General features: G+C 41.2%; 51 protein-coding genes (2 of these 51 only partly in view). 17 read left to right on the top strand and 34 right to left on the bottom strand.

The window, feature by feature from the left end; all coding sequences use genetic code 11:
• Window positions 1-109, top strand: partial view of a DUF2817 domain-containing protein gene (locus WFY05_RS16925; RefSeq protein ID WP_340114093.1) — the 3' end only. It extends 533 nt beyond the left edge of the window; the window shows 109 of its 642 coding nt (coding positions 534-642); the start codon falls outside the window, past its left edge; the stop codon is at window positions 107-109.
• Here the strand turns inward: WFY05_RS16925 and WFY05_RS16920 are convergent.
• Complete coding sequence (locus WFY05_RS16920; protein WP_340114092.1) at window positions 103-2,946, bottom strand: PD-(D/E)XK nuclease family protein; 2,844 nt, start codon at window positions 2,944-2,946, stop codon at window positions 103-105. The two genes, WFY05_RS16925 and WFY05_RS16920, sit on opposite strands and share 7 nt — an antisense overlap.
• 115 nt (window positions 2,947-3,061) lie before the next feature.
• Here WFY05_RS16920 and ggt point away from each other — a divergent pair, with 115 nt between their 5' ends.
• Entirely contained in the window at window positions 3,062-4,750 is a 1,689-nt protein-coding gene (gene ggt, locus WFY05_RS16915) for a gamma-glutamyltransferase (protein ID WP_340114091.1), read from the top strand.
• A gap of 104 nt (window positions 4,751-4,854) precedes the next feature.
• On the opposite strand, the gene WFY05_RS16910 is transcribed toward ggt, so the two are convergent.
• On the bottom strand, window positions 4,855-5,469 hold the full coding sequence (locus WFY05_RS16910; protein WP_340114090.1) for a DUF4386 domain-containing protein: 615 nt from the start codon (window positions 5,467-5,469) through the stop codon (window positions 4,855-4,857).
• 147 nt (window positions 5,470-5,616) lie between these two features.
• On the bottom strand, window positions 5,617-9,099 hold the full coding sequence (locus WFY05_RS16905; protein WP_340114089.1) for a PPi-type phosphoenolpyruvate carboxykinase family protein: 3,483 nt from the start codon (window positions 9,097-9,099) through the stop codon (window positions 5,617-5,619).
• A gap of 374 nt (window positions 9,100-9,473) precedes the next feature.
• On the opposite strand from WFY05_RS16905, the gene WFY05_RS16900 reads away from it, so the two are divergent.
• From WFY05_RS16900 to WFY05_RS16860, 9 genes are all read left to right on the top strand, one after another.
• Entirely contained in the window at window positions 9,474-10,235 is a 762-nt protein-coding gene (locus WFY05_RS16900) for an exodeoxyribonuclease III (RefSeq protein WP_340114088.1), read from the top strand.
• A 122-nt stretch (window positions 10,236-10,357) separates the two neighbouring features.
• Entirely contained in the window at window positions 10,358-11,332 is a 975-nt protein-coding gene (locus tag WFY05_RS16895; protein ID WP_340114087.1) for a glycoside hydrolase family 88/105 protein, read from the top strand.
• Window positions 11,329-12,429: a serine hydrolase domain-containing protein gene (locus WFY05_RS16890; protein WP_340114086.1), complete on the top strand. Its 1,101-nt coding sequence runs from the start codon at window positions 11,329-11,331 to the stop codon at window positions 12,427-12,429. The genes WFY05_RS16895 and WFY05_RS16890 overlap by 4 nt, the downstream gene beginning before the upstream one ends.
• A gap of 71 nt (window positions 12,430-12,500) precedes the next feature.
• The gene (locus WFY05_RS16885) at window positions 12,501-14,924 is read left to right on the top strand and encodes a DUF5703 domain-containing protein (RefSeq protein ID WP_340114085.1); all 2,424 of its coding nucleotides are present in this window, start codon (window positions 12,501-12,503) and stop codon (window positions 14,922-14,924) included.
• An 879-nt stretch (window positions 14,925-15,803) separates the two neighbouring features.
• Window positions 15,804-16,397, top strand: coding sequence for a hypothetical protein (locus WFY05_RS16880; protein ID WP_340114084.1), 594 nt, complete (start codon window positions 15,804-15,806; stop codon window positions 16,395-16,397).
• A gap of 165 nt (window positions 16,398-16,562) precedes the next feature.
• Complete coding sequence (locus WFY05_RS16875; RefSeq protein WP_340114083.1) at window positions 16,563-16,952, top strand: hypothetical protein; 390 nt, start codon at window positions 16,563-16,565, stop codon at window positions 16,950-16,952.
• A 101-nt stretch (window positions 16,953-17,053) separates the two neighbouring features.
• Window positions 17,054-17,584 (top strand): REP-associated tyrosine transposase, encoded by a 531-nt coding sequence (locus WFY05_RS16870; RefSeq protein ID WP_340114082.1) that lies wholly within the window; start codon window positions 17,054-17,056, stop codon window positions 17,582-17,584.
• Between the two features lie 114 nt (window positions 17,585-17,698).
• Window positions 17,699-18,421 carry a DNA alkylation repair protein gene (locus tag WFY05_RS16865; protein WP_340114081.1) on the top strand — a complete coding sequence of 241 codons (723 nt, stop codon included), beginning with the start codon at window positions 17,699-17,701 and terminating at the stop codon, window positions 18,419-18,421.
• Window positions 18,418-18,813 carry an ACT domain-containing protein gene (locus tag WFY05_RS16860; RefSeq protein ID WP_340114080.1) on the top strand — a complete coding sequence of 132 codons (396 nt, stop codon included), beginning with the start codon at window positions 18,418-18,420 and terminating at the stop codon, window positions 18,811-18,813. Before WFY05_RS16865 ends, WFY05_RS16860 begins: the two co-directional genes overlap by 4 nt.
• A 105-nt stretch (window positions 18,814-18,918) precedes the next feature.
• On the opposite strand, the gene WFY05_RS16855 is transcribed toward WFY05_RS16860, so the two are convergent.
• Genes WFY05_RS16855 through WFY05_RS16845 form a run of 3 tightly spaced genes read right to left on the bottom strand, consistent with a single transcriptional unit; the run spans window position 18,919 to window position 22,600 of the window.
• The gene (locus tag WFY05_RS16855) at window positions 18,919-20,634 is read right to left on the bottom strand and encodes a GH39 family glycosyl hydrolase (RefSeq protein WP_340114079.1); all 1,716 of its coding nucleotides are present in this window, start codon (window positions 20,632-20,634) and stop codon (window positions 18,919-18,921) included.
• A gap of 55 nt (window positions 20,635-20,689) precedes the next feature.
• Entirely contained in the window at window positions 20,690-21,610 is a 921-nt protein-coding gene (locus tag WFY05_RS16850) for a T9SS type A sorting domain-containing protein (protein ID WP_340114078.1), read from the bottom strand.
• A 24-nt stretch (window positions 21,611-21,634) separates the two neighbouring features.
• The gene (locus WFY05_RS16845) at window positions 21,635-22,600 is read right to left on the bottom strand and encodes a hypothetical protein (protein ID WP_340114077.1); all 966 of its coding nucleotides are present in this window, start codon (window positions 22,598-22,600) and stop codon (window positions 21,635-21,637) included.
• A gap of 308 nt (window positions 22,601-22,908) precedes the next feature.
• Here WFY05_RS16845 and WFY05_RS16840 point away from each other — a divergent pair, with 308 nt between their 5' ends.
• Window positions 22,909-23,955, top strand: a complete 1,047-nt coding sequence (locus WFY05_RS16840) for a carcinine hydrolase/isopenicillin-N N-acyltransferase family protein (protein ID WP_340114076.1) — start codon at window positions 22,909-22,911, stop codon at window positions 23,953-23,955.
• A 173-nt stretch (window positions 23,956-24,128) separates the two neighbouring features.
• Window positions 24,129-25,487: a rhodanese-like domain-containing protein gene (locus WFY05_RS16835; RefSeq protein WP_340114075.1), complete on the top strand. Its 1,359-nt coding sequence runs from the start codon at window positions 24,129-24,131 to the stop codon at window positions 25,485-25,487.
• A gap of 135 nt (window positions 25,488-25,622) precedes the next feature.
• On the opposite strand, the gene ppgK is transcribed toward WFY05_RS16835, so the two are convergent.
• On the bottom strand, window positions 25,623-26,357 hold the full coding sequence (gene ppgK, locus WFY05_RS16830; protein ID WP_340114074.1) for a polyphosphate--glucose phosphotransferase: 735 nt from the start codon (window positions 26,355-26,357) through the stop codon (window positions 25,623-25,625).
• A gap of 144 nt (window positions 26,358-26,501) precedes the next feature.
• On the opposite strand from ppgK, the gene WFY05_RS16825 reads away from it, so the two are divergent.
• From WFY05_RS16825 to ettA, 3 genes are all read left to right on the top strand, one after another.
• Window positions 26,502-27,011 (top strand): hypothetical protein, encoded by a 510-nt coding sequence (locus WFY05_RS16825; protein WP_340114073.1) that lies wholly within the window; start codon window positions 26,502-26,504, stop codon window positions 27,009-27,011.
• A 317-nt stretch (window positions 27,012-27,328) separates the two neighbouring features.
• On the top strand, window positions 27,329-27,970 hold the full coding sequence (locus tag WFY05_RS16820; RefSeq protein ID WP_340114072.1) for a fasciclin domain-containing protein: 642 nt from the start codon (window positions 27,329-27,331) through the stop codon (window positions 27,968-27,970).
• Window positions 27,971-28,614: 644 nt separating this feature from the next.
• Window positions 28,615-30,300: an energy-dependent translational throttle protein EttA gene (ettA, locus tag WFY05_RS16815; protein WP_340114071.1), complete on the top strand. Its 1,686-nt coding sequence runs from the start codon at window positions 28,615-28,617 to the stop codon at window positions 30,298-30,300.
• A gap of 95 nt (window positions 30,301-30,395) precedes the next feature.
• Here ettA and WFY05_RS16810 read toward each other — a convergent pair whose 3' ends face one another.
• On the bottom strand, window positions 30,396-32,504 hold the full coding sequence (locus WFY05_RS16810) for a S9 family peptidase (protein ID WP_340114070.1): 2,109 nt from the start codon (window positions 32,502-32,504) through the stop codon (window positions 30,396-30,398).
• A gap of 69 nt (window positions 32,505-32,573) precedes the next feature.
• Here WFY05_RS16810 and WFY05_RS16805 point away from each other — a divergent pair, with 69 nt between their 5' ends.
• Window positions 32,574-33,890, top strand: a complete 1,317-nt coding sequence (locus tag WFY05_RS16805) for a sodium:solute symporter family protein (RefSeq protein ID WP_340114069.1) — start codon at window positions 32,574-32,576, stop codon at window positions 33,888-33,890.
• Between the two features lie 279 nt (window positions 33,891-34,169).
• Here the strand turns inward: WFY05_RS16805 and WFY05_RS16800 are convergent, their stop codons facing one another.
• The 26 genes from WFY05_RS16800 to WFY05_RS16675 form a co-directional block, all read right to left on the bottom strand.
• Window positions 34,170-35,951, bottom strand: a complete 1,782-nt coding sequence (locus tag WFY05_RS16800; protein WP_340114068.1) for an aminopeptidase P family N-terminal domain-containing protein — start codon at window positions 35,949-35,951, stop codon at window positions 34,170-34,172.
• Window positions 35,952-36,201: 250 nt separating this feature from the next.
• Complete coding sequence (locus WFY05_RS16795) at window positions 36,202-37,149, bottom strand: alpha/beta fold hydrolase (protein ID WP_340114067.1); 948 nt, start codon at window positions 37,147-37,149, stop codon at window positions 36,202-36,204.
• A gap of 10 nt (window positions 37,150-37,159) precedes the next feature.
• Window positions 37,160-37,915 carry an SDR family NAD(P)-dependent oxidoreductase gene (locus WFY05_RS16790; RefSeq protein ID WP_340114066.1) on the bottom strand — a complete coding sequence of 252 codons (756 nt, stop codon included), beginning with the start codon at window positions 37,913-37,915 and terminating at the stop codon, window positions 37,160-37,162.
• Window positions 37,916-38,011: 96 nt separating this feature from the next.
• The gene (locus WFY05_RS16785) at window positions 38,012-38,752 is read right to left on the bottom strand and encodes a DUF6090 family protein (RefSeq protein ID WP_340114065.1); all 741 of its coding nucleotides are present in this window, start codon (window positions 38,750-38,752) and stop codon (window positions 38,012-38,014) included.
• Window positions 38,753-38,824: 72 nt separating this feature from the next.
• On the bottom strand, window positions 38,825-39,940 hold the full coding sequence (locus tag WFY05_RS16780; RefSeq protein ID WP_340114064.1) for a DUF6090 family protein: 1,116 nt from the start codon (window positions 39,938-39,940) through the stop codon (window positions 38,825-38,827).
• Between the two features lie 69 nt (window positions 39,941-40,009).
• The gene (locus WFY05_RS16775; protein ID WP_340114063.1) at window positions 40,010-40,810 is read right to left on the bottom strand and encodes a DUF6090 family protein; all 801 of its coding nucleotides are present in this window, start codon (window positions 40,808-40,810) and stop codon (window positions 40,010-40,012) included.
• Between the two features lie 63 nt (window positions 40,811-40,873).
• Entirely contained in the window at window positions 40,874-41,755 is an 882-nt protein-coding gene (locus tag WFY05_RS16770) for an alpha/beta fold hydrolase (RefSeq protein WP_340114062.1), read from the bottom strand.
• Between the two features lie 191 nt (window positions 41,756-41,946).
• Window positions 41,947-42,768: an alpha/beta fold hydrolase gene (locus WFY05_RS16765; RefSeq protein ID WP_340114061.1), complete on the bottom strand. Its 822-nt coding sequence runs from the start codon at window positions 42,766-42,768 to the stop codon at window positions 41,947-41,949.
• Window positions 42,769-42,884: 116 nt separating this feature from the next.
• Window positions 42,885-44,039, bottom strand: a complete 1,155-nt coding sequence (locus WFY05_RS16760; RefSeq protein WP_340114060.1) for a serine hydrolase domain-containing protein — start codon at window positions 44,037-44,039, stop codon at window positions 42,885-42,887.
• Between the two features lie 61 nt (window positions 44,040-44,100).
• Entirely contained in the window at window positions 44,101-44,424 is a 324-nt protein-coding gene (locus WFY05_RS16755; protein ID WP_340114059.1) for an EthD family reductase, read from the bottom strand.
• A gap of 135 nt (window positions 44,425-44,559) precedes the next feature.
• Complete coding sequence (locus WFY05_RS16750; protein WP_340114058.1) at window positions 44,560-45,072, bottom strand: hypothetical protein; 513 nt, start codon at window positions 45,070-45,072, stop codon at window positions 44,560-44,562.
• A gap of 71 nt (window positions 45,073-45,143) precedes the next feature.
• A complete protein-coding gene (locus tag WFY05_RS16745; RefSeq protein ID WP_340114057.1) occupies window positions 45,144-46,373 on the bottom strand; it encodes a serine hydrolase domain-containing protein in 1,230 nt (409 codons plus the stop codon).
• An 89-nt stretch (window positions 46,374-46,462) separates the two neighbouring features.
• Entirely contained in the window at window positions 46,463-46,948 is a 486-nt protein-coding gene (locus WFY05_RS16740; protein WP_340114056.1) for a YybH family protein, read from the bottom strand.
• Between the two features lie 86 nt (window positions 46,949-47,034).
• Window positions 47,035-47,952, bottom strand: coding sequence for an alpha/beta fold hydrolase (locus WFY05_RS16735; protein ID WP_340114055.1), 918 nt, complete (start codon window positions 47,950-47,952; stop codon window positions 47,035-47,037).
• A 54-nt stretch (window positions 47,953-48,006) separates the two neighbouring features.
• A complete protein-coding gene (locus tag WFY05_RS16730; protein ID WP_340114054.1) occupies window positions 48,007-48,801 on the bottom strand; it encodes a cyclase family protein in 795 nt (264 codons plus the stop codon).
• A gap of 91 nt (window positions 48,802-48,892) precedes the next feature.
• Window positions 48,893-49,330 (bottom strand): nuclear transport factor 2 family protein, encoded by a 438-nt coding sequence (locus WFY05_RS16725; protein WP_340114053.1) that lies wholly within the window; start codon window positions 49,328-49,330, stop codon window positions 48,893-48,895.
• A gap of 115 nt (window positions 49,331-49,445) precedes the next feature.
• A complete protein-coding gene (locus WFY05_RS16720) occupies window positions 49,446-50,171 on the bottom strand; it encodes a hypothetical protein (RefSeq protein WP_340114052.1) in 726 nt (241 codons plus the stop codon).
• A 43-nt stretch (window positions 50,172-50,214) separates the two neighbouring features.
• A complete protein-coding gene (locus tag WFY05_RS16715) occupies window positions 50,215-50,736 on the bottom strand; it encodes a hypothetical protein (RefSeq protein ID WP_340114051.1) in 522 nt (173 codons plus the stop codon).
• Window positions 50,737-50,797: 61 nt separating this feature from the next.
• A complete protein-coding gene (locus tag WFY05_RS16710) occupies window positions 50,798-51,295 on the bottom strand; it encodes a YybH family protein (protein WP_340114050.1) in 498 nt (165 codons plus the stop codon).
• A gap of 69 nt (window positions 51,296-51,364) precedes the next feature.
• Window positions 51,365-52,276 carry a nuclear transport factor 2 family protein gene (locus WFY05_RS16705; RefSeq protein ID WP_340114049.1) on the bottom strand — a complete coding sequence of 304 codons (912 nt, stop codon included), beginning with the start codon at window positions 52,274-52,276 and terminating at the stop codon, window positions 51,365-51,367.
• Between the two features lie 56 nt (window positions 52,277-52,332).
• Window positions 52,333-52,746: a hypothetical protein gene (locus tag WFY05_RS16700; protein WP_340114048.1), complete on the bottom strand. Its 414-nt coding sequence runs from the start codon at window positions 52,744-52,746 to the stop codon at window positions 52,333-52,335.
• A gap of 276 nt (window positions 52,747-53,022) precedes the next feature.
• Complete coding sequence (locus WFY05_RS16695; protein ID WP_340114047.1) at window positions 53,023-53,568, bottom strand: NUDIX hydrolase; 546 nt, start codon at window positions 53,566-53,568, stop codon at window positions 53,023-53,025.
• 69 nt (window positions 53,569-53,637) lie between these two features.
• Window positions 53,638-54,540, bottom strand: a complete 903-nt coding sequence (locus tag WFY05_RS16690; protein ID WP_340114046.1) for an alpha/beta hydrolase — start codon at window positions 54,538-54,540, stop codon at window positions 53,638-53,640.
• Window positions 54,541-54,649: 109 nt separating this feature from the next.
• Window positions 54,650-55,183: a DUF8685 domain-containing protein gene (locus WFY05_RS16685; RefSeq protein ID WP_340114045.1), complete on the bottom strand. Its 534-nt coding sequence runs from the start codon at window positions 55,181-55,183 to the stop codon at window positions 54,650-54,652.
• 103 nt (window positions 55,184-55,286) lie between these two features.
• Entirely contained in the window at window positions 55,287-57,134 is a 1,848-nt protein-coding gene (locus tag WFY05_RS16680) for an MFS transporter (RefSeq protein WP_340114044.1), read from the bottom strand.
• A 101-nt stretch (window positions 57,135-57,235) separates the two neighbouring features.
• Window positions 57,236-57,671: the end of a SpoIID/LytB domain-containing protein gene (locus WFY05_RS16675; RefSeq protein ID WP_340114043.1), read on the bottom strand. Its footprint extends 899 nt past the window's final position; 436 of the gene's 1,335 nt are visible here — the last part of the coding sequence; the start codon falls outside the window, past its right edge; it ends in the stop codon at window positions 57,236-57,238.

Genomic DNA, 57,671 nt, shown 5'->3' with positions numbered 1-57,671 from the left:
CATTCCTACCATCACACTTGAATACGACGACGACGAAAGCAACGCCAGCATTTATTCGAAAACCGAGAAAGTATTTAACTGGTTGAGCAACCTGGAAAATTATCAGTAACGACGGCAAATGCCGTTATACGCGCAATATTTACATTTATCAAGGTATTCGGTTTGTGCAAACGAATTTTCAGCCGAATAGATCTCACCAACAAGACCGGTCAATTCCTCTTCAAAATCTTCGGCAATTTCATCGAAAGCTACTTTTGAGCGATTCATTTTCACTTCCCATTCAAACTTCGATTCAAACAACTTTCGCAAACCATAGATAGCAGGTTGTATTGTCGCTCCCTGATTTTCTTTGGCCAGTCCCCAGCAATAAACCAAGGCCTGTAGAATTTCCTTTTTGGGATTTTTAGCATCACGATCAAACAGTTCATCCACTAATCTGAATGAAAGCGAACTCACATTACCTGTTTTATAATCGAGTACACGGGTAACACCGTCTTTTTCATCCAGACGGTCGATCTTACCTCCCACCCACAACTTTTTACCGCCAATCTCAATATTCCGTTTGTACTTCATTTCAAGGCTTACAACATTAAACGGCGCATATTCCATATCCTTCTTTAGTAATTGCGAAAGATAGGTTTTGATGTTCTCGAAAATAAGCAGGGTTTTCCCTTCGAGTTTAACCGGCCCTTTGATGGGCTCCTTTTGTTTTAAATAATGCTTTGCAATCTGTTTTGTGATCTCATTATTGATCCTGACCTTGTCTTTACCAAGTTGTTCGAGATCGCTCCGCGTCACTTCCTTACCAACAAAAACGGAATAAAGCTCCTCCATGGTATCGTGAAATATATTACCGAAAACCACCCCGTCAATTTCCTCTTTTACCTCTTCAGGCTCGGGCAATTCGACCACATATTTATAATAAAATTTCAGCGGACAATTCAGGTAGGTATTGATCGCACTCGGCGACAAAGGATGATCTTCAGAATTCTTTTCAACCAACTGCTTTTGAATCTCATCCGATCCGGGAATAGTGATGTCTTCAACCGGATCGTTGGCAAACACAAAATCGAGGTTCCGCATTTTGGGCTTGTGAACCGAATCGTAACGCAACTGGTAACCGTAGCGGCTAAGTTCTCCGGTTCCAATCCCTTCTTTTACAACACTGTAAGTTGCCGTTACATTTTTTGCACGCTGAATCAGCCGGTAAAAATAATAGCCGTACATAGCGTCCTGTTCATCAATTCCGGGCAGGCCAAATCCCATACGAATATTGTGCGGAATAAACGACGGCGCTGTAAATTTCCGGGGCCATTTATTCTCGTTCAGACCAAGTATAATGAGGTTTTCAAAATCAAGACAGCGGGTTTCCAGTATCCCCATCACCTGCATACCGCTTAGTGGCTCACCTTCAAACGCTACCGAAACCTGTCCCAAGTATTGCGTAAACAACCTAAAATAAACCGTGTCGCTGATTTGCCGTTGCTGTGCTTGCAGTGTTTTTTTCACAACCACTCCCAGTTTTTCGATGGCCTGATAAACAGAGTAAAGTAACTCCAGCAACATGGAATCGCCACTGTTTTTTTGCTGATGATACAACAACCCCAGAACATCCAGAAAGTAATCGCTGTATTCCGCAGTGTTCTCCGGTAATTTAAAAATACGCGTATGAATTGAAGAGAAATCAATCCCCTTTAACTCCACATTTATTTTGTTGTTCTTTTTGAGTTCTGTCACAAAATCAGCTGTTCGCTCCTTTTCGCTGCTCCCCAGCAACTGGTGATTTAAAATATCGGTTACATAGCGGTAAAACGCCGAGAAGCCGGTTTCGCTTTTACGTTTGTTCTTTAGCAGATTCACCAACAACATCAGAAAACCATAAACCACCGAATTACGAACCGGATAGCCCATAGTAATGTTAATGGTACCAATGTCTTCGGGGAAAGCCCCCAGCGCAGGAAACAGAAGCGACTCATCGGCCAGAATAACAGCTGTATTATCAAACTCTTTTCTGTAGTTCTTTTCCGTGTCCTTCAGGAAATTCGGAATTTGCTGACTTTGCCCGTAAACCGATGAAACAGCCACCAGGCTTATGTCCTTCCGGTGATTAAAAATATCGGTGTTTAATTCGAAATCTTCCGGTGGAGCAAATATTTTCAAATTATTGCGCAAGAAATGCCCGGCTTCGTTCTGCAGATCTTCCACATAAGAAACATCATAATCCCATAAAAAAACGGCTTTGCCAAGCTTTTTGAGGTGATCAAAGATCTCAATTTCACACGTATTCAAAGCATTTAACCCGATAATGTAATATTTACTGAGTGGAAATTCCAGACGATCAGATTTTACTTTTTCAGCCACTTCCCGATCGATCATTCCGGCATAAGCCAGTTTTTCCTTTAAAAGCTGCTGCCTGAAGTCGACATAAACCGGATACAGCTTGTCCCAGATATTGATATACTTATCGCGAAAACCACTTTTATCTGCCACGGCCATACTCCCCCAAAACTGCTCCAGCGCTTTCTTCTGATCATCGGTGAGGTAATCAAAAATCGATTCAATTTCTTTCAGATCCGAAACGTTTCGAAACAAATCTTTTGCATCTACCAGGTAACGGTCAATATCGTTGAAATCAGCCAGCAGGATTTCCCCCCAGAAATAAAACTCATCAAACGTTTCCGTGGTTTTGGTGTGTTTACTGAATACATCGTAAAGCAGCGAAATCAACTCCAGCTTTTCGGCAGCATTCCATTCCGAATAAGAAGCGATCAACTCATTTACGGTTGTGGTTTTCGGTCCAATCGAAGGAACGGCGAGTTCTTTCTGCAAATAAGCGGTAAAAAACACCCCCGAGCGTCGGTTCGGAAATACAAGGCAAATGTCTTTTAATTCGTCTGAATGTTTTTTATAAATGTATCTGGCACATTGTGCAAGGAATCTTTCCATTATCGAAGTTCAAAGTTCAGTGTTTAAAGTTCAAAGTTTCGTTTGAATTTACAAGAAATAGAAGTCAGAATTTTTGTTATTTTTATTGACTCCTGTTCGGACAAAATCTATAATCATGAAGAAATATTTATTCACATTTACTATTCTGATCTCTGTTATTAACCTTTTTGCCCAGGATCGCATCACCGGACTTAATTTTGCCACCCGAAGCGAAGTGATCGCCCAAAACGGGATGGCATGCACCAGTCAACCGCTGGCCACGCAGGCAGCGCTCGATATACTAAAAGCCGGTGGAAATGCCATTGATGCAGCGATTGCAGCCAATGCTGTTTTGGGACTGGTGGAACCTACCGGAAACGGAATGGGCGGCGATTTGTTTGCCGTTGTCTGGGATGCCAATACAAAACAACTTTATGGGCTGAATGCCAGCGGACGCTCGCCATACGAACTTACCCTCGACTATTTCAAAGAAAACGGATATGAAAAGATACCCGCCTACGGACCACTCCCTGTTTCGGTGCCGGGTTGTGTTGACGGCTGGTTCGAATTACACAATAAATTCGGGAAACTTTCCATGCCGGAAGTGTTGAATCCTGCCATTTCGTATGCCGAGAACGGATTTCCGCTTACTGAACTGATAGCCTATTACTGGGGACGAAGTGCCAACTTTTTAAAACGCTATCCGGGTTTTGAAGAAATTTTTATGCCCAACGGAGAGGCTCCGAAAAAAGGCGAAGTATTTAAAAATCCTTACCTGGCCAACACTTTTAAACTACTGGCAGAACAGGGACGTGATGTTTTTTACAAAGGTGAGATTGCCGAGAAAATTGTTGCATACGTGCGCGAACAAGGTGGTTTTTTAAGCATGAAAGATTTTGAGGACCACCATTCGGAATGGGTGGAACCTATTTCAACCAACTACCGCGGCTACGATGTTTGGGAACTTCCACCCAACGGGCAGGGAACTGCAGTGCTGCAAATTCTGAACATTCTCGAAAATTATGACATTGGTGAAATGGGCTTTGGGTCGCCCGAATACATGCACCTTTTTACTGAAGCCAAAAAGTTAGCCTATGAAGACCGCGCCAAATATTATTCCGATCCTGATTTCAATAATCTCCCCATCGAACAACTCATTTCAAAAGAATATGGAAAAGAGCGGGCAGCACTGATCAATGAAAACCGGGCAGCGCGTTCCTACCCTGCCGGCGAACTCGAACAGGGCAATACCATTTACCTGACCACTGCCGACAAAGACGGTAATATGGTTTCGCTTATTCAAAGTAACTATCGGGGAATGGGCTCGGGAATGACACCCGGAAAACTGGGATTTATTTTACAGGACCGTGGCGAACTGTTTGCGCTGGAAGAAGGCCATATGAATGTTTACGAACCACACAAACGTCCGTTCCACACCATCATCCCGGCCTTTATCACAAAAGACGGAGAGCCCTACATCAGTTTTGGATTGATGGGTGGCGCTATGCAACCACAGGGACATGTACAGATTGTTTGCAACCTCATCGATTTTGGAATGAACCTGCAGGAAGCCGGCGATGCACCACGTATCAGTCACGACGGATCGAGCCAGCCTACCGGCGAACAAATGAACGACGGCGGTCGTGTTTCACTCGAAAGTGGTTTCGATTACCAGACCATTCGCGAGCTAATGAGCAAAGGCCACCGGATTGGTTATGCACTCGGCCCGTATGGCGGCTACCAGGCCATTCTTTGGGATAAGAAAAATAAAGTCTATTACGGAGCTTCAGAATCACGCAAAGACGGACAGGCAGCGGGGTATTAAAAAGATAAAGGCACAGGCAAAGGCTCAGGCGAAGGCAAAGGCAAAGGGTGAGCAAAAAACCTATCACTCCTTCCATTTTCCTAAAGTCGATCTACATGTTTAAGTTAACTGTCTTTTCCGCCTTTTATCAGCAACCAAACCGTAAATGCCATCTCACCAAAAATGCTTGGGATGGCCACTAATGCCAGGAATATTCCGGCCACAGCATCGTAATTGGGCAAAACGAAATGAGCGGTAGTATCAGCGATATACATAACACCGGCCAACGCCAGAAATACGGCAATCCATTTTGGCTTGGGCAGAATTTTAGCCAGCAATATCAGGTGAGCTCCAAAAAAGAATAAGCCGATCAACCAGATGATGTCAAAAATATCGACATAATAGGCGATGGTTTCGCCCGAATATTCATTCAAGGTAAGTACCAGTGCAAACACGGCAAGGCCCATAATTGCAGCATGCATTATACGTAACCAGGTACTCAGTTCTGTCAGATAATGCTCGCGATACAGTTTAAAAAGTCCCCATGCCACTACCACATCAAAAAAGGCGGTAATTAAAAAGGCCATGATCCCCATACTTACCATCATGCGTTGTTGCTGAATGGTTTCCAACGGATTCTGTTTCAGAGATTCCAGCATCATAAAATTGGCAAAAATAGCGGCAAAAAAGATAACGAGATAACTGACACCGGTAATGATCGAGAGTTTCCTTGAATTCATATCTGACAGGTATTAATGAAAAAGTTATGTTTCAACTATGTACTAAACCCAAGATATGACTTTTTGTTTATGCCTCCAACAAAAAGAAAAGGTTCCATCCGTCAACCGACGAACAGAACCTTTCAATATTATAAATACCTTGCCGAATTACTTCCGGAACAGTGGATCGGTACCGATTGTACCTACCAGTTCATTGAGGTATTGTTTCGATTCAACGTATTTTAAAGTAGCTTTTGCTTTTTCAAGTTTAGCGGCGATATCCATTTCTTCAACCAGAATGGCATTTTCTTTATCCGCCATAAAATTGGTCAGATAATCGATCTGGCTTTTACTGAATGCCACCTGCTTTTCCTGCTTCAGCTTCAAACGTGCTTTATACCAGTCGCTCTTCACCACTTCCTCGCGATCGAACATTTTACGTAATTTCGGATCACTGATGTCTTTACCTTCATAATGTCCGTGTGCCATAACATGCAGCAGCACTTTTAACGGTGGAATTGCGGCTTCAACACTGCCATCCTCAAAATAAGGAAGTGCAGCTCGTTGCATGGCCTCGGTAATGTTGTTAATCCCGTCGACATAATCATCCATACCTTGTAACTCAGGTTTCAGCATGCGTTCGTTAAATACGGCCAGCGGCTCGTCGAATAAACGGTTCATACAGCGGAAAGCAAAGTTTTCGGTAATCCGGTAGCCCAAACGACTGGCCAGAACTTTCTTGCCCTTGTATTCAAAGTCTTCGAGTTTTTCGAGGCATTTATTTTCGATCAGTTTTTTCGGATCACGGTCTTCGGGAACCAAACGTGCCCAGATCTCCGGAACCAAAATACTGATATCGTGATCGAAACGGTTTTCGCTGCCAATATAACCGGCAGCAGAACTAAATCCCTGGTATCCGGTAAGAATGTACGACAACAGCGCGTTGTTCAGATCGCTGGTGGGAACCAGCATGTTGAACGGACCTTTTGTAAGCGCACCTTCCAGTCCGGCGCCTGTTGTTGACGGCGATTTTCCGGTAATACTCGCAATAAAATCCATAAACAATTCAGGCAGCTCCTGGTAGTGGATCGGATTATAAACCGCCAGCGGACGAATACCGGCCTTCTTATCAGCCGGATTGTTCCTTCTTCCCGGAAGTACCGCATTTACTGGCCAGTGCACCGGATCTTTTGCTTTAACTTTCCGGTAAAGTCGAACTCCTATCTCACCCAGGTACGAATCCTGGATTTCGTTCTTAAAAATATTGCGCTGCAGGTAGCGCGGATTTTTTGTCGGAGTACCATCCACGATTCGGGTATGCGATGGAGTCACAAAATAATGATCAATATCGCTTTCGGCAACCGACGCAATAAAGTTCTTAACCGGCTCGGTATATTTCTCGAAACTGATCGCATTTTCAACTAAGTCCTGAGCATGCTGTTTGGTAAGCGGCTCATAGTTGGTCAGGAAGGTATTGTTGTCAACAATCTCCTGTTCTGCCTCTTTATCGTAACCACGGATCACGGCCTCATCAGGGCGCTGGAACAGGTAACTCTCACAGTTGGTCACCAGCTTCACACTCTTGTTATTGTATTCCTTATTCAGGTTATTCAGTTGAGCGGACGGAACAGTAATTGTCGCCGAAATATCATCTTCAGTCTGAATTTTCAAACACGGCACAAAGTCGGAGCGCAGCTTGTGCAAATACCATCTTCCTTCTTCGTTAAAACCGATACGCACATAACTGGCCGCAATCGGATTGTGTTTGTAGCGCAGCACATTTCCCGGTCTTCCGTTTACGATCTCAACATTAAAGAACTCACGCCATTTCATTCCCAGCTCTTCCTGTCCGCGATAGTGACGCTTTACAAAAAGTGCCAGAGTACGCACATGCTGTGGGATCTGTTTCAGAAAATTATTGTAGTCTTCGTTGTACTGATCGGATGGAGTAAGCAACTTCACTGCCGATCCAAGAGTACGTTCCTTGCTCAGGAATGAACGTGACTTTGAACCCGGTTCCACTTTTTTCCAGCGGCCTGAGTAATCGTAATTGATGATCTCATCCACCATATCCTCGGCTTCTTCGAGGTTCTCGACATAGAACGAACCATGTTTAATGGCGTTCTGCATCGATTTCGAGATCTCTGATTTTCCACCTCCCGAAACCGTACTTGGTTTGTGACAGAACATGCCTTCGGGAGCAGTATCGATAATCCGCCACATCGATTGCGTTGGATGCTTTACGAGCTGAAATTTATGTCCCGTTGGGTGTACATACACTTTCTGCGGCGAGAGTTTCAGGCTGTATTCCTTTCCTTTATATATCCAGCTTACAGCACTTTTATCCACTTCAATATCCGCATTTTCAGGGATATAAATAATATCCGGATATTTCTTATCGATGGCGTAATTGCCTTCCTGAACTTCGATCTTATCGGCCAGCAATTTTTTTACTTCCTCAAACGAATACGGCTGATCAAACTTTTTGGTGAAGTTACTGCCATAAACGCTGTCGCTCATGTTTCCGCGCGGGAAAGCAATGGCACCACCGGCGTGTTCTTCTTCCACCAAACCAAAGAGGTTGGCCGAGTAGCTGATCTGTGTCTTTATTTCTTTTTTGGAATATCCGTAATAGTTATCGGCGATCAAAGTCACCACTACTCCCCTATCGTCGCGGCAGGTGAGTTTAAATGCCGAACCTTCGTTATACAGTTCGTTTTCGTCTTTCCAACACATGCCATCGTGTTTTTGGCGTGTTGTGGCATCGTCGTAATGTGGCAGGCCAACATCTTTCTTTTTCAGTTTTGTAAGTTGCGGTGCCAGAATAATACAGCCGGTGTGACCCGTCCAGTGTTCCACATCGAGAGCTGCATCGTTAATGGCCAGGTTGTGGTCGCCGGCATTGCCAAAAATGGTTTCCACAAAATCGAGGTTACTCACCAGGCTACCCGGAGCAAAAAAGCGGATCTCCATGCTTTTCTCGCTGATCACTCCTTTTACTTCGGGACAAACCACAGGACGAAGCAAAAGCGAAACCATTACCTTCGCTTCTTTTTCCTGGTTGGTCGTAAATGGAAGGCGTTTAAATTCATCCGAAGGATTTAGCGCTGAATGCAAGAGATGTGCAAAAGTAATTTTTGGCACTTCCTTTTTATCCGTAGGCACCGGCAGGCCGCCTCTTACAATATGAAAAGTTCCTTTAGTTGTTCTTCTGTCCTGCGCGGGATTATTTAAAATTCCCTGTTTCAAACGGTACGAACTCAGCAAATCGCTTTTAAATTCAGTTCCGTCAGGCGGCAGACTTAGTTCACGCGCCATCCCTTTCTGGTTGAGCACCAGTGTCGAGTCGGGCAAACAGTAATCTTTATCAAAAGCCACTTCCTTTAAATAATCGTCGATAAAGTTTTGGATACGCGTATCCACGGGTGAAAGATGCCCGCTCAACAGCCGCGATTTTTCACGAAAACTGCTGATTAGGCCTTCGGTTAGCGCCTGAAATTTAGCGTTGGCATACTTTTTCCCCGATTCGGAATCGTCGTTAAATATCGGCTGTCCCAGCGATGCCAACTGAAGGTTGATATACTGGATCATATCGCGACGATCGCGCTTGGTCATTTTTTTTACTTTGTCAGTAGTCGATATCTTCTCCATTTTTACTTATTTATAGCATCTTATTCTCTGCGTTTTCGCAAAAGGTATAAGATGTAACTTTATGATTTACTATTTGCTGATGTATGTGCTAAAAATACCATTTTCGTTTCAGCATCTAAATTTACGTAATTAAGAAAGAATCTACATAAATCTTCACAGCCTTAGCAGTGATATTTAACGCTATTTAATGATTTACTAAGCATTCGATAATACACGCTGTTATTGAAATTGTCTGAGCCTGTTCGATATATGATTCTTGCTGTTTAAGGAATAAACGTGTACCGGTCTGTTCGGTTTCATTATACCCGGAACAATACACACATGCATCGTTGAAGGCGAATGCGCAGGAATCGTTATATTGCAGCAAAAAGAATATGAAACTTATTTCGTGGAACGTGAACGGGCTTCGGGCCGTAGCCAAAAAGAATTTTTTTGATGATCTGCCGGTAATGGCTCCCGATGTACTTTGCCTGCAGGAAACCAAGGCACAGGACGATCAGGTAGCCGAAACGCTTAAAGACCTGAAAGGTTATCACATTTATTCCAACTCGGCCGATAAAAAAGGCTATTCAGGAACAGCAATTATTTCAAAAATAGAGCCCAACTCAATTACACGCGACATGGGCATTGATGAGCACGATACCGAAGGCCGTGTTCTTTGTGCTGAATATGACGAATTCTACCTTGTAAATGTTTATGTCCCCAATTCGGGTAGCGAACTCAAACGGCTGGATTACAGGCAGGACTGGGACCTGCATTTTTTCAACTACCTGAAAACACTCGAAAAAACAAAGCCGGTGGTGGTTTGCGGCGATTTTAATGTCGCGCACAAAGCCATCGATCTGGCACGGCCAAAAGCCAACTACAACAAGTCGGCAGGTTACATGCAGGAAGAGATTGACGGCATGGATCGTTTTACCTCGGGAGGACTGATTGATACTTTCCGACATTTTAATCCTGATGTTACCGATAAATATTCGTGGTGGAGCTATCGCGCCGGAGCCCGGGGAAAAAACGTAGGCTGGAGAATCGATTATTTTCTGGTCAGCAAACAATTTCTGCCTTCGGTTAAAAATGCATTTATAATGAACGAAATCATGGGCTCCGACCATTGTCCTGTGGGAATAGAAATCTGACAAACATTTAAACATCAGCAATGAAAACCACCCTACTGTTTCTACTGATACCAGTTTTATTTTCGTGTCAAACGGCTACAAAGGAAAAAAACTCAATATCCCAAAAGTCAATTGAGAAGGTGATGAAAAAAGTCATCGACGATTTTTTGGTGAGACAGGATTATATGATGTACAATACCGGAGATGTAGTTGCCATGCACTATGCTGAGGTTTGTACCGCATATGGGGCGGCACGACTTGCCGGATCGACAGGCAACAAAGCGATTATAAAAGCACTTTCAGAAAGGTATTCACTTCGAATTACCGACAGCATACCCAATACGGCCAACCACGTTGATGCCAATGTTTATGGTATACTTCCCCTCGAATTGTTCCAACTGACCGGCGATTCCGCATTTTTCCGGCAGGGAATTGAACTGGCCGATGGACAGTGGCAGGATCCACTTCCCAACGGACTGACACGCCAAACCCGTTTTTGGATTGACGATGTATACATGATTGGCAGTTTGCAAACTCAGGCGTACCGGGCAACGGGAAAGAGCAAGTACATCGACCGTGCTGCCCGCGAAACGGTGGCCTATCTCGACAGCCTGCAGGAATCGAATGGCCTGTTTCACCATGGTCCGGAAGCTCCATTTTTCTGGGGACGCGGAAATGGCTGGGTGGCCGCCGGTGTGGCCACAGTTTTGTCCGAACTTCCACCTGATCATAAGGACTATCCAAAAATTGAAGCCGCTTACAAAAAAATGATGGCAGCCTTGCTGAGGTATCAGGCCGAAGACGGAATGTGGCGACAGTTGCTTGACGTTGAAAGTGCCTGGAAGGAAACATCGTGTACCGGAATGTTTGCCTATGCCATGGCGGTGGGTCTTAAAACCGGGATTTTAAATGATGAAGCCTATCAAACGGCCTGCAAAAAAGCCTGGACAACTTTAACCGGATACATCGGTGACGATGGTAAAATAAGCGATGTTTGTGTGGGTACCGGTCAAAGTACCGACATCAATTACTACCTTGATCGCCCAACAGTTAGTGGCGATTTTCACGGACAGGCACCTGTTCTGTGGTTAGCAAATGAGTTAATTGAGTTGCCATGAAAAAATTGCTACCTGTTTTACTGATCCTGATTGTAGTTTTTGCGGCGTGTAATAAAAGCGATGATGATAATCCGCCGACTGAAAGCGGTCTGTACTTTCCACCTCTTACTTCCGATGAATGGGCAACAACGGCTCCTGAAGAGCTGGACTGGAATACCGACAGCCTTGAAGCTTTATACACCTTTTTATCGGAACACGGTACAAGGGCATTTCTGATCCTTAAGGACGGAAAAATAGTGGCCGAAAAATACTGGGGACAGAACATTCTAAACACCGGCGAATTCACTGCCGAATCAAGCTGGTACTGGGCATCTGCCGGAAAAACGCTGAGTGCTTTTCTGATCGGTGTGGCTCAGCAAGACGGACTACTAAGCATCAACGATAAAGCTTCGGATTACCTGGGAGAGGGCTGGACATCGATGAGCCGCGAAAAAGAAGACCTCATCACCATACGCCATCAGCTTACAATGACAAGCGGACTGGATTATACGGTTGATGATACCTACTGCATCGAGCCCGAATGCCTGCAGTATAAAACCGATGCAGGACAACAGTGGTACTACCACAATGCACCATATACCTTGTTAAAAGACGTGATCGCGAACGCAGCCGGAATGAGCAGCAACCTATATACCGACCAGGTGCTGGAGGCTCCGACAGGAATGAGCGGCACCTGGATCTATAACGGGGTAAACAACGTGTACTACAGCGTTCCGCGCGATATGGCCCGCTTTGGACTGGTCATACTAAATAAAGGCACCTGGGACGAAACCGAAATCTTAAGCGATCAAAACTATTTTACCGATATGACGACCACCTCGCAGAATATTAATCCGGCTTACGGTTATTTGTGGTGGCTCAACGGAACAAGCAAAATAATGATGCCCGGAGTAACCATCCCGTTAAATACCTCCATCTCCCCAGATGCTCCCGACGATCTGATCGTTGCAGCCGGTAAAAACGGACAATACCTCGATGTGATCCCAAGCCTGAATTTAATTGTGGTGCGCATGGGCGAAGCTCCTGACGACGCACTGGTCCCCATCATTTTTCACAACCAGATGTGGCAAAAGCTTAATCCGGTGATCGGACGTTAATCGAAATTTAAGAAAGACATTTGTTAAAAAATCACAGCTCTTTCAGGAGTTTCAAAATTCTGTAATAAGACATGAAGTATCTGTATCTTTTAATTGTTTTTACCGGGCTACTGATCAGCAGTTGCAGCCGGCCGGAGAATGTTTCGAAAGTAGAACAGTATAATGTGCTCTGGACCAGTCCCAGTCAGAATGCCGGCGAATCGATGCCCTTGGTTGGTGGCGATATCGGATGTAATTTATGGGTGGAAAACGGCGATCTGATGTTGTATGTTCAGCGAAGTGGCAGTTTGAGCGAAAATGGCGAATACCTCAAAATGGGACGTTTCCGGATCACTTTAAATCCCAATCCGTTTACCGATGAAAATGCTTTTCGTCAGGAGTTAAAACTCAATGACGGATACATTGAAATAGAATCCGAAAGCGGAGGACAACAGTTGGCACTTATAAAATTATGGATCGATGTATTTAGTCCGGTTGTTCACATTGACGTAGAATCTTCCCATAAAACCGAGGTAAATGTTGCTTACGAGAGCTGGAGAACAGAAGACACCGAGCTGGCAAAAAAAGAAAATGGCCGAAACGAGCGCTTTACCTGCTTTAGCCTCGATGGATACCCGGGAAAAGTAGTCCGTGTTAAAGATGAAACTGCACACCTCGGAGACGGAGTTTTGTTTTATCACCGCAATCCGGCAGATAAACTCATCCCCGACGTACTTATCAAACAACAAGGCCTGGAGGAATACAAGGATGAAATTTTCGACGATATTAAAAACCGTACTTTCGGAGGCTATGTTTTTGGAGAAGGACTTGTTCCTGACGATAAAGGTGAAGGAACTTACCTGAACACACCGTTTAAATCGTGGAGTTTAAAAAGTGAAAATGCCCGGCGAAAGCATTCCATCAGTATTGCAACGCATATTGAGCAAGCCGACAGCAGGGAGGATTGGCAAACGCACCTTTTTGAAACAGTAGAGCAAACAAACAGCGAAGCTCAGCTGGCTTTTGAAAAAACAAAGAAGTGGTGGAACGATTTCTGGCAACGCAGCTACATTATTATCGATCCCGATGATCCGGCGCCGGAAGATTCGATTTGGCAAATGGGGCGCAACTACCAGTTGTTCCGTTATCAGCTTGGCGGCAATGTTAGTGGCGAGTACCCCACCAAGTTTAACGGTGGTAACCTGATTTACGACCCCGTTTTAATGGGTGATCAATACCGCTACGATCCCGACTGGCGGCAATGGGGCGGCGCTGTACATACGGCTCAAAATCAACGCTTGTTGTACTGGCCGCTGTTAAAATCTGGCGATTTCGATGTCATTGTGCCACAATTTGAACTGTACCGCAAAGGACTGCCCGCCGCCAAAGCCCGCGTTGAAAAATATTTTGGTCACGAAGGAGCTGTTTTCTCGGAATACATGAACGCTCCGGGTCTGGTACTCGGTATGGGATGGGGATGGGATAAAACAGGACACCGGGGACGGGGAGCAGAGATTCCTTTTGGCGATCCGCGGGCCAACGCAAACACCGGCTACAACACCACCGTAGAAGAAGGTATTCTGGCCAATCCCTACATTTCTTACCACTGGGAATCGCAGCTCGAACATGCCTACATGATCATGGAATACCACCGTTTTTCGGGCGCCGATATTTCACGGTACATGCCTTTTATCAAAGAATCAGTGGTCTTTTTTGACCAACACTACCAGCTTAGGCAAAAAATGCGGAGCGGAAAGCCGCTCGACGAAAATGGCAAGCTCGTGTTTTACCCGTCCACTTCGTGCGAAACATTCCGGGGAGCAACTAATCCCATCGATCTGATCGCGGGACTTAAAGCCTGTCTGCAAAGTCTGATAAAGTTGGACGAAACCTATCTTACAAAAGAAGAAAAAACCTATTACGAGGGATATTTAACGCGTATTCCCGACTACCCGCTCGGAGAGGAGAACGGGCTGAAATATTTTAAACCGGCCGAAAGCTGGATGAGCGTTATGAATGTGGAGTTACCGCAATTCTACCCGCTTTTCCCCTTTAATCAATTTCATATTGGCGACGCAGAAATTGAATTTTTTAGAAATGCGTACGAACTGGCACCCGATTACAAGGGAATGGTAAAAAGCTGGCACCAGGAAGGCATTCAGTTTGCCCGAATGGGAATGACAGAGGAGGCGGCCGCTTACAACACTCAAAAATTAAAGGACAGTCCACGCCGCTTTCCTACGTTCTGGGGACCGGGTCACGACTGGGTTCCCGACCACAACTGGGGCGGCTCTGGAATGATCGGCTTACAGGAAATGCTGATGCAGACCATTGGTGATCAAATCCTGTTATTACCGGCCTGGCCAAAGAACTGGGATGTGGATTTTAAACTTCATGCGCCCAAAAATACAACCGTGGAAGTAGTGTACCGAAACGGTAAATTAGAAAAACTTAAGGTTCAACCTGAAGAAAGAATAAAGGATGTGGTTTTTATAGATTCCTCCATTAATCCATAAACCGAAGCATGAGCCTTATCCACTGGAGAATCATTGATATACCCCGGGTAATTACCATTCTCTCTAAGGTAATCATAGAAATTACCTAAGGGATTGCTTCATTACCTTAGGGAATATCTATTATCCTACAGGTAATTATCCTGCTACCCTCGGGGATCATAGTTTTTACCTAAGGGATTGCCCAGGTTACTTAGAGAATACCTATTATCCCCAAGGTAATCATCCTGATACCCTTGGTAATTGCTCTCCTCCCCTGGCGAAAAACGCTTCTCGCCTGTTTTCTGAATGCTGTTCCCATGGCCCCGAGCCCGCGGCTGAAGGCGCCTGTAATCCTCCGGCACCTGCCGTGGCACCTCCTTTGAAAAGGAGGACATTCGTGCTGCACCCGGAAAATAGTATATCCCAATATCTACGGGCCGGGATTCCCGGGAATTGTTTTCTTCACGTTCCACCTGGAGAAGAGCCTGTCCCGATCTCCGTATCGGGAGGGATCAAGTGGGATGGAGAAACACTACTCCACAACTACCCAACCTTAAAAACTCACGCACCTATTTAGAACCCCTACAAATTACAGCATGTGTTGGTATTTCCCTGATTAACATATAATTTTAAAGGCACTAATCCAGGTGACACCCGGACCGAATTGCAGCGAGAGATTTTTCACCAAAGGGATATTGTAAGCTTTTTTACGATTGTAAATCCGTCATTTGATGGATAAACGATTACAAGTACTTACAAACGGATTTATGCTGAATATGAATTAGTTGAGTAAAAATAAAACGCTTCGCTAATGGCGAAATAAACGTAGTATATATACACGTACGTTAGCTGCAAGTTTGAAAAAGAAATTTCACTAATAAAATTTAAATAATTAGAAAAATGGAATACACAATAAACAAGACAACAAGAAATAGTATCATTTTCTGTTCTTCTTTAATAATTTTACATGTCTTAATTACAAGATTATTATTTCTATTTGATACTCCTACAACGATTGATAGGAGTGAACAGTTGATTCGAAATGTGATTTATTTAATCCCGTTTGGATATTTAATGTTTGTATTCCATGGTTATTTTAAACACTATAGGTTAAAAGTTTTGCAGATTTCCATTTTTCTTATTTTTACTATGGAAGTTTTTCTTAAAAGCACCCTCTTTAAGAATATGTTTGAATCAACAATAATAAAGACAATCTTTTTAATCGCGAGTGCAATTTGGATTATTGCTACAATTTTCTTGATTATTTTTCTATTCAAGAGTAAAATAAAAAAATTACCAGGAATAACTTATATTCAAATGTATGCAATAAGCATAATTCTTATTTATATCCTTGCAACTCCGATTCCTTTTTACGTTCAACGTGAAAACATTTTAAAAACTCAACTATTAGTTGGATTAACAAACGTGATTCCATATGTTTTTACATTGATCTTTGCATTGAAACTAAAAATAAAGAATAAAACCAGCAGCTAACAACGATTAAATTTTATGGCGCTGAAATCTTGGAGCGAGTTAGGTTTTCCAAATCATTTTTTGGTGCACGCTGACAAGAAAAGTATTCCGAATCCGCCACAAAAATTTACACAAACCGTTATAGAGAATAAAATTATTTAATATTAAAAACGAACAAACTAACACATGGAAAAACAATCATTTAATTTAAGTGCCGACCTTTTAGGCGGCTACACCGGAATCTTTATCAAAATCGTAATGGCCATTATTTTGATTTACGCATTTATTATGCTGGTCAATTTTTTCAGGGATAAATTCTTAAAAACGGAGAATTTTAGCCGCGATCCGCAAATCACGGATCTGTTAAGCATACTAAACAAGTTGTGTGTACTGGCCGGATTTGGCTTTGTACTTGGCAATGTTCTTCAGGCGTTGTTAAATCAGGCTACCAATTCCCGGTCTGCATTGCAAATCAGAGGTATGTGGGATTATCTGACTTTCGGAGTGATCCTGATCTTTATTGGATTTGGCTTTAAAGTGGCCAAAAAGGTGCATAACAAAGAAAACCGGGAGTAGTATCTCCTGATGTTGGCGCGGATTTGTAATCCGTGCCCTGGTCGAAAGACCAGAAATATCGGATAAAAACGAATAATTTTCATTGAGTAACAAAAATATCAATGAGCCGAAAGTATAAGTTTCATAATCCGACTGGTGTTTATTTTGTTTCATTTGCAGTAGAAGGTTGGGTTGACGTTTTTACTCGCAACGAATACAAAAATATACTTGTCGATAACCTGAAATATTGCCAGAAAAATAAAGGCCTTGAGATATTTGCATGGTGCATATTAAGCAATCATTTCCATTTGGTAATTCGGGCCAAAGAAGATTCAACTTTGCCGAATATTTTAAGAGATTATAAGAAATATACCAACAAAGCAATTAAAAGAGCGATTACCGAAAATATTAAGGAAAACAGAAAAGAACGGTTGCTTAAACAGTTTGAGAGATCGGAAGGATTCCGGTTTTGGAGAGCAGATAATAAGCCAATAGAATTGTGGAGCAATGCTGTAATTGATCAGAAGATCGATTATATCCATCAAAATCCGGTTGAAGCAGGTTTGGTTTTTAAGGCCGAGGACTATGTTTACAGTAGTGCAATTGATTATGCCGGCGAAGATGGGCTGTTAGATGTAATTGTTTTAAAATAATATTGCTTTCAGCAATGGCACGGATTACAAATCCGCGCCAGCAGAGGATAGACATCGGGATGCGCCGGAAAAAGAGAATGAATTATATTTGAGTAATCAAAAAACTACACCTGCATGTCAGCTACTAAACTTAAAACTATCAGGGAGTTTTGCGCAACGAACTCTGACCCGGAGATCATAAAAAAGTACCAACGCTACTTCAAAGAAGGTTACGACGGTTACGGGATTGACGATAAGCTGTTCCGGCAACAGATAGAAGACTGGCTGAAACAATGGAAAGCAGAAATGACCATCGATAGCTACCTGGATCTTGGCGATGAATTGATGAAAACCGGAAGGTTTGATGAAAAGCACCTTGCTATAAATTTTTTAAAGTCGTGCAGACAGAATTTTTCAAAGGATACCTTTAATCGCGTTGCGCGTTGGTTCGATTACGGTATAAATAACTGGGCAACCACCGATGTGCTGTGTATGTTGATTTTGTCAGCTCTACTGCTGGATAAAGTCATCAGTCTCGGGGATTTGAAAACATGGATTGATGCTGAATCGGAATGGAAACGCCGGGCGGTTCCGGTGGCCCTCGTTGAGCTGGATAAAGTATCAAAGGAACTAAACCCTGAGGAAGCGTTGGAACTCATTGAACCTTTAATGTTGGATGATTCGGAATATGTTCAAAAAGGAATTGGCACGCTCTTACGTGGTTTGTGGAAAAAATACCCAGTACAGGTTGAAGGTTTTCTGATGAACTGGAAAGACCGGTGTGGAAGATTGATCGTACAATACGCCACCGAGAAAATGGATAAGGAATACCGAAAGAAATTCAGTAAAAACAAATGAGTGGAGTAACAAATTTAGCTGAGCTTTTAAAAGGAATGAATCCAAAACTAAACAAAGGGAACTATGTCTTTTCTACGATAAAAGATGTGAGCAGGATTGACCGGAAAGATACCATCTGCGAATTCAGGGAAAAGGAAGGAACCACGATTGTGATAGAGAAAGAAAAAGCTGACCAGCTATACCTCCACTATGACTATGTCGCCTCCTGGATCACCCTGATGGTCCATTCATCGCTTGACGCGGTAGGTCTGACGGCGGCCTTTTCAACGGAATTAGCAAAAAACCAGATCTCATGCAATGTGATTGCAGGATATTTCCACGACCATATTTTCGTTGACACGAAGGACGCCGATCGGGCCATGAAAATCTTAACAAAACTATCAGAAGGTTAAACGTCGCTGTTAGTTGTAATTGCAGTAAAACAGTATTGCTTTCAGCAATGGCACGGATTACAAATCCGCGCCAGCGAAGTTATCAGAAGGCGCCAAACAATTTTCCTACCAGGTAAACCGCAATAAAGAAACGGCTTGCCGCGGAAGTTCGACAGAAAGCTTCATTTCGCTGTCGGGAGTTACCCACTCCGGTGAAGTGTAAAGATCAAGTTGACCGGCCTGCTCCAGTGCAGCGATTTCTTCTTCGGTGGGCTGCTGCGGCGAACCTATGCTTTTCCAGTAGGTGTACGAATTGCTGTGTTCCTGATCCACGCGGTAATGTTGCATCAGTAACTTTTTCTTTGGCAGATTTTCCAGGCTTAGTTTCACCTGAGCAGGCAGTACATCCAAGTTGTTGTTGTCGTGGTAATTCCAGATCATTACGGTGGCTGAATGTTCTCCAACAGCGGCGATCGCATTTACATCCGGAACTTCTTTTCGTACACTTTCATCCCTGACGGTTTCAAAATCGTAGGCCATATTTCCACTCACTGAAACCCGATCGCCTTCCATCATTCCAAACATCCTGAAAACATTTAGTACGGGTTTGTCCACTCCGTTGGTAGCCATATCTCTGAAGCCGGCATACCAGGGTTGATTCTCAAACTCAAAGCCCCACGTGACCGCGCCCAGTAAGTTTACACCGAAGTGATCGGCCAGCAGGTATTTCCGGGCAAAAGAAGCTGCGGTATAACTCGAATACATGGTGCCGTTGCGGTAGGCATTGTGCGGATAATCGGCTTCGGAACAGGCGGCGCAGCCTTCAGGATCCGACTCTCCGATGATGATCGGCAGATCTTTGAACTCGGGGTAAGAAGCCACGATCTCAAAACCTTTGCTGATGTCGTTCAACTGGGCTCCCATGTTCATCTGCACCATGCCATCCACTACTTTCGGATTTCCTTTGGCGTGGAAAGTGATAAAATCAAGTGGAGAGCCTGTTTCGCCGGTCGCATAATTTTTGCCGTGGCTTACATGATCCAGAAACTTTTTGAGGTAATCTGCTGCCTGATCCCATCCAGGACCAGTTGTTTCGGGACCACCGATTTTTGCCGTAGGCAGCGCACGTTTTACGGCATCGGAACTGTAATCATACAACTTAATGTATTCTTCCAGCGTTCCCTGCCAGTACCCGATGTTGGGCTCGTTCCATACCTCCCAGTACCAGCTTTCCACTTCTTCCCTGCCATAACGGTCGACGGAGTGCTTTACCCACTGATAAACCAGCTCGGCCCATTTCTCATAATCGTTTGGAGGATAAGCCCAACCTGTGTAAATTTCTTCGTATTTGGCACCCGGCTTCCAGTAGTGGCGGTAAGGCTCGGGCTTGGAGGATAAAGCTTTTGGCATAAACCCAATCTGAGCCATTGGTTTCATTCCGCGCTCGATGTAGGAATCGAATATTTTGTCGATGATGGTCCAGTCGTAGACCGGGTTGCCGTCTTCATCTTCGGTGTATGCATTGGTTGAACCCCACTTTAAGGCGTGAGTTCCTTCACCGGTGACCAGCAAACTATGCACGCGCATAAAAACAGGAACAGGACTCAGTTCAGCAAGTTCCGTCAGCAGCTTTTGGCCGTCTTTCATGTAGGTGTAATTCGGTTCGTCGTGTCCCCAAAATGCCCAAACAGGATCCATTTCACCTACTGAAGCGCTAAAATCCACATCGATCTTTACCGGATCTGCAGGTAAATACTGGGCAACGGACTTTGAGGAGAATCCAAGGATTAACAAAAAAGCAGAAAGGGGAATAAACAGTGAAAAAGACTTGTTCATTTGCATAAGTAACAGGTTTAGATCCCAAGATATAAAAACTTTACATCAAACCTCAGTTCTTTTATTGTTTGATAAACGAACTCATATAGATTCTTTCGCCCATTAACTGAATAAAATATTTTCCTTTTGGCAAATGCGCAATATTAAAGGAAGGATCGGTTAATGTATTCATATTAGCCTGCTTATAAATCTTGCCATCTATACTGAGAATACGAAACTGTGTCGAATTTTCGATAAGCTGATTATCAAGCTTCAGGTTAATAACTTCTGTTGCAGGATTGGGGTAGATAAAATTCCTGTTGATTACGATGTCGTTAATCCCAACCTGGTTATCCTGGTAGGTAAAATCCATCGATGCCTCAAAACTTCTTCTGTCCATAGAGTCGATTGCCCAGACATGCATGGTATAATCATTGGCAAAACTTAATTCTGAAACGTCGGGGCCAAATACAAAACTTTCTTCACTGTTTTCGAGTTGGTAATTATAAACCGAACTGCTAAAACCGCCTTCGCCTGTAAAATAATATTCAAGTGACTTAATACCCGGTTTTGAGTCACTCTTCAGAAAAAATGCCCGCTTAACTGTCATTCCCCAGGCGCCCGATACAGTTTGTGATCGTACATAAAAGAAATTAAATCCTTCATCAAACTGCGATACGTCTATATTTTCACTAACGTAGGCATCGCTGTTATCCAGGGTAAAATCCAACGAAATTCCGTTGCCAAAGCCAGGATCGCTGTTTATAAAATATTCAATTCGCCCGATTTCATTTTGCACCGAGCTCTCTTCGACTTTAAATGAGTTGTTCAGGATCTCGTCCAGGTTACCGCTAGTATCACCTTCAGGCAAATGTTGATAATCAAATAAGTCTACAAATTCGGGAGCTGTAGTGTTAATACCATCAATCCTTTCTGTTTCACTTGCCAACACAGTAAATGCGAATAATGTGCAAAGCATTGTTATGGCCAATAAATGTTTCATAGCTATAAAGTTTATGTGACAAGCTTAGTTCGAACGAACCGTTATTTTAACCTGCAAACCATTTTCTGAAATGCTTGCGTCATCGACACTCAGTTCGGTTATTACCGGCACAGGCGGCAAGCCTGAAATTATGTAGGGATCTTCTCCGCCAAAAATACCACAATCTGTTCCACCAAAACCAGCCCCGATAGCCTCCGAGCCTTCGGCGAGTTTATATTTCGCATCCGGACTATCACCGCCAACAAACAAATCCTGAATATTCTCAACATTTAAATTATCGCCCGTTAAGATATTGTTAGATGCAATGTTGTTTTCTATGTATGCGCTGTTTACTTTTATTAAGGCATCATTTTGCCAAACAATATTATTTCTGAAATATTCGGCGTTAAATCCGTATGAGTCACCTAACAAAATATTGTTATTAAATGTAACGATATGACTTCCCGCGGAAGCGCCCATTTTGTTGCGAATAATATTATTGTTAATATAAACATCGCTAAACGGACCGGTACCGTTATAATAGTCCCCGACGCTATGCATATTGTTATTGATAATTCTAACGTTTTTGGCATTTTTAACCGGAAGTCCTGCACTAATGTAACAACGCTCTATGGTAATTTCATCTGTTAAAACTATAGGTGTCCCGCCGGCGGAAATAAATGACATTCCATAAACAGAGGATCCCTGAGATCCATCTTCGAAAATTATTCTATTGATATTTGCAGGTAAGATATGAGCACTTTCATAATTCTCTGTGAGCAAATAGCCCGGGCCAATTATCGTTAACGATTTCGTACACGTAAATGAAGTGTAGGTGGTATTGGATCCTTCCACCATTAATATATCGCCCGATTGCACGCCGGCATCGTCGTGGGCGTCAATAATATCGGCAAAATCAGCCGTATTGTCATCATTGTTCACACGCCAGACTGTGGCGTTTAAAGTGAATTGAAAGACCATAATGGCCAGTAAGGTAAAAATGAGTTTCATAATATTGAATTTAAATTAGTAGTTAAGGATGCATTTATCTTATTAACAGGAGGGTGAATTAAAATGTTCTGTCGGTGTCCGGCAAATAAATAAAATGCAGCATCTGAAATCTTCTGTTAATCAAAATGATAAAGTTTTTGTTGAAGATGATTTATTCACGCGGCTCTATTAAAAAGTGGGAATTACATTCCGCTAGGTAAGGGATTCGTCGGCCTGTCTGTAAAAATTAAAACCGTTGCCCGTGTAGGATCGGCTGTTTACCGAAATTTTTACCTGTCCGAAACAAAAAAGACGTAGTTTGGAAGCCGATGAACCTGTCAAAAAATAAACATTACCTCATAATCGGAACTCTGTTTGCCATAGCCACAGGGGTACTCTTTCTAACTGGAACAAAGCAGAATAAACTGAGGGACCCTGTTCCGGGCTCGTGTACGATCTTTTCCGCAGCAATTGGCGATAAAGTTTTATTTGGTAATAACGAAGACTTTTACAAACCCAAAACCTATTTGTGGACTGACCCGGCCACCGATAGTAATTACAGCAGTGTTTACCTGGGTTTTAAAGACTATTCGCACCAGGGTGGAATCAACGAAAAAGGCCTTTGTTTCGATGCCAATGCCTTGTCTAAATCAAGGATAAATTTGCATGAAGAACTTGACGCTCCGCCAACATACGCTCCGCCTTACGAGGATTTTGAAATGTGGATTCCGGTGCTGATCTTACGAAAGGCAGCAACTGTTGAGGAAGCCATAGAACTGGCAAAAAAGTACAGGCGAAGCAACTGGTACCCCAAATCGGGAAAAATTGCCTACCAGCTGAACTTTGCCGATGCCGCCGGCGGTGCTGTGGTAATAAGTGTTGATAAAAACGGAGAATTGGCATTTACAAGAAAAGAGAAAGGTGAGAACTTTTTAATCTCGACCAATTTTAATAAGGCGAATACCGATAATGCCCTGGAATATCCCTGCAAGCGATACCACACAACAGAAAAGGCACTTCAGGAGATAACAAGCCAGGATGAGTTGACCGTTGAAGCTTTTAAATCCATCTTGGAATCGGTACATGAAAAAGGGATTTTTAATACTACCCTCTATTCGAATATTTTCGACTTAAAAAACGGCGTAATCTATTTATACCACTGGCATCAATACGATGAAGTGGTGGTGCTGAAAGTAGATGAAGAACTGGCAAAAGGCCGAACGATGATCCGGATCGAGGATCTATTTTCGGAGGGAACGGGTAAAAAAGCGTCAACAGCTTATACGGGCGCTATTTTTCTTTGGACTGTTGTCATACTGGCAGCCACAGCATTGACGATTTCCGGATTCCACCAACTTAGAAATCGAAGATTGTAAGACACAATTAAATACAAATCACACCGGACCCCACAACTGTGCGATGAAATCAGGAAACACGATAGTTTGAATTCCGCCAACACTTCACAATAATAAAGATTTGAAACTTTTGTGATAAATCTGTGATAATATCAGTGTTGCTTTGTTATATAATAAAGAATAAACAGATTATCATGAAAAATGCATTTAAAACAATCCCGATGATGTTGGCTGTATCTCTATTCCTTTTATCCGCTTGCGATAAAGATGATGATGATCCAATAGTCGAAACGACGTATACCGATGTTATGTCCACCCCGTTAAAAAGCGATTTAGTTGATGATGCATCCATTACACCTTATGAAGCTATATTTGATGTATCGCCTGCATACGACCAGGGGCATCTTCCTTTTGCCACCAATACCGGAGGTGTAGATGGTTTGGAAAATATGCTGGACGGTTTGGATAAAAACCGTAGCTATTTGGTTTATTGTCATTCCGATGCCCCATCGATTGCCGGTGCCGAGTTGTTGGTGGAAAACGGATTTTCGAATGTACATCGATTACAGGGCAACTACGGCGCCTGGGACGATGTTTCGTTTGTAGACATTGCCGCTGCTGTGGTAAAAGCAAAAATTGACGCAGGTGATTTTGAGGCCATTTTTGATGTTTCACCTCATTTCAGCGAAGGGCATTTACCCGGAGCTATGAATGCCAATGCAAGTGCCGGAGGAACCGATCTTTCGGAATTGATTGCAGGGATGGACAATTCCAAGACCTATCTTGTGTATTGCCATGCCGATGGCCCGGCCATGGCCGGAGCCCAGCTAATGGAAGATGCCGGTTTTGAAAACGTATACCGGTTAGAAGGTAATTTTGGTGCCTGGGTTAATGCCGGTTATGATGTTGAAACACCAACAACGGAGAAATTATATACGGATGTTATGGCCGGGCAGTTAAAAAGCGAATTGGTTGATGACGCATCCATTTCACCCTATGACGCGATATTCGATGTATCACCGTATTACGCTCAGGGACACCTGCCCTTTGCCACAAATGCAGGTAGCGTTGAAGGATTGGGAACGATGCTGGACGGATTGGATAAGAACCTTAAATATTTGGTGTACTGTCACGCCGATGGGCCATCGATTGCCGGTGCTCAGCTAATGGCAGAGAACGGCTTTACCAATGTTTATCGTTTGGAAGGCAATTACGGTGCCTGGGACAATGTTTCATTTGCTGATATTGCAGCCGCTGACGCAAAAACAAAAATTGAGGCAGGTGATTTTAAAGCCATTTTCGATGTATCGCCATATTTCAGCGACGGACATTTGCCCGGTGCAACCAATGCCAATGCAGGTGCCGGAGGAACTTCCTTATCGGAACTGATCGCCGGTATGGATAAAACCAAATCATATCTGGTGTATTGCCATGCAGATTCGCCGGCAATGGCGGGAGCGCAGCTAATGGAAGATGCCGGATTTGAAAACGTCTATCGTTTGGAAGGTAATTATGGTGCCTGGAAAGATGCCGGCTATGACGTTGAGAAATAATTCAGGGATACTTACTTACACTTTAATGAGGGATAAAGACAGCATCTTTATCCCCCATTATTTTGTTGGTACCTCACAATTCCCGTCGGATTGTTAAAGTACCCGTCGATTGCATTTTCTCCAACGACAAAACTGTTATTTATAAACCAGGTTTAAAGCCGCACCAATAATTCCCGCATTGTTTTCCATTTCGGCAGGAACAACAGGCGTGTCCAGATCGATCTGATCCTGAAATTTCTCCATCTTTTTGCTGACTCCTCCCCCAACGATAAACAGGTTCGGATTAAACATTTTTTCGTAATAAGCCAGTGCTTTGTTAAAACGCTTACCCCACTCCTTCCACGAAAGGTCTTTGCGTTTTCGCACCGAGTCGGCGGCATACAATTCAATCGATTTCTTTTTAAACTCCAGGTGGCCCAGTTCGAGATTGGGAACCAGGTGTTTATCGATAAAAATAACAGTTCCGATCCCGGTACCAACGGTCAGCAAGAACACCATCCCTTTAACTTTTGCACCGGCACCAAAGTGTATCTCGGCAATTCCGGCAGCATCGGCATCGTTAATGCATTCCACTTCGCATCCGGTTTTCTCCGACAACTGTTTGTTGATGGTCTGTCCGATCCAGCTCTTATCGATATTGGCAGCGGTCAATACCACGCCGTTTTTTACCACGGCCGGCACTCCGATACCTACCTTTCCTTTCCAGTCGAAATGTTGAATAAGTTCCGCCATTATTTCCGACACGGCTTCCGGTGTTGCGGGTTGCGGCGTTTCAATGCGGTGTCGTTCGGTCACCAGTTCACCGGTTTTGATATCCACTATCGCTCCTTTAATTCCCGATCCGCCAAAATCAATTCCAAGTACTTCCATTTTGTATCGTTTTTAGTACTTCTAATTTACTATCAAAAATGAGAAATGCGAAATAGGAAGGAAAATTCGGTAGTAATTTTTTCATCGGGCAACACGCAAACATTTTGCTCAAAATACCGAAACGATGTATAATTGCAATTCTTTATGACAAAGAAAATGGCTCAACCCGAAAAGAAAATATCAAAAGCAACGCGGAATTATGTATTCAATCTGTTTTCGTTTTTGCCTTTTCTATTTCTACTTTCCACGGGCATCATCGTGTTGCGTTACCACAGCGGATTTGATGAAAAGCTTCCAACTTTGAGGTTGAACGGGCATCAGTGGTTGACCATTCACCAAATCACGGCACTTGTTATTATTCCAATCATCATCACGCACCTGATGATGCATATTAACTGGCTCAAACAACTGTTCACCTTTAAGCTGAAAGGGAATAACAGCGGCATGAACCTCACACAGCTTATTGTTTTTCTGATGTGTGCACTCACTGCACTTTTGGCCTGGTGGACATTCGACGGCACCAAACTGGCAGAGGTACTTCGTGAAGTACATTCCAAACTCGGACTGTTGTTGATCGTATTCTGGGGAATACACCTTTACAATTATTCCAGGTGGCTGCTGAATATGACAAGGAAAAAATTGAGGGGAAAATAGTTGGAATCCGTTTGACTTTAATAACTTCCACTACGGATTTTCTTTAAATACATCAAGAAATAGAAATCCATTTAGAATAGGACAAGAGAAAAGGAGACATTCAGTCTCAATATTGAGTATTTGTATGAATAAAGTTCATCTCCATAATACATTTAACTTTTTTTAACTTTCATATTATTCCCTATATTAAAAGGCCTTTACAGGCATTTTTATATATTCAAACACCATTTTTGTTTAATATTTATATAATTTACATAAACACTTCATGGTCTTTTTCGTTATATTTGTTGAAACTTTAATTCTAAAATATAAACATAATGAAAAATTTGAATTTGAAAAGGGCTTTGAACTTGAGAAGTTTAACCCTTGTAGCTATTTTTGCAGTTGCTTTATTTGCAGTAAGTTGTGATAAAGCCAGTGATGATTATGTACCCACGCAAGCAGAGCTTGAAACGAAGTCAGCTGAGAAAAGTAAAGCCGCACCTAAAAAAGGAGATGCAACTATTGCCGAAATTGTTGTCGCCTCAACAGAAGCTAGTGAGCCTCAGTTCACTTTGTTACTTGCAGCTCTTGAATATGCTGGATTGACCGATGTATTTGCAGGTGGTGACCAGTATACTGTATTTGCACCAACCGACCAGGCATTTATTGATTTGGTAGTCGCTACCGGAGTAGATCCTAACGACCCATTTACTGCTATTGATGCAGCACTTGGTGAAGGAACTGTTGCAAATGTGCTGCTTTACCATGTTACTGACGGACGTCGTGCAGCTAACAGTGTAGTTCCTAAAAACGGAACCCGTACGATCGAAACCTTATTAGGAGCCACTTTTGATGTGAACCCAGACCTTTCGATTGATGCGGTTGGAAACAGCGCAAATATTATCGGAGCTAACATTTCAGCATCAAACGGAATAATCCACGTTATTGATACAGTAATATTACCGGTAGAATTATAATAAGTTCAGGTTCTTTACCTGCTTAGATTTAGAGTTTAGAGGCTTCCATCTTGGTAGCCTCTTTTCTTTTGAATACTACCGTCTAATTCAACACAAAAAAATACCATAGTCACATCAACCCGAACAATTATTTAATTTGAATTTTGAGACGAATTTTATCCTGGGATATTTAAGAAATTCAAATTAGCTATTAGATAAAAATTGTTGGAATCATAATTGGATATTATTCTCTTCCCGTGTTGAAGATTTTTAAATTTTATTGCCTTCAATAAGTATTGTTATTCCACTAAATGGAAAAATGAATGTATCACACTTCTGTCATTATGTGTTTCAAACTATGCTGTGAACAGCTTCTATAAACAAGAAAGCATCCCTGCAAAAGTAGGGATGCTACATAACTTAACCCAATTAAGTTATTTCTATGAAAAAATTACTTACAAGCCCCTGTGGTACCTGTAGTTATTCTTTATACGATTTTTCAGGTTTGTGGTTTTAATTACCTGATATAATCAGTGTCATTTGCAACAAGAAATGACTTTTCGCTTGTTACTTTCTTCATATTCATCACTTTTTCAGTTTTAACTTCTTTCAAAACTAAATTCCACTTTCTGTTGTATTTTTGCACCGACAATAAAACAAGAAAAATGAGCGACGACAAGAAGATAATTTTTTCGATGTACAAGGTGAGTAAAACCTACCCGCCATCAAAAACAGTGATCAAGGACATTTCGCTTTCGTTTTTCCTGGGCGCGAAAATCGGTATTATTGGTTTGAACGGATCAGGTAAATCCACCTTGCTGCGCATTATTGCCGGACAGGATAAAGCTTTTAACGGCGAGCTGGTTTTTGCACCGGGCTACTCGGTTGGCCTGCTCGAACAGGAGCCACAGCTTGATGAAAGCAAAACAGTGATCGATGTGGTAAAAGAAGGCATGCAGGAAACTGTTGATGTGCTGAACCGCTACGAGGAGATCAATCAGTTGTTTGGTCAGCCGGAAGTGTATGAGAATCCGGATAAAATGGAGGAACTGATGAATGAGCAGGCGCAACTGCAGGAGAAAATGGATGCGCTGGATGCCTGGAACCTCGACAGCAAACTGGAGCGTGCCATGGATGCTTTGCAGTGTCCACCCGATGATCAGCCCATCAGCGAACTTTCGGGTGGAGAACGCCGCCGGGTGGCACTGTGTCGCCTTCTACTTAAAGAACCTGATGTACTTTTGCTCGATGAGCCTACCAACCACCTCGATGCCGAAAGTATCCAGTGGCTGGAAGCTCACCTTGACCAGTATAAAGGCACGGTAATCTGCATTACCCACGACCGTTATTTTCTTGATAATGTTGCGGGTTGGATCCTTGAGCTCGACCGTGGCATGGGAATCCCGTGGAAAGGGAATTACAGTTCGTGGCTCGAGCAAAAAGCAAAACGTCTGGAGCAGGAAGAAAAAGGCAGCCAGAAGCGCAGGAAAACGCTTGAACGCGAACTGGAATGGGTGCGAATGGCTCCGAAAGCGCGGCATGCCAAAAGCAAGGCCCGTTTGAGTGCCTATGATAAAATGCTGAACGAAGACGCTAAACAAAAAGAAGAACGTCTTGAGATATTTATCCCGAATGGTCCGCGACTGGGGGATAAAGTAGTGGTAATGGAAGGCGTGAAAAAAGGGTTTGGCGACCGCATTCTTTTTGAAGGCCTCAGTTTTCAACTTCCGCCCGCAGGTATTATCGGTGTTATCGGTCCGAATGGTGCGGGTAAAACCACTTTGTTCAAACTGATCATGAAACAGCTGGAAGCCGACGCCGGAAGCATTGAAATCGGTGAAACCGTTAAAACCAGTTATGTCGATCAGACCCACAAAGCCATCGATCCGAATAAATCGGTTTACGAAGTGATTTCGGGAGGAACCGAAACCATTATGCTGGGCAACAAACAAGCCAATGCTCGTGCTTATGTTTCTCGCTTTAACTTTTCGGGTGCCGACCAGGAAAAGAAATGCGGTGTGCTTTCGGGTGGAGAACGTAACCGTCTGCACCTGGCGTTGGCACTAAAGTCGGAAGGCAACCTGTTGCTGCTTGATGAGCCGACGAACGACATCGATGTAAACACGCTGCGTGCACTGGAAGAAGGTCTTGATAATTTTGCAGGTTGTGCCGTTGTCATTTCTCACGACCGCTGGTTCTTAGATCGCATTGCCACTCACATTCTGGCGTTCGAGGGCGAAGGTCACGTTCACTACTTTGAAGGCACGTTCTCGGTATACGAAGAGAACCGCAAAAAACGCATGGGCGGTGAAGCACCAAAACGATTTAAATACAAAAAGCTGAAAGCATAGGCTACGCCAGTTCAGCGTTGAATGTTCAAAGTAAAGGATCCGATCCCTTTGAATGGATCGGATCCTTTTTCTTTCCAAATAGTTTTAAATCGCCTTTATTCTTTTATCCCCAACTGATCGAATATAAAGGCATATTCCAGCGCAGTTTCCTTGATCCACTCAAAACGCCCGGATGCACCTCCGTGTCCATAATCCATATTAATGTGGAAGATCAGCAGGTTGTCATCGGTTTTCAAATCGCGGAGTTTGGCCACCCACTTGGCAGGTTCCCAGTATTGTACCTGCGAATCGTGCAAACCAGTGGTCACCAGTAAAGCCGGATAATCTTTGGCAACTACATTATCGTAGGGCGAATACGACTTCATGTAGTAATAATATTTTTCCTCTTTCGGATTTCCCCATTCATCGAATTCGCTGGTGGTAAGCGGTATGCTTTCATCAAGCATCGTCGTCACCACATCAACAAACGGAACTGCAGCAATCACACCGTTGTACAATTCGGGCTTCAGGTTGATGCAGGCTCCCATCAGCAGTCCGCCGGCACTTCCGCCCATGGCAAACAGTTTTTCAGAATTGGTGTAACCGTCGTCGATCAGGAACTGTGCACAGTCGTTAAAATCGGTAAAGGTGTTCATTTTCTTGAGCAGCTTTCCATCTTCGTACCATTGGCGGCCATAGATCTGGCTTCCACGAATATGAGCGATCGCATAAACAAAGCCACGATCGAGCAAAGGTAAACGCGCCACCGAGAAAGAGGGATCACGGGTATAGCCGTACGAACCGTAGCCGTAGATCAATGCAGGATTATTTCCATCTTTCTGCATTCCCTTTTTGTAAACGATCGACATCGGAATTTTTGTTCCGTCCATCGCAGTGGCATAAATTCGTTTGGTTTCGTAGTTGTTCTTATCGTATCCGCCTAAAACTTCCTGCTCCTTCAACAAGGTCCGTTCCTTTGTTTTCAGGTTAAAATCGAAAACAGAGAGCGGAGTCGTCATGGAAGTATAACTAAAGCGGAAAAAGTCGGTATCAAAGTCCATGTTAACACTCGAATGCACCGAATACACTTCTTCATCAAAATCGATGAAATACTCCTCTCCTTTCCACGGCATCACCCGTATATTACTGATTCCTTCTTTGCGTTCGGTAAGCACCAAATAGTCCTTGAACACATCGAAATCGGAAAAATAAACATCATCGCGATGCGGGATCACTTCTTCCCAATTCTCTTTTTCGGTGGCATTAAGTGGAGTTCGCATCAGGCGGAAGTTCTGCGCATCAAGGTTCGTACGGATGTAAAAGTAATCACCCGCCTGATCCACCGAATATTCCAGTTCGCGGATACGTGGTTGTATGATCTTAAATTCGCCTTCAGGATGATTGGCATCCAGGTAGCGGTATTCCGAAGTCAATGTGCTTTCGCTCCCGATGAAAAGGTATTCGTCGGTTTTGCTTTTGTAGATGAATACATCAAAGGTTTCATCGTCTTCATAAAACGTCACCTGGTCGTCTTCTGCTGAAGTTCCAAGGGTGTGTTTCATAATTTTCTCCGAACGTAAAGTCACATCGTCCTTCAGCGTGTAGTACACCGTCTTGTTATCGTTGGCCCAAACCGCACCACCGGTAGTTAATGGAATGGCGTCTTTGTACAATTCACCGGTTTCCAGATTTTTAAAATAGATGGTGTATTTTCTACGGCTCACGGTGTCTACACCATAAGCCAAAATTTTATTGTCTTTACTTACCGAATATCCACCAAGGGCGTAATATTCATGCCCTTCAGCCATTTGGTTCACATCCAGCAAAATCTCCTCTTCGGCATCGAGGTTTCCTTTTTTACGACAAAGCAGGTAATATTCCTTTCCGGCTTCTGTTTTGGTGTAATAGTAGTAACCATTCTTTTTGTACGGCACTGATTCGTCCTCTTCTTTGATCTTAGATTTAATCTCGTTGTACAGCTTCTCCTGAAGTTCTTCGGTAGGTTTCATCACCTCATTCTTGTAGGCATTTTCAGCTTCGAGGTAGGCAATAACTTCAGGATTTTCCCGCTGATTCAACCAGTAATAGTTATCGATCCGGGTATCACCGTGAATGGTAAGCTCTTTGGGAATTTTCTTCGCTACAGGCGGCATTATCTTTTCTTTTTGTGAACAGGCCGACAAAAATAGAAAGATAACGGCAAGTAAAAAAATAGTGTTCTTCATGATCAGGATTTTAATGAATAACGAATTTATGAATTTGTTGAAGAATTTCGATCTTTGCAGCAACAGATTATGCAAGTTGAATTAACTATCATAGCCTATTTTGTTTTTATCGTCGGAATTGGCGTCTACTCGGCCTTCCGCATAAAGCAACCCGGCGATTATTATGTGGCCGGGAAAAAAGCGGGCATGTGGCAGGTTTCCGGAAGTTTACTGGCCACCATCCTGGGAGGTTCTGCCGTTCTGGGCACTATCGAGCTCAGCCAGAAACTCGGTTGGGCAGCACTCTGGTTTTTGTTCAGTGCCGCGCTCGGACTTTTCATACTTGTTCCCATTTCAAAATATGTCCGTCGATTCGGGCATTTTACCTTACCAGAATTACTCGGCCGTTTTTATGGTAAACGGGCTGAGATCATTGCTTCGATCATTATACCGCTGGCCTGGCTGGGAATTGTTGCAGCGCAGATCATCGCAGCGGCAAAAATACTTAGCGGATTGAATACCATCGGATATCAACAAGCTGCACTTTTAGCGGGAGTAGTATTTATCGTTTATACGCTGCTGGGCGGACAACTCAGCATTTTAAAAACCGATGCCCTGCAATCGCTGCTGATACTGGCAGGAATGATTGCCATTTTAATGTTTACTACGCATCCGCAGCACGAACAGAACATTGAGCCGCTTAAAATCAACAGTCTGTTTAATGCCTCGTTTGGATGGGTAGATCTGATGATTTTGCTGATCACCTACTCGGTGACTTTTATTGTTGGTCCCGATATTTATTCGCGTGTTTTCTGTGCCAGAGATGAGCGCACCGCTTCACAAAGCGTTATTCTGGTGGCAGCGATTCTGGTTCCTGTTTCATTTGGTCTGACTTATTTGGGAGTTTACTCCAAAGCATCGGGCGAAGGCATTGTTAGTTTTGCCGAACACCTGTTGCCGGCCTGGGCTTACGGACTTTTCCTGGCGGCACTGCTTTCAGCAGTTATGTCGTCGGCCGATACTACCCTTCTAACTTCTTCCATGATCATGAGCGAATTGATCACCGGTGATCTGGACAAGAAACAAGCCCTCAGGTTGACTCGTTTTCTTATTGTTGGATTGGGAATTTTGAGCATTGTTATTGCACTCTTTGTTACGTCCATCATTCAGTCGCTGCTGCTGGCACTAACCTTTTTTTCGGGTGCGTTTGTAGTGCCAACACTTGCCGGATTGCTTCAATTAAAAGTGAACCGTAAAAATGTGGCCGCTGCCATGATCACTGGCGGATTAATCGCATTATCCGGCAAACTCGTCAACCAGCTGCACCATGAATTGTTAGGCAACCTGCTGATCGCTTTTGCCCATCTCATGAATGGTTTGCTTTTGTTTTGGAGAAGAAAGAATTGAATCCAGCCTGTTTCAAACTAAAGAGTAGGAATAAGTGATAGATTCCTCTCCCGAGTGCTCGGGATTGGAATGACAGTTGTTCCGCTTCCAAAATACTTTAGGTATAAGGCGAAGACAGAGATGCTGAAATAAATTCAGCATGACGTATCTAGTGGCATCCTGTAATGAATCTTATGAGCGTCATCCTCCACGAAGTGATCCCTTCGGGAGAACTTGTTTCAGGATCTTCCCGCAAAATTGTCACTGGCAGAATAGCGAGGAAACTGTTACTTACGATACTTAAATTTCCTCTGTCAACTCATCCAGAAACGCATGATACTTTTCATTCAGCAAGGGTTTTAATTCCTCATTCACCCACTGGTGATATTCATTCAGCCAGGTTCTTTCTTTTTCGTTTAGTAACTCAACCTTGATCAGCGAAGTATCGATCGGACATAAAGTAAGCGTATCAAAACCAAGAAAACGCCCGAATTCGGTGGTCTCACGCTCCACGCAAACCATCATATTTTCGGTACGCAGACCGTATTCTCCTTCGCGGTAAAAGGCAGGTTCGTTGGAAAGTACCTGTCCCGGAAGCATCAGATTTTCGTTGTATTCAAGTCGGATCGCCATTGGTCCTTCGTGAACATTCAGAAAATGTCCCACACCGTGTCCGGTACCATGACCGTAATTCATGCCATTTTGCCAAAGTGCCTGCCGCGCCAGAATATCGAGGTGGCAACCTTTTACGCCATAAGGGAATTTGGCCTGTGTCAAACCGATCATTCCTTTCAAGGTCAAAGTAAAATCGGTTTTAAATTGATCGGAAACAGCACCTAAAGCTACCGTGCGGGTAATATCGGTGGTTCCATCCAGGTACTGGCCACCCGAATCGAAAAGTACAACTCCATCGGCTTCCAGTGGTTTCCCGTCATCGGGACCAATATGCAGGTGAACCAGTGCACCGCGACTTTTATAGCCCACGATCGGCGGAAAACTTTCACCTTTAAATCCATCCTGTTTTGAGCGGAATTCAGCCAGTTTCACTCCCATTTCATAATCCGTCAGCGGCTGTATGCCAATGGTTCCCTTTAACCAGTATAAAAACTCAACCAGAGCCACTCCGTCCTTTTTTATGGCACTGCGAAAACCTTCGAGTTCCGTTTCATTTTTGAGTGCCTTCAGAATGGCAACAATCGAAGTACCTTCTACTATCTCGTTATTGTTTACCAGCGCACTATAGGCCGCATAATTCAATGTCGACGGATCAACAAAAACAGTTTTACCGGCTATCTCCGCCAGGTAATTGTAAAACTCGTTGTAATGCTTTAACTGAATACCATCGGCTTCGAGTTTTGTTTTTAAGCCCTCATCGATTTTTACAGGATCGACAAAAAGTACATTTACGTCTTTGCCAACCACTGCATAAGCTGTAAAAACCGGATTATATGGAATGTCGGAGCCACGCAGGTTGTAAAGCCAGGCCAGTTCGTCGAGCATGGAAACCACGTGCAGATCGGCTTTTAACGCTGCCAGTTCTTCTGCTATTTTTTGCTGCTTCTCAACCCGGCTAACACCGGCATATTGCAAATCCAGTTCAAAAGCCTTTTCGTTTGGAATTTTCGGACGGTTCTCCCAAATCGCTTCCAGCAGATCGGAAGTTTCTACCAGTTCTATATCTTTTTTTAGTAGTCCTTTATGAAGATTCCTGAAATCGTTGATGCTAACGGTTTGCGCGTCGAGTCCCACTTTGCTGCCGGCCGGTAAATTCATTCCCAGCCATTTTTCAGGCGGGATAGCATCGGTCACACGTAGTTTCATCATATCGATTCCGGTACCTTCCAATTCTTCTGTGGCCTGTAAAAAATAGCGTGTATCAGTCCATAGTGCAGCCTTGTCAGCAGTAAGTGCAACCATTCCGTAAGACCCGGTAAAGCCAGCAATAAATTCACGCGTCTCCCAGCGTTTGGGCAGGTATTCGCTCGAATGCGGATCGGTACCTGAAATGTACCAGGCATCGATTCCTGTTTTCTTGATTTCGTTGCGGAGGGAGGCTACTCTTTTTCGGATAATATCTTTCATGAACGTACCTTAATATTTCTCAGACAAAGCTGGCACTTTTTTGGGATATCAGAAACTAAACTTCAAAATTTTCCTAATCGATTTTAACTCGTTCCATCAATCCTTTGAACTGAAGAAGAATGTATCACTAAAAATTATTGAAATTTCTCTGTCTATGTTAATATTTATTTACAGCTTCTATTTGGTTAACAGCCTACTCCTTCTTTTGCGAAATAATTCTACCTCACTGTTCTCATTTGTAACACTACATTTATTTTAATGATTCCACCCAACCGAGTACTGTATTTGTGTATTCATCCGGAATTTCGAGCATTGGATTATGCCCTGCGTTTTCGAACAGGACGTATTTAGCAGTCGGGATTTCTTCTGCAATACCGTCCCACAAAATATGCGGGCAGGCAAAATCGTATTTGCCGGAAATGATAAGTGTTGGAACACTTAAAGATTTATATACTTCCGAATTATCTCTACTTGATAAAAGTTTGCCGAAGTAATGATCAACGAAGTTCATATTTACTTCCACGTCTTTCCAGGCGTCGCTGCAGTCGAAGGTTGGATTGTAAAAGTATTTGGGTGCAGCGGCAAGGTATTGTTTTATAAATTGTTCTCCTAAAGTTAATGAAGTCATATCGGTTGCCATTAAACTGTCCATCCTCGACTGATAGATTTCTTTTCGTTCCGGCGTTGCAAACGATTCCCAATATTCATCCAAAGCCTGAAAATATCTTTCATTAAATGCCGGTGCAGAACCTGTTAAAAGAGTAAACCGCACATTGTCGGGGTATTTCAATGCATAATCGAGCGGTAAAGTACTAAACATGGAATGCCCAAAAACTACAACTTTATCTATTTCGAGGTATTTCCTTGCCCTTTCTATGTCATCAAGGATATCATCGATAGTAAGTTTATTAATTACTTCTTCCGGCAGATGATCCGCATTTGCACCTATCACATTAAAGTGTTTCAGGAATTCTTCGGGTAATAAGTTCTTATCGAGGTTTTCGGCCCCTGCAAACAGGATACACGGAATTCCTTGTCCGATAGCAGAATAGTTAAAAATGGCATCAGGGATGTTTAAATCTCCTGAAAGAGCTAATTGACTTTTCATATTCTTAGTTTTTAGTTCCACACTTTTTTTGTTGTTACATGCAGTACTTAGCAGTGCAAAAAGGAAGATCCACGTTAATACTCTTTTCATAATTTGTTTTTTAAAGATTAAACCTGTGTTGTCCACCATCAACCGAAATACAAGCGCCGGTAATCCAACTTGCACATGGCGAAACCAAAAATGCAGCTACTTTCCCTATTTCGTCAGGTGTTCCAAGTCGCCCGGATGGAACTGATGCCAGGGCCATATCGTAAAATTCACGATTGTTTTGTTTCATCTGATCCCATAAACCACCTTCAAACTCAATGGAACCGGGAGCAATGGTATTTACCCTAATGTTATTGGGTGCCAGTTGCGTTGATAATGTTTTTGAATAACTGATTAAAGCCGCTTTTACGGCAGCATAAGAAGGTGGCGATCCGGATTCGAGTCCTGAAATTGAAGAGATAAATAAAATGTTTCCACCTCCCTGATCAATCATCCAGGGGACAACCTTTTTTGTAGCCCGTACACTTGCCAGTAAATCCAGATTGATTGATGCCTCCCAATCTTGTTCTTCGTCGCCAAAACGTAACGCTGAAACATTATTAACCAGTATGTCAATGCTCCCCAGTGTCTTTTTTGAGTTTTCTAAAAACTCATCCAGTTGATTTTTATTCCCGACATCACAAACTGAAGTGAAAACCTTTACTCCCGTTTTTAAGAGTTCATTTTTAGTTTTTTCCAGCGACTCTTTTCCTCTTGCGCATAGTGCAACATTACATCCTTCGTTTGCAAGATTTAGGGCTATACTTCGGCCTATGCCTTTGCTGCCTCCGGTTACAACTGCATTTTTGTTCGATAATTCTAAGTTCATAGTTTATTGGTATTAATTAAATTAAATGAATATCAGGATTGAACGTGGTGGTTTTTACGCCCATTTCCCAGCTTGTCTTAGTTTATTAGTTAAAGGTTATTTTCTCTCCAAATCCTGTTCATTAAGCTTTTTAAAAACCAGTTCCGTTTCATCTAACCATTCTTTTTGTGCCTCTATGATGAATTTGTTTATTAATACCTTAGAGCTCAATGCCGCACTGAAATCCCTTAAGAATGCCTTTTTATCAATGTCTTTCCATATACGCTCAAGAGCTTCTCCACTAAAAGCATTCCAGTCATCATTAAACGGCACATTTATTCTTGTTGAATAGATCATAAAAAACTCTTTATTGAGTTCTATATTCTGATTTGTTTTCTTCTGAACATCATTTAAACGCATGAGACTATTATACAGGTCTTTTTCCAGCAAATTGATATTACCGGTACTGATTAAGGCATCAAGAGTTATTATACTAACATTATCATGATCGATGTTCTGGTTGAATTCAAACCTGTAGATATTTTCGATGGAATCCATATTTAGCGAATTAGCTGATATTCTATGGCTAATGACACCTAACTCTTCTAACTCTGTTTCCATCTTTGAAATGGCTTTCTTTGATTTTGCAATTTCTTTTGTTAAATCTTCCATTAAAGATTTTTTGTAGGTGGCAACAGTGTTTTCTTTTTTTCTATCCTCATTCCAGTTATTGATACTCAGCGCAATCAAAATTCCAATCACAACAAGAAGAATCTCTCCAAGTGTATACTTTAAATATTTACCGGTTTTGCTTTCTGCAAGTAAGGCTGCTCTTATTTTTCGAAAGAGTGTTAGCATAGGTTTTAATTTTTAACTTATATAGGGCAACAGTTTATAAAAGTTGCATTTAATATTTTTGTGCTTCCGTTATTAGTTCTTTAGTTTTTTAAAATGAGCCCCAGGACCGCTATGGGGGGTATGAATCAATCCTGTTACTTGTCTTGCGTTATTTCTGATAAATTCAATTTTTTCATAAACATCTACATGACCAAATGCTTTATCCAAATCTTCAAAATAGAGGGGGCTCATTTGCTCCCAATAACTGGGATTAGTTGTAATCCACCCCGGATTCCCACCAGTAGGCTCAACATAAGTTACAGCCAACTGATGGTCTTGTATCCAAATCTTAATTTTCATGTCAGGTATAGTAAAATCTCGATTTTCAACCTTTTCTAGTTTATAAATGCCAACGTAATCTTGTAGCTGATCTTGAGTTAATACAACTAAATTATAAGGAATAAAATCCGGAAGTGCCTCTTTGCTTTCCAACAGATCATTGATTTTTAGATAAGCACTAATAGCGTTTGCTCTAAAGGTTTTGACATTATTCGACAGATTTCTAGCAGCCTTTTTATAAGTTTCTGTCGCATTTTTATAGCTGGCATCCGTCATGAAATAATCAATCATTTGGGCTGTCAAATGTTGCTTACTTAATTGGTAATACCAGTCTTTGGTAGCCGCTAATTTGTCTGCTTCCCTGTCTGTAATTTTATCTAATCGAACATCATACATGTCTATTTTGTATTTGTTATACACGTATATTTCATTTAAAGGATCAATTATCTCCTTAAGACCTTCAGGAATTTTATCAATATCTGCCATTAGGTTGGTATAACCATTGGTATGAATTTGAATATGATAAGCCCCCAAAATCAGATTCCTCAACATACCAGAATACTTGCCCTTATAATCTTCATAAGTTAACTTATCAGCCTGAACCAGGTTGATTATGGAGTCATTTTTTCTGTAAAATGCAATGAGCTCATCCGATTGTTGTATATCCAAACCTAAATCGTGTTGTACCTCTTTTAAAATGGCGACAACTTTGTTCTCGGTCTTACGAATTTCATTGCTGTTGTTAATTTGCAGGGCAATTAAGATCCCTATAATAACAAGAAGAATCTCCCCAAGTGCATACTTTAAGTATTTACCGGTTTTGCCTTCAGCAAGTAAGGCCGCTCTTAATCTTCGAAAGAATGTTAGCATAGGTTTTCATTTAGTTTATAAAACGTAATTCATAAGTCCGTACTGATCAAGTCATCAATATGAAGCATGTTACAGTGATTTTTCCAGTTTCAGGATTTCTTCATCAAGATGTTTATTTAGTGACGAAATTTCGAGAAGGATAGATTCATGAAAATCAATAAAAGCTCTTCGAAGAAATAGAATCTCGTTCATTGTAAAAATAAAGGCATCATCATTTCTGGCCCCTTCCAAATCCTTTAGTTCGATTTTATATTTATCCATTTTATGATCTAAATAATCAGGCTCTCCTTCAATCTGCAAAAGTTTGTAGGTTTCAGGAATTACCTTGAAATACTTTTTAAAATAAGGTAGTTTCTTTTCGTAAAGCCTGAATTCAACGAATTGGTTGGCCATTTGCTCTATCGCCTCGTGAAAGAAATCATAAAACCTCGATATTTCTTTTCTGATTTCATTGTTCTTCAGCAAATTAACATCATTGTTTTGTAGATTGGTGAAAGTGGATTTGTGTAAAACGGTCCAAAGTTTTGTTCCCAGAGCATCATTGAAATTGACTCTATTTTTGGAGACCTCACTCATTTCTTCAGACATTAAAAGTTCCAGAAAAGCTGCTTCGGCTTCATAGAATTTTTTGTGGTACTCATAATTGAATGTCAAATCCAGTGTATCCAGATTGATGTCTTCTTTTATATTTTTTAGGATTGTAATTTCCTGACTTTTGGATTTTCGCCCTTCATTCCAGTTATTAACCTGAAGTGCAATCAAAATACCTATTACCACCAGTAAAATTTCACCAATGGCGTACTTTAAATACTTTCCGGTTTTGCCTTCAGCAAGTAAGGCTGCTCTTATTTTTCGAAGGATTTTCAACATAACAATATTTTTAAGTCTTATTTTATGAATTGCATATCCACGTTAGCTTTAGGGCACTACCTCTCAGTATTTTAAGTTCACAATAAATTCAGACAATGCATTGTTGAATTCTTTAGGTTTATCCATAAACATAAAATGTGTTGCATCCTTAATATCTACTTTTGTAGAATGAAGTATTTTCTCTTTCAATAGGTCAGCAACTTCTCTGCATACTTGAATATCATATTCTGATGTAAATATTAAAGCCGGCATTTCAATATTTTCTATTAGATTAACAGCATCAGGTTCAATTCGAATCGATTCCCGATTAATAAAGTGCCAAAATGTATAATCGTAAGCAATATCAATTATCCGTTTTTTTACTTTGCGACTCATTATATGAGAATTTACATATTCGAATTCAACATGTTCTTCAGCTGCAACTTTAACACCTTTCTCATTAACAATTGATGATATACTTCTAAATTCACGCAGGAAATCACTGGCAGCAGGAGAATCATATCCATTAACCCAGGGGCCAACTGGAACAAGTGATGAAGTCATTTTCGGATATTCCAAAGCAAAGTTAACCGCAATACTACTCCCCATTGAAAATCCAACAATATGTACCTTTTCAATGTCCAAATAATCAAGAAGGGCTCTCAAATCACCGTGGTCACTGTATTTTTCACCCTTCACAGGCATGGCAGATTGACCATAGCCACGAACATCATATCGCAGAACCTGATATTTTTTCGCAAAAAAATCAATCTGATTATCCCAGTGCCGGCAATCCCCTATGTTTCCATGTATAAATACAATACATTCGCCAGCACCCGCCAATTCGTAATATAGTTTCGTCCCATTTACCTCTGCTATACCTGTTTTAGGCTGCAAAGAACTCCTTGCATAACTGCAAGAACAAGAGAGGATTAAAAATGAAAATAAAAAAATTACGTTTTTCATAATTGCTGGTTTTATTTGTTTGCTTATTTGGCTCTATGAATTACCTTATATTCAAAGAGCGACTCAAATTCCAATCTCTACTAATGAGATTTCTTCAAATACATAAACTGAATGATTAATAGGTTTATAATCAGCGGTTATGATTGCTCTTGTTTTTCGAAAGAATGTTAGCATATTGGTTTCGTTCTAATTTAATTAGTTAGATGGATCATCATATCGAATGCATCAATACAAATGCCGGGATTTTGCCCGATTACATAATGGTCTGCATCAGGTAGGACAATGTGAATCATCGTTTTTGATTTTTCGATGATTCTTTTCTGTGCCTCGTACCTGGCTTGCATAAATTCTTCTGTTGTTCTTAAAGGAACCATATTTACATGGGTTGCGGTAATCATACAATGTGGTATTGACTCGGGGTAATTGAACCAGGTATCCCATTTTTCAGGGCTTTTCCAAACATGAAACAAAGCATTTAAATCATCTCTTATTCCAATCGGGATTTTGAGACTATCTCTTCCGTACATCGATTCGGTTTCCATTTCAACTGCATTGGGTTCAATTTCACTCAATACTTTAAAGTATTCTTCAAACGTTGCTTCCAGTGACACCAGTGCTTGTACGCGTTCAGGATATTTTGTGGCAAATGCCCTGGTTATAAGTCCTCCAAAACTAAACCCACCTAAAATAACTTTATCCGGGGCATTAATTTTCTCAAGAAATACATTCAACTCTTCCACACAGCTATCGAATGTTTTATTTCTTTGATGATAAGTACTAAATCCGTTACCTGCCCTTGAATATCTTACAACGGTAGTTTTCTGACTTAACCAGTAAAAAATTGGATTTAAATCTTCCAGCCGGCCGGTAACACCGTGTACCAATATAATCCACGGCTCGCCGCTTCCTTTTATTTCGAAATGGATACTGTCGTTTCCGATTTGGACATAATCTTGTGCCCATACATTCGAACACAGTGAAATAATGACACATAATAAAATTATTTTTTTCATGAAGTTTGGTTTTAGTTTAACTTTTATTTAGCAGCTAAATAAGGTACCTGCTGAATTTATTTTCGGCGATAAGCCAGCGTCTGATCTTTCGAAAGAATGTTAGCATATTTATTTAGTTATTTCTTTTTAAGAGCCGGGATTATTCTTTTATGAAGAGCACTCAAAGTTGACTTTTCGGGCTGTTCATTTATGTTCCAGCCGTTAAACACGACTATTAAATCATATTCCGGTACGACTATTAAATACTGACCACCGTATCCATCGCCAACAATAATATTGCTTTTTCCATCAGCATGTTCAGGAATCCACCATTGATAACCGTATCCTATCTGGGTGTTGTAATCCGGATTTATATCGTTAACTACAGGGCTGGTCGAAGCAGCTACCCAACTGTCAGATACAATTTGTTTATTATTCCATTTTCCTTTATTGAGGAATAAGGCACCAATTTTAGCCAAATCTTCCGCTTTAAGATATAAACCACCTTCCGTATCCATTTCTCCATCAGGAGTTTCTTTCCAGTAATAATCTGTAATTCCAAGTGGCTCAAATAATTTTTCTTCAGCCCAATTATCAATTCGTTTTCCTGTAATAATTCCAACGATTTTACCTAAAATAACACTTGCTCCACTATTATACTCGAACCTTATTCCCGGAATTGTATCTGTTTGTTTACTTAAAACATACTTTATCCATTCATTACTGGATTCCATTTGTACACAATCATTTGAAGACTCATCATAATCATCCTCATTCCATTCCAGGCCGCTTCTCATCGTCAATAAGTCTTCTATAGTTATATCATTCTTTCTATTATCCTTGAAGTTTACTCCATAATCTTTGAAAAGAGGCATTGCTTTCGTATCAACATTATAATCCTCGTTTGAATCTAAAGCAATGCCCAAAAGAATTGAAGTAATACTCTTGGTGACAGATTGAAGCGTATGTAATTCGGATTGTCTGTAATAGGGATGCCAGTTGGGATGATTATAATTATACTGAAAATCAGTTGTGTCATAATTCTGAGCAATGGAGTCGTAGTCCTGCTTATATTTAATATCTGCCAGCAGTACTTCATTTTGAATAACCATAAAACGGTCAATCATTCCATACTCCCCGTTCTTTATTTCTCGATTGATGGAATCGATTACAGGTGAAAGGACATTTGCATAGGATACCTTGTCCTTATTTTTTGTGTTACAGCCAATAAGTACAACTACAAACAGAATTGAAAATAGAAGGATTTCTATTTTGTTCGTTATTATTCTCATAGTTTATGTTTTAGCTCAACTACCTATAGTTTGCAAAGCTTAGTTAAGGTATTTAAGAAAATTAAATCACCACTTTACTTATCTGAATAATTGGTTCGATGTTGGTGAAATTAGGGATATCTCCCATAATTTTTTCAGCATGTGGTGCTAGTGCATTTTGAAAAGCTTCTACGGATTCAAAATACATACTCCCAATAACATGGTAAGGAGGTTTCGAATCAGGTTCTCCTCCTGCCAATCCTTCTTCAACTGTTGCTCCAAGCATGGCATCGCCTAAGAGTTCGGTAACCATTTCTGAATGTTTGTTTAAATAGTAATCCATGTCAAAGGTCTTACCTTCGCCCGAAGGATATAATACACTTACTTTAATCGTTCCTTTTTTCATCGGTATAAATTTTAAATTTTCTTACTCGTATGGCTTTTCAGATACGCCCCTTTTTTATTGTGGTTTCCAGACTCCACTCTTGCTTGCACTGATTCAAATCTCCCGCGGCAAGCAAGAAATTGCTTCAGTAAAGTGTTATTTCACGCTAGCTTCTTTAATCCTTTGTTCAGCAAGGTAAAAAGGAAGCGAATCATGTAAACCATACTCATGAACGATCTTATTATCGACAATGCTGAAAGCAAAATGAATAGGTACAGTAATTTCAACATCGTCTCCAATATATTTTGTTTTCAGAATGGCCCAATAATGAACCCAGTGTGTCTTATCATCCGGCATAATCATCTCCACGATTGGATCCTCATACCTGTAATATTCCTTGTTTGATACAACCATTTTGAGTATCTGCAACTGTTCGTCCATGGTTAATCCGGGATCAGTAACCCAGTTTTGATTGTGCCAGAATCTGGCTGTATCGGCGAAGCAAGATCTGTAGGTTTCAGGATCATTGTTCTGAAATGCAATAGCTGCCTTTTTAACAAGCTCAATTTCGGAAGCTTCTTTAAAGTATTGCTTCTTTACCGGTTCGTTCTGACATCCTGCCATTCCGAATAGAATAGCCAGCATAATTAAAAAATCTAACCTTTTCATAATTCTTTTGTTTTTAGTTTTTAAAAGTTTAATGGAAATATTTTAATTCAGCATTTGTATACTTTCAGGCTTCATTTTAAGGTTTGATAAACTTCTTTCTCTAATAATCTGTAAAACTCAAATCTTTCTTTATCTACGGTTGGATAAAGTTGTGACATAAATACCAGTGCAACCTTATTTTTAAGATCGATAGTAAAATATGTATTTTGAACACCAGCCCACCAAACGGCTCCATTTGCTCTTATATTTTCTTCCGGATTATTTTCGTATGCACCTATAAAGCACCAACGATCAGATACATCACAAAAATCTTTTATATAATCGGGCATATAATCAGTTATGCCTTCCCACACAACTGATACATCTGAAGGTAACTGATCGGCTAACATCATTTCAACGGTTTCTTTTTTTAATATCCGGCCACCTTCATATTTTCCATCGTTTAATATGCATTGCAAAAATTTTAAATAATCATTTACAGAAGAGTATAATCCACCATCGCCCTTGAAGTCTGTTACCTTTTCTTTTGGTAACCTTTCATGCTCCAAATAATTACCCAATGAGTCAGTTGTGCCCCATGCAACAATTTTATTTTTAAGATTGTCAGGTACATTAAACCAGGTGTGATCCATTTTTAAAGGTCCGGTAATATTTTCCCGGAAATAGTTTTCCATATCCATATTAGAAATTTTCTCAACCAATTTTCCGACCCAGTACGTGCTTGTTCCATAACGAAAAGAAGTTCCGGTATCAAAAATCCTCGGATTATCTACATAATCCCAATTACTGTCTATTTTGAGATTTGTAATGTTGCCAATTATACTATCATAACCGATGAGATATTTTGCTGAATTTGCCAATTTACCTGATGTGAAATTATATGCAAAACCCGAAGTGTGGGTCAGTAATTGTCGTAGTGTGATGTCTGTATAACTGGTTCTTAAATTTCCGTTTTCATCTAATATGGGAATGGAGCTCATTTCCGGGAGTAGTTCATTTAAAGGATCATCCAATCCAATCAGTCCTTTTTCTACCAGTTGCAGTGCTGCAACGGAAGTAATTGGTTTGGTCATGGATGCAATGCGGAAAATATTATCCGCGTCAACATTGCCATGTTCACCTAAAATTGCAGGGCCAAATGCATAATAATTTAAATCTCCGTCCCGGTTAACATATCCCATAATGCAGGATGGAATAGAACTATTTTTGTAGTAATTATTCAGAATTGAATCTATATTCTGTCCGCAAATAAATTGAGTACCCAGGATACTCATGAAAATTGTTATAAGAATCTTCATCATTAGTTATTGGTTTTAAAATATTAAACTATCGATACAATCGATAAACCGTTGGTCCCTCGCTGCAAACGAGGGGCAGTTCAAAAATGAATTCAATCGTTCTTTTTGTTCGGAATGTTGCAGGCCATTAACATTACAATTTTCCATTCTCCATCCACTTTGGTAAAAGCTACGGAATACCACATTCGATTTTTTTGATCGGGACCATACATCGACCAGGTAACTTTTGCATTTGCCCAGGCCATATCACTATTTGTGCTGATATTTATATTGAGCAATTCATTCTCATACTCCTCATAGGTATAATCGCTTTCTAAAATTCCCTTATATACTTTGGAAAATTCATCATACCCTTTTAACCATTGTCCCATTTGAGGGTGCAGTATCTGAAGTTTCTCTGTATGATCAACAAGATTTGAGTAGTTCTCCCAGTCACCTTTAGCCAAATATTCTGAAAGGTTACTCCATACTGCTCTTATTTGCACTTCTTCTTTGGCATAATCTACCTTAGGACTGCAAGCGGAAAATATTCCGCTTAGAGTAATAAGCAGTGTTAAAAAGAATAGTTTGTTTTTCATAGTTCTTGGTTTTAATTCATTTTCGTTATGCATTTTTATGAAAGCTCTTCTGACATTAATTCTTAAATGCAGTTCCTTTTCAATAACTACTCATTACTTTGCACCCAATCCAAAACATCTTTAGCAAATACCTCCGGTATTTCCATAAAGGGATTATGACCGGCATTATCGTAAACAATCAATTTTAGATTGGGAATAATGTTCTTATCCCGAACGTTTTCCCATAGGAAATAAGGTGCATAAAAATCACATTTGCCACTAAATACGAGAACAGGACACTTAATAGTTTTATACAGATCAGTATGGTCTATATCCTTCATTAGTGTTCCACTGTAATGATTTAAGAAATTCGTGTTCATCTCTACTCCTTCCCAATACGGAGTCATATCAAATTCAGTATCACAAAAGAAAAAAGGTATATTGGCAGTATATCGGGCAATGAACTGTTGAGAGGGAGATAAATTTGTCAAATCTGTTCCCCGCAGTTCTTCCCAGTTTCTTTCACGTATATTTTTTCGTTCTTCGGAAGCCTCATTATACCAGTAGTCTTTGCTTGCCTTAGCGGATGCTTCTGTGCTGTACGGCACAGAACCTGTAGATATTGCATATGAAATATTATCCGGATATTTGACAGCATATTCTAGAGGCACTCGCCCAAACATTGAATGCCCAAGAATAGCAATCTTTTCGACCCCTATTGCAGCACGTAATTTATCAAGGTCATCCAAAATATCATCCAATGAGATGTTACTTACAGAAGCACTGTCACTGTTGATCTTACTTGGATCGGCATGTATAAAAACGAAATGCTCCTGTAATTCAGCAGGTAGCATCCGATGCCCCACATTTTCGGAACCGGTAAAAATCACACACGGAATACCATTTCCTTCAGCGGTGTAGGTGAATAGTGCATCAGGAACATCGATTGGCCCCGAGATTTTAGTCTGCTGGTTACAGGCGAATAAAATTGTGGAAAACAGAATGAGGTAGATAAGGTTTTTCATGGTAGTGTTTTAATTAGTTATGATAGTAAATTTATAGTAAGCGTTAATCATATTTTATTTGTTGTACACTAATGCAACAGGCCTGACATTCATGCCATCGCCGTCTTCAATATTTAAAGGTGCACCCACAAAAAGCATATTTTCCTTTGTGAAGAGTCTGTCAACATTAGCTAATCCTTCGTAAATCGGAATTGAACGGGACAAAAAAGCGTAGTGAATCGGACCTATACGCTGCGTTACATTTTTTGCTTCGGGAAGAGGTGTACCTATTTCATCTACAGTTATTGCGTCAGTTGCAAATGCACAAACGGGCAGTTTTGCCAGGTATTCCGCTGCTTCGAAAGAGAGTGTTATCACCGGAGGAAATTTTTCTGATTTTATAGGGATATAATTGGTGTATATAAGAACTACATCTCCTTCTTCTACCTTCCCCTCAAATACTTCAAGAGGTGCTGTTCGTCCTTTGGGAAAGTCCGAAACATCAAAAACTTTTAATGGTGCAACGAATTGTTCAATCTTATAGCTATTAATTCCACCCCCCAAATCCAGATGGGCAGGAGCATCAATATGTGGACCGGCATGGTTAAAAATGGTGTAATAAGCATTTGAGCCTGATACGCTACCACTTTCTCCCCATTCACGCACATCAAAATGGTTGCCTTTTTCATAACCACTTGCATCCATCAGTTCTTTTCCCCAAAGCTTATATGGGAGATCTTCAGTTACTAGAACTCCCAGATCAATTATTTCTGTGGGAATTGGTAGATTAATTTCTTCATTTTGCTGTTGCTGACAGGAAAGACTTGTCAGTAATAAAACAGTAATTGCAATTGACAGATAGTTTTTCATTAGCGTAGGTTTTGGTTTAAACGACTAGTTAGATAGCTGATAATTATGGTTTGTTTGATGCTATCCTTTAATTCGGATTTATGCACGACAACTATTGTCGTACCGTAGAATGTAAAAAGTCAATTTTCCATTCGCCATCAACTTTTTTAAAGGTTGCGCTTTCTATCCAGTCATATTTTATCTCAATAGTATCATTCATTATCAGATCAGCATGATTGTAATACACAATATTCCCGGTTTCTGAGTCAATATTTATTCTGAAATTATCGAGTTTGTACTCTGCAACGAAAGGTGGCAATGATTTCAAAAATTCATAAATACTGTCGTTATTCCATACCTGGCCATTTTCAAAAAGCAAATAATCACTTGTGGTAACGGCTTTCATTTCATCTAAATTGATGTCTTTTATCCCTTTAAAATATTCTAAAAGAACTTGTTTCAACACTTCAGGATCATCGGCTTTCTTTTCTTCCTGGCATCCGAAAATCAAAGCAAGAAGTAGTAGCATTGTTAAAGTTTTTCTTTTCATATTATTTAAGTTTTGGTTTTAAGTATGTTCGCAATAAAACTCTGAATAAATGGATTCTATTTGCCAGACAAGTGGAATCCGTATTTCTACTATTCTTGTTAGTACTTTAGAGAACTTAATAGAGGCTTTGTCCGGTCGAAACAACTTCTCCTGTTTTGTTAATCACTGCCCAGTTGAGTGTATCGCCTGTTCTTGATTCATTTACCCAGGTGAGCTCTGTACCGATCAATTCAGGATCTGTAGAGAATAGGCGTTTAAATATTACTGTATCATTTTTTTCTTCGTAGATTCCGGCACCGCCGGATTGTGTAATATAAATTCCATACCCAGAAAGTATAATTCCCCCTCCCCGGCCTGAGGCGTATTTATACGATCCTTCAAATTTCTTTAATTGGCTTATTGTATTATCGTCCAATTTTGCTTTCCACCTGTTGTATAATTCCATGCTAATGTTCCCACTTTCATCAAAAATGACAACTTTAATACTATCGCTATTTGTAAAGTCAGCTGACCATCTTATCACAGTTCCAACCAATTCAGGATTTGATGAATAGAGCGTAGTATAAATTACAGTATCTCCTGTTGTTTTGTAGGTTCCCATCTGGCTTACCATCGTAGAATCAGAGTCACCAAAAATGAAAATAAAATGATTATCAAAATTTGCTGCCAATCCCTGGTTCGGAGGCAGGTATTCAAGAACTCCCTGTATTTGTTGGTTAAAAACTTCCTGATTAAAAGTAGCTTTCTCTTCGGTTTTGTTTCCAGACTTTAAATTACAGCTTGTATAAGTCACTAATAATGCAACTCCTAGAGTTAGTACTAATAAAAATTTTCTTTTCATGTTGTTTAGTTTTTGGTTTTAAGATTAATTTTTACGGAATGAATCATTCGAGTTTAGTGAGTGTTATTCGCAACATATCATTGTCCAATTCTTCCTGTTTATATGTTGCCCCTAAATACTCGGCTATTTGAATGTCAACAATATTCCACCATAATGAAAACTCTTCATAGCTTATGTCGTACAACGGACCATCGCTGAATAATTCTTTGTAGCTGGGTTTCCAGTCAAATACCATTTTATTCTCATTCTGCTCTACTATTTCAATCGGTGGATCTTGTGCGAGCCTCGAAGATTCCAGATTAAAAAGAATACCATTTACCAAACCAGTAAATCCTTGTTCTTTATTCCACGAAAGTTTAAACAGATCGCCTATCTTTTCTCCATATTCCTCAACGGTCATTCCCGATTCTTTTGCTTGGTTGATTCCCACTGCAGCCATAACATATACCATATATAAATTGCGGTTAAACTTTTGTTCCACAGTTCTTTCAGGAACCTGAAATACTTGTCCGAAGCTGGTGCCAAGGATCGCTGTCATTAAAAGACTTAGAAACAATTTTTTCATTCTATTAAGTTTTAGGTTTAATTAAATTTTGATGAGCATTTTAATTCATCGTAAATAAATTTTATTCCAATAGTTCGGGACTTTTTTGTACCAGACTAAGCTCGTTGCTGTTATATATATTGCGATAGACCAGCCAACTGCCATCTGGCTGCCTTTTGTATATGGCAACTGCCTTGTTGTTAAATGGGATGGGTTCTCCACCGTCAACCGGGTTCATCGATCCTACCCAGGTGCCCAAAGTATATCCATAATCACCAAAAGCGACGATTTCATCCAGCGTTTCATTAACCTGAAAAGTGAAGGTTTTAAAAGAGTTACTGTAAAGAGATTTTAACGCATCGTTGCCGACAACGGAGCTTGCATTTTGTGGCAATACAATGGCATCCTGATCCAGACGTTCCATAAAAGCCTCGTAGTTTCCATCGCTCCAGGCTTTTACAATTGCCGCTGAAACTTCAGAGATTGCTTTTACATCTGCTTCATTATTGGTATTATTTGACTGAACACAAGCAGCCAATACAAAAACGATGCAGATTGATGTAACAATAATTTTTTTCATGAAGTAAGTTTTAGGTTAGTTAATAATTTTCGATGATAATGAGAGATAGCTTTCGATCCCTTTTAGAATCTATTCAAAATGATTATTGCTCCAATAGTTTATTTGCATACTGATCTTCCCATCTTCGTTAAACTGCATGGACAACATTTGTGGAATATTGACAACTTTCCCCGTTTCTTTGGACTTTATATGGCCGGTCCACCATGAATAAACAGTATAATTATCGTTTTTTTCGTAATGCATGCAATCCGGGTAACCGTATTGTTCCATAGCGATATATTCAGAATCAGCAAATAAGTCCTCCAATGCTTTTTTATAAATTTCAAGACCAAACGATTCATCCCATTGATTTTCAGTGGTCATGAATACTGCATCGGGGGCATAAAATGACATTACACTGTCAATATTCATTGAACAATAGGCATTTACAAGTTTACGGACCACGTTAATGTACTCATGGTTGATGTAGATTGCTCCATTCTCTTTGGTGGTGTAACTATTGGAAATTTCTTCAAATAACGAATTGTCAAAATAATGAGAAATGGTTGCGATCTTTCCATCTTTGAATAAGTATAGATTGTGAACGGGGACATTGTATACTAACCCGGTATTCTCGTCTAATCCAACCATTCTGATCCAGTCCTGTACCCAAAAATCACCTCCGGAATATTCTAATGCATCAGGATATGCCCCAGTATCGTCGATTATTTTTAGATTCGGAAGCCTTGACCAACTGGCCACATAATTTTGCAAAATTGCTCCGCTCATTTTTTGAGGGTACGATTGACCGTTCATAGAAACGTATACATTATCGGCAAAAAAACTCAATGCTTTATCAACATCCTTCTGGGTTACAGCCGTCCACATTTGCCTCGTTTTTTCAATGAGTTCGTGCTCAGAATAAATAGCTCCGGTTTTCTTTTGAGCGTGTAGGCAAATGCTTACCATTACCAGGATTAAAAGAAATACAATTTTTTTCATGATGTAAGTTTTTGATTAGTTATTAATTTGATTTTGAAATTAGCTTCAGCTATGAACTATTTGACTTTGTCGAACCGGTAATACCATGTTTGCTTAAGAGCACCGAAACTGGCAGACTCAACCGATACAGCTTTTTTATACAATTCATGATCATGAATCTTTTGATACGTTTCCATGTCGGGCCAGTAGCCCTCGATCAAGTAACGAAAGTCGGCATCGTTGTTCTTCACTTCCCAAATGCGGTATCCTGCATCGGGATAACCAATTTCTGCAATGGCCTTGTTTACAAGATCAAAATCGGCAAGTAGTTGTTTCGAATCGACACCCACACTATCTTTAAACAAGGAGACACTTTTAAGGGTGTTTTCAATTTGGTCTGGTTTGGGAGAATCACTTTTTTCTGCGTTACAAGAGGAAATTAAAAGTGAAGCAACAAAAGCAATCAGGACAAAATGAATGTTTCTTTTCATAGCGATATGTTTTAATGATTAGAAAATCAAACAATATCTGCTACTGAAATTGCGGCATGTATTCCAGGCTCTGATAACTAATTTTAGTTTGAGTTAAACAGGATAGTAGATCGTAAGGCTTATTCAATATAATAAAAAATATCGATAAATCAAACCATTACATCCTCATTATCAGAAACAAACACAACAGAAAAGCGGCATAATTGAATATGTGCGGGTGGATAGTAAAGCTTCCCGGTTAAATATTTTAGTTAAGAAAAGGAGTTTGGATAAAAATTATTTTTTCGTTGATTTCTTCCTCATTTCAAAATAACGTCTTACAAAACTGTTAATCGACGGAGCAGGAATGTCCTTATAATCCAGTTCTTCTTCGGCATAAAACCGATAAGCCAGAATATCGTCCATGGCTTTAATGTTTTTAATCGACTCTACCTGAACCTTAAATGCGAAATCGAGTGTAAAAACCTTATACCCCGAAAAAACATATTCGTTGGGCAGTGAAAACAGGTATTCGAGTTGCGTTACTTTCAATCCGAGTTCTTCGTGCAATTCACGCGTTACGGCATCTTCCACTGTTTCCATCGGATCGACAAAGCCACCGGGCAGATCGAGTTTTCCGTAATCGGGTTCCACACCGCGCGTTACCAGCATAAGTTTTCCTTCATCGTCGGTAATTAAAGCGGCTACTGCGGCCGAGGCGTTGATAAAAAAGTGAAAACCACAGTCGCCACATTTCAGCGAACGTTCACCCGAAGGGTCGAACTTTTCAGAACCACACTTCGGACAATATTTTAATACTTTTAATGGATGACTATCAATCATACGGTTGATTTAAGAATATCGATTAACGATTGCAAATTTCAGATTTACTCCTTCCCCGATCGTTAATCATCATTCTACTATTTCTCTTGCTTTGAGCCAATCAATAAACAAATTTGGCCAGTTATTGGCAGGCAAGCCTTCCTGCCGGATTCCAAATCCGTGGCCGCCCTTCTGGAAAATATGCATTTCGGCTGGTACATTGTAACGCTTTAAGGCGGAATAAAATTCGATGGAATTTCGCGGAGGAACTCCACCGTCGTCGTCTGCCAGGATCAGGAACGTTGGAGGTGTTTCAATCGACACATTCAATTCGTTTGAATATTTCTTTACCAGTTTCATATCGTGGCCTTCGCCAATGAGGTTTATGCGCGATCCCATGTGTGTGAACTCCTCGTTCATGGTGATCACCGGGTAAAGCAACAACATAAAATCGGGGCGGCAACTTACCTTTTCGATTGGATCCTCACTGTCCGGATTTCCGGCATCGAAAATAGTACCGGCAGTAGAAGCCAGGTGGCCACCTGCCGATGAACCGGCAATACCGATCTTTTCGGGATCGATCCCCCACTCCGCTGCATTTGCACGAACTGTTCGTATTGCTCGGCGCGCATCGCTCGATGGTACTTCGTGGTGGCCGTAAGGCAAACGGTATTTCAACACAATTCCTGCAATGCCTTTTTCCTTCAAAAAAGTGGCAATATCAAATCCCTCGTGGTCCATTGCTTCAATCCAGTAACCTCCTCCCGGGCAAATAAGCACTGCAGCTCCGGTATTTTTTTCCTTCTGGGGCAGGTACACATACATTTCAGCTTCTGAAACATTACGCACACGAACACCATCGTATTTTTCTTCGGGCTCAGTCATCCCGTTATCGTTTGGTGCGCCATTGGGCCATACTTTTAATGTAAGATCTTGTGCAATTACATTTGTTGTTATTATAAAAAATAATAGTACCAGTCCGATAAATTTCATTGTTATATCTTTTGATTTTGAATATCGATTAACGAATGTCGATTGCAGACTTTCATCTTGTTTAAGTCCTTCCTATATGTTATACCGTTAATCTTATATCATTATTTAATTACTTCGATTTTGATCCGACAAAATAGTGTTCCTTTTCAGAAAAAAGTACGTTGAAAGTGGTTAAAGAACCATATGCCCGCGTAATGTATTGTTGAATATCTACTTTTTCCTCGTCAGTCAGCGACTTGTTGCTGTTAATGTTTTGCTCGAGCACCCGCAAACGGTCACGTAACATCACAATTTTATGAAAAAAAGTCTCCACCGGAATTTCCTTAGGTTGAAGCTCGGGATTTGCAGGCTGTAATTTCATTATTCCGCCCTGCCATTTTTCACCGAGTGGCACCACTTCGTTCAGCGCTCCGTATTTATCGAGCACGTAGCTCATCACTTTTTCGATTTCTTTTATCGACAACGTTGATTTTGGAGCGGCATCATTAGCTTGTAAAACATTCAGGTCGGTATTTCGTTTTGTGATCTCGATTTTACCGCCTCGCTCAAAAAATATTTCATAGGCTGTCAGGTTATCTCTGCTGATGATACCTTCACCATAACGTGGATGTTCTACACGTGTTCCTACTGTTAAGTCTTCCATTTTTATCGATTTTTTTTGAAAACCCTAAAAGTAGGATAATTTAAGTAGATATGCTCACAGAAACTGTATTTTCCAGAGTATAAAAACGATCAGAAATACCTTTTCAATATTCTTTTTTGCGAATACCAAATTCAGGATCGATTTTCAGGAAAGGCAACACCAAAAATATGGGGATCGTACAGATCATCACCCAGATAAAAAAGTTTTGATAGCCAACAATCTCCTGCAACCATCCGCTGATCATTCCCGGGATCATCATTCCGAGCGCCATAAAACCGGTGGTTAAAGCGTAGTGCGCCGTTTTGTATTTTCCTTGTGAAATGTAGATCATATAAAGCATGTAAGCCGTAAAACCAAAACCGTAGCCAAACTGCTCAATCACCACTGCGGCAGCCACATACCACAACGATTCGGGCGTAAAAAGCGACAACAGCAAATAAGCCAAATTGGGTAAATTAATGGCCAGTGCCATCCACCATATCCAATATTTTAAACCGTTTCGGGAAGCTACCACTCCCCCAAGAATACCTCCAATCGTTAACGCGATCATACCGGCTGTTCCGTACACTAAACCAAGATCGCCTGTAGTCAGTCCCAGGCCACCAACTTCACGGGCATCGAGTAAAAACGGCGATGCCAGTTTTACCAACTGCGACTCGGCAAGGCGGTAGAGCAACATAAAAAGAATGGCCACACCAATCTGTTTTTTCTGAAAGAAGCTGGCAAAAGTCTTTAGAAATTCGGTAAGTACTCCGCTACCTTCAGCTTTGTTTGGCACGTCGGAAGCCGGACGCGGAAGAATAAAACGGTGGTAAATAAAAAACAACACGAACATGGCTGCAATGACCATGAATACCACCGACCAGGCAAAACTGATATTTCCCGAACGACCAATAAAGGAAGCGGTAGTTGGTCGATCAAGTTTTGAATCGAGCTGTACGACCGCAAAAGCCGGTTTGTCCCAGTTCTTATCACTAAATTCATAACGGTATTCGCGTATCAGCTTTATACTCTTATCACCTTTTTCGTACCCAAAATTTAGGACCTGCACCTGGTTTGGTTCGGGCTGATTCGAGAGTCGTATCGGGATTATGGCATAATTTCCAACTTCATCACTCAAAGTAGGAACTTCGGCTTTAAAGATTTTTCGAAGAAATCCTTCCATTGGTTCCGCCACAACTTGATGCCACCACGACACTTTTTGGTCTTTCTTAATCGTTTCATCGGCCGGGTAAAACTGATTATCAATATTCCATTGGTTAACTACATGAAAAACACTGTCGGCATCAGCACCGTCAACTTTCCCTATAGGGATTGTCAATTCGTTCTCCGAAACAAAATAAGTTTCTCCCTCCTGTTGCAAATCCTGAAATTCGGATGTATTAAAATCAACCGTTTTTACTTCAGCCGGCAGTGCCTGCACCTCCACTTTCAGCGGTTGCAAGCCGGTAAAAGTTTCGAGACTTCCGGCAAGTATCACCAGTAATCCCTGACCAGTAAGCATGGCAAAACGATAGAATGTGCTGCGAATTCCCACAAAAAAGGCCTGGTCGCCGTCAGACAGTTCGAGCATGTAATAGCCGTCGGCGGCAATGTCGTGTGTAGCCGAGCTAAAAGCAATCAGCCAGAAAAAGGCCAGCGTGTATTGAAAAAACCGTTCCACCGGAATGGTAAAGGCAACACCTGCCAACCCGACACCAATTACGAGCTGCATAATGATGATCCAGAATCGCTTAGTTTTTAATATGTCAACAATCGGGCTCCACAATGGCTTGATCACCCAGGGCAGATACAACCAACTGGTGTACAAGGCAATGTCAGCATTTGATATTCCCAAACGTTTGTACATGATCACAGAAAGTGTCATCACAATTACATATGGAATACCTTCGGCGAAGTAGAGTGTGGGTATCCAAAACCAGGGAGATCGTTGTTTTGATTTAGTTGACATAGTTGTTCTTTAATTCCAGGAACGTCATGCTGAATTCTTTTCAGCATCTAACTAAAAGAAGATTCCGAAACAAGTTCGGAATGACGTCTCAGCTGTTATGATTAATACCTGCTTTCCAAAGTTATATTTTTAAAATAATGGTGCAGGATCTCGTCGTATTTATATCCTTTGTGGCCCATTACCGCCGCACCGATCTGACAAAGACCAACACCATGTCCCCAACCGGCACCGTGCAAAATAAATTTTCCCGGAACGCCATCCTCAACTTCCCGTTGTTCGATGCTAAAAGCCGAGCTATACAGGTGCGATTCACTGAGCCAGCGACGTATTTCCAGTTCTTTTCCAACGGTCAGCGCCTTTTTCGAACCAACAATTTTCAACCGAATCAGGCGGGCTGAAGTTCCCCGTTCAACCGGTATGAGGTCGAGGATCGTTCCGAAATCATGACCGGAACGTCGCAGAATCAGTTCTGATAATTCCTGATTTGTATATTCCACTTTCCAGCGGTAAAAATCTTTGGCCGACCGGTCGTAATCG

This window comes from Maribellus mangrovi (genome assembly GCF_037646455.1).
GTDB classification, from domain to species: domain Bacteria; phylum Bacteroidota; class Bacteroidia; order Bacteroidales; family Prolixibacteraceae; genus Draconibacterium; species Draconibacterium mangrovi_A.
The sequence above is the reverse complement of the archived record's forward strand: the minus strand, read 5'-3'. Positions and strand labels throughout refer to the sequence as shown.

Excerpts from the sequence above, each read along its gene's own strand:
- ppgK (WP_340114074.1), bottom strand. The coding sequence starts at position 26,357 with ATGGAAGTACTTGGAATTGATTTTGGCGGATCGGGAATTAAAGGAGCG.
- WFY05_RS16720 (WP_340114052.1), bottom strand. The coding sequence starts at position 50,171 with ATGAAAAGAAAATTTTTATTAGTACTAACTCTAGGAGTTGCATTATTA.
- WFY05_RS16810 (WP_340114070.1), bottom strand. The coding sequence starts at position 32,504 with ATGAAGAACACTATTTTTTTACTTGCCGTTATCTTTCTATTTTTGTCG.
- WFY05_RS16875 (WP_340114083.1), top strand. The coding sequence starts at position 16,563 with ATGGAAAAACAATCATTTAATTTAAGTGCCGACCTTTTAGGCGGCTAC.
- WFY05_RS16710 (WP_340114050.1), bottom strand. The coding sequence starts at position 51,295 with ATGAAAAAAATTATTGTTACATCAATCTGCATCGTTTTTGTATTGGCT.
- WFY05_RS16725 (WP_340114053.1), bottom strand. The coding sequence starts at position 49,330 with ATGAAAAGAAAAACTTTAACAATGCTACTACTTCTTGCTTTGATTTTC.
- WFY05_RS16770 (WP_340114062.1), bottom strand. The coding sequence starts at position 41,755 with ATGAAAAACGTAATTTTTTTATTTTCATTTTTAATCCTCTCTTGTTCT.
- WFY05_RS16900 (WP_340114088.1), top strand. The coding sequence starts at position 9,474 with ATGAAACTTATTTCGTGGAACGTGAACGGGCTTCGGGCCGTAGCCAAA.
- WFY05_RS16805 (WP_340114069.1), top strand. The coding sequence starts at position 32,574 with ATGCAAGTTGAATTAACTATCATAGCCTATTTTGTTTTTATCGTCGGA.
- WFY05_RS16730 (WP_340114054.1), bottom strand. The coding sequence starts at position 48,801 with ATGAAAAACTATCTGTCAATTGCAATTACTGTTTTATTACTGACAAGT.
- ettA (WP_340114071.1), top strand. The coding sequence starts at position 28,615 with ATGAGCGACGACAAGAAGATAATTTTTTCGATGTACAAGGTGAGTAAA.
- WFY05_RS16740 (WP_340114056.1), bottom strand. The coding sequence starts at position 46,948 with ATGAAAAACAAACTATTCTTTTTAACACTGCTTATTACTCTAAGCGGA.
- WFY05_RS16895 (WP_340114087.1), top strand. The coding sequence starts at position 10,358 with ATGAAAAAAGTCATCGACGATTTTTTGGTGAGACAGGATTATATGATG.
- WFY05_RS16745 (WP_340114057.1), bottom strand. The coding sequence starts at position 46,373 with ATGATGAAGATTCTTATAACAATTTTCATGAGTATCCTGGGTACTCAA.
- WFY05_RS16765 (WP_340114061.1), bottom strand. The coding sequence starts at position 42,768 with ATGAAAAAAATAATTTTATTATGTGTCATTATTTCACTGTGTTCGAAT.
- WFY05_RS16775 (WP_340114063.1), bottom strand. The coding sequence starts at position 40,810 with ATGTTGAAAATCCTTCGAAAAATAAGAGCAGCCTTACTTGCTGAAGGC.
- WFY05_RS16795 (WP_340114067.1), bottom strand. The coding sequence starts at position 37,149 with ATGAAAAGAGTATTAACGTGGATCTTCCTTTTTGCACTGCTAAGTACT.
- WFY05_RS16890 (WP_340114086.1), top strand. The coding sequence starts at position 11,329 with ATGAAAAAATTGCTACCTGTTTTACTGATCCTGATTGTAGTTTTTGCG.
- WFY05_RS16695 (WP_340114047.1), bottom strand. The coding sequence starts at position 53,568 with ATGATTGATAGTCATCCATTAAAAGTATTAAAATATTGTCCGAAGTGT.
- WFY05_RS16685 (WP_340114045.1), bottom strand. The coding sequence starts at position 55,183 with ATGGAAGACTTAACAGTAGGAACACGTGTAGAACATCCACGTTATGGT.
- WFY05_RS16680 (WP_340114044.1), bottom strand. The coding sequence starts at position 57,134 with ATGTCAACTAAATCAAAACAACGATCTCCCTGGTTTTGGATACCCACA.
- WFY05_RS16715 (WP_340114051.1), bottom strand. The coding sequence starts at position 50,736 with ATGAAAAAATTGTTTCTAAGTCTTTTAATGACAGCGATCCTTGGCACC.
- WFY05_RS16785 (WP_340114065.1), bottom strand. The coding sequence starts at position 38,752 with ATGCTAACACTCTTTCGAAAAATAAGAGCAGCCTTACTTGCAGAAAGC.
- WFY05_RS16905 (WP_340114089.1), bottom strand. The coding sequence starts at position 9,099 with ATGGAGAAGATATCGACTACTGACAAAGTAAAAAAAATGACCAAGCGC.
- WFY05_RS16700 (WP_340114048.1), bottom strand. The coding sequence starts at position 52,746 with ATGAAAAGAAACATTCATTTTGTCCTGATTGCTTTTGTTGCTTCACTT.
- WFY05_RS16705 (WP_340114049.1), bottom strand. The coding sequence starts at position 52,276 with ATGAAAAAAATTGTATTTCTTTTAATCCTGGTAATGGTAAGCATTTGC.
- WFY05_RS16865 (WP_340114081.1), top strand. The coding sequence starts at position 17,699 with ATGTCAGCTACTAAACTTAAAACTATCAGGGAGTTTTGCGCAACGAAC.
- WFY05_RS16870 (WP_340114082.1), top strand. The coding sequence starts at position 17,054 with ATGAGCCGAAAGTATAAGTTTCATAATCCGACTGGTGTTTATTTTGTT.
- WFY05_RS16820 (WP_340114072.1), top strand. The coding sequence starts at position 27,329 with ATGAAAAATTTGAATTTGAAAAGGGCTTTGAACTTGAGAAGTTTAACC.
- WFY05_RS16735 (WP_340114055.1), bottom strand. The coding sequence starts at position 47,952 with ATGAAAAACCTTATCTACCTCATTCTGTTTTCCACAATTTTATTCGCC.
- WFY05_RS16790 (WP_340114066.1), bottom strand. The coding sequence starts at position 37,915 with ATGAACTTAGAATTATCGAACAAAAATGCAGTTGTAACCGGAGGCAGC.
- WFY05_RS16825 (WP_340114073.1), top strand. The coding sequence starts at position 26,502 with ATGACAAAGAAAATGGCTCAACCCGAAAAGAAAATATCAAAAGCAACG.
- WFY05_RS16755 (WP_340114059.1), bottom strand. The coding sequence starts at position 44,424 with ATGAAAAAAGGAACGATTAAAGTAAGTGTATTATATCCTTCGGGCGAA.
- WFY05_RS16855 (WP_340114079.1), bottom strand. The coding sequence starts at position 20,634 with ATGCAAATGAACAAGTCTTTTTCACTGTTTATTCCCCTTTCTGCTTTT.
- WFY05_RS16840 (WP_340114076.1), top strand. The coding sequence starts at position 22,909 with ATGAACCTGTCAAAAAATAAACATTACCTCATAATCGGAACTCTGTTT.
- WFY05_RS16910 (WP_340114090.1), bottom strand. The coding sequence starts at position 5,469 with ATGAATTCAAGGAAACTCTCGATCATTACCGGTGTCAGTTATCTCGTT.
- WFY05_RS16885 (WP_340114085.1), top strand. The coding sequence starts at position 12,501 with ATGAAGTATCTGTATCTTTTAATTGTTTTTACCGGGCTACTGATCAGC.
- WFY05_RS16780 (WP_340114064.1), bottom strand. The coding sequence starts at position 39,940 with ATGCTAACATTCTTTCGAAGATTAAGAGCGGCCTTACTTGCTGAAGGC.
- WFY05_RS16845 (WP_340114077.1), bottom strand. The coding sequence starts at position 22,600 with ATGAAACTCATTTTTACCTTACTGGCCATTATGGTCTTTCAATTCACT.
- WFY05_RS16750 (WP_340114058.1), bottom strand. The coding sequence starts at position 45,072 with ATGAAAAGGTTAGATTTTTTAATTATGCTGGCTATTCTATTCGGAATG.
- WFY05_RS16850 (WP_340114078.1), bottom strand. The coding sequence starts at position 21,610 with ATGAAACATTTATTGGCCATAACAATGCTTTGCACATTATTCGCATTT.
- WFY05_RS16860 (WP_340114080.1), top strand. The coding sequence starts at position 18,418 with ATGAGTGGAGTAACAAATTTAGCTGAGCTTTTAAAAGGAATGAATCCA.
- WFY05_RS16880 (WP_340114084.1), top strand. The coding sequence starts at position 15,804 with ATGGAATACACAATAAACAAGACAACAAGAAATAGTATCATTTTCTGT.
- WFY05_RS16760 (WP_340114060.1), bottom strand. The coding sequence starts at position 44,039 with ATGAGAATAATAACGAACAAAATAGAAATCCTTCTATTTTCAATTCTG.
- ggt (WP_340114091.1), top strand. The coding sequence starts at position 3,062 with ATGAAGAAATATTTATTCACATTTACTATTCTGATCTCTGTTATTAAC.
- WFY05_RS16835 (WP_340114075.1), top strand. The coding sequence starts at position 24,129 with ATGAAAAATGCATTTAAAACAATCCCGATGATGTTGGCTGTATCTCTA.
- WFY05_RS16690 (WP_340114046.1), bottom strand. The coding sequence starts at position 54,540 with ATGAAATTTATCGGACTGGTACTATTATTTTTTATAATAACAACAAAT.
- WFY05_RS16920 (WP_340114092.1), bottom strand. The coding sequence starts at position 2,946 with ATGGAAAGATTCCTTGCACAATGTGCCAGATACATTTATAAAAAACAT.
- WFY05_RS16800 (WP_340114068.1), bottom strand. The coding sequence starts at position 35,951 with ATGAAAGATATTATCCGAAAAAGAGTAGCCTCCCTCCGCAACGAAATC.